This window comes from Streptomyces sp. NPDC088354 (assembly GCF_044753585.1).
Lineage (GTDB): Bacteria > Actinomycetota > Actinomycetes > Streptomycetales > Streptomycetaceae > Actinacidiphila.
The window spans coordinates 1-54,927 of the sequence record NZ_JBIVNJ010000024.1 but is presented as its reverse complement, the minus strand read 5'-3'; the positions used below and the strand labels follow the sequence as shown (position 1 = coordinate 54,927).

At 71.5% G+C, this 54,927-nt stretch carries 56 protein-coding genes, 1 rRNA gene, 1 pseudogene and 1 riboswitch (1 of these 59 only partly in view); of the genes and pseudogenes, 22 read left to right on the top strand and 36 right to left on the bottom strand.

The window, feature by feature from the left end; all coding sequences use genetic code 11:
• Positions 1-886 carry the beginning of a glycoside hydrolase family 3 N-terminal domain-containing protein gene (locus tag ACIP98_RS28475; RefSeq protein ID WP_401978610.1) on the bottom strand. The gene continues 1,334 nt to the left of window position 1, outside the view, so only the first 886 of its 2,220 coding nucleotides appear in the window; it begins with the start codon at positions 884-886; its stop codon lies off the left edge, out of view.
• 170 nt (positions 887-1,056) lie between these two features.
• On the opposite strand from ACIP98_RS28475, the gene ACIP98_RS28470 reads away from it, so the two are divergent.
• The 4 genes from ACIP98_RS28470 to ACIP98_RS28455 all read left to right on the top strand — a co-directional run bounded on the left by ACIP98_RS28470 (position 1,057) and on the right by ACIP98_RS28455 (position 4,318).
• Positions 1,057-2,133 carry a LacI family DNA-binding transcriptional regulator gene (locus tag ACIP98_RS28470; RefSeq protein WP_401978608.1) on the top strand — a complete coding sequence of 359 codons (1,077 nt, stop codon included), beginning with the start codon at positions 1,057-1,059 and terminating at the stop codon, positions 2,131-2,133.
• A gap of 63 nt (positions 2,134-2,196) precedes the next feature.
• Positions 2,197-2,814, top strand: coding sequence for a hypothetical protein (locus tag ACIP98_RS28465; RefSeq protein WP_401978606.1), 618 nt, complete (start codon positions 2,197-2,199; stop codon positions 2,812-2,814).
• Between the two features lie 129 nt (positions 2,815-2,943).
• Positions 2,944-3,672 (top strand): molybdopterin-dependent oxidoreductase, encoded by a 729-nt coding sequence (locus tag ACIP98_RS28460; RefSeq protein ID WP_319663134.1) that lies wholly within the window; start codon positions 2,944-2,946, stop codon positions 3,670-3,672.
• Positions 3,614-4,318 (top strand): cytochrome b/b6 domain-containing protein, encoded by a 705-nt coding sequence (locus ACIP98_RS28455; protein ID WP_401978605.1) that lies wholly within the window; start codon positions 3,614-3,616, stop codon positions 4,316-4,318. The genes ACIP98_RS28460 and ACIP98_RS28455 overlap by 59 nt, the downstream gene beginning before the upstream one ends.
• A gap of 18 nt (positions 4,319-4,336) precedes the next feature.
• On the opposite strand, the gene ACIP98_RS28450 is transcribed toward ACIP98_RS28455, so the two are convergent.
• Both ACIP98_RS28450 and ACIP98_RS28445 read right to left on the bottom strand, forming a co-directional pair.
• The gene (locus tag ACIP98_RS28450; RefSeq protein ID WP_401978604.1) at positions 4,337-5,254 is read right to left on the bottom strand and encodes an SDR family NAD(P)-dependent oxidoreductase; all 918 of its coding nucleotides are present in this window, start codon (positions 5,252-5,254) and stop codon (positions 4,337-4,339) included.
• Positions 5,233-5,481, bottom strand: a complete 249-nt coding sequence (locus tag ACIP98_RS28445; RefSeq protein ID WP_401978602.1) for a hypothetical protein — start codon at positions 5,479-5,481, stop codon at positions 5,233-5,235. The genes ACIP98_RS28450 and ACIP98_RS28445 overlap by 22 nt, the downstream gene beginning before the upstream one ends.
• Before the next feature lie 305 nt (positions 5,482-5,786).
• Between ACIP98_RS28445 and ACIP98_RS28440 the strand changes: the two genes are divergently transcribed.
• From ACIP98_RS28440 to ACIP98_RS28430, 3 genes are all read left to right on the top strand, one after another.
• A complete protein-coding gene (locus ACIP98_RS28440; RefSeq protein WP_319663132.1) occupies positions 5,787-6,245 on the top strand; it encodes a helix-turn-helix domain-containing protein in 459 nt (152 codons plus the stop codon).
• Positions 6,246-6,546: 301 nt separating this feature from the next.
• Positions 6,547-7,155 (top strand): NAD(P)H:quinone oxidoreductase, encoded by a 609-nt coding sequence (gene wrbA, locus ACIP98_RS28435; protein ID WP_319663131.1) that lies wholly within the window; start codon positions 6,547-6,549, stop codon positions 7,153-7,155.
• Between the two features lie 289 nt (positions 7,156-7,444).
• Positions 7,445-8,143, top strand: coding sequence for an SDR family oxidoreductase (locus tag ACIP98_RS28430; protein ID WP_319663130.1), 699 nt, complete (start codon positions 7,445-7,447; stop codon positions 8,141-8,143).
• 254 nt (positions 8,144-8,397) lie between these two features.
• Here the strand turns inward: ACIP98_RS28430 and ACIP98_RS28425 are convergent, their stop codons facing one another.
• The 4 genes from ACIP98_RS28425 to ACIP98_RS28410 form a co-directional block, all read right to left on the bottom strand.
• Positions 8,398-9,111 carry an SDR family oxidoreductase gene (locus ACIP98_RS28425; RefSeq protein WP_319663266.1) on the bottom strand — a complete coding sequence of 238 codons (714 nt, stop codon included), beginning with the start codon at positions 9,109-9,111 and terminating at the stop codon, positions 8,398-8,400.
• Between the two features lie 99 nt (positions 9,112-9,210).
• On the bottom strand, positions 9,211-10,521 hold the full coding sequence (locus ACIP98_RS28420; protein WP_401978600.1) for a YbfB/YjiJ family MFS transporter: 1,311 nt from the start codon (positions 10,519-10,521) through the stop codon (positions 9,211-9,213).
• Between the two features lie 132 nt (positions 10,522-10,653).
• Positions 10,654-10,956: a muconolactone Delta-isomerase family protein gene (locus ACIP98_RS28415; protein ID WP_319663129.1), complete on the bottom strand. Its 303-nt coding sequence runs from the start codon at positions 10,954-10,956 to the stop codon at positions 10,654-10,656.
• A 46-nt stretch (positions 10,957-11,002) separates the two neighbouring features.
• On the bottom strand, positions 11,003-11,383 hold the full coding sequence (locus ACIP98_RS28410) for an SgcJ/EcaC family oxidoreductase (protein ID WP_319663128.1): 381 nt from the start codon (positions 11,381-11,383) through the stop codon (positions 11,003-11,005).
• Positions 11,384-11,593: 210 nt separating this feature from the next.
• Between ACIP98_RS28410 and ACIP98_RS28405 the strand changes: the two genes are divergently transcribed.
• The 3 genes from ACIP98_RS28405 to ACIP98_RS28395 all read left to right on the top strand — a co-directional run bounded on the left by ACIP98_RS28405 (position 11,594) and on the right by ACIP98_RS28395 (position 14,613).
• Entirely contained in the window at positions 11,594-12,211 is a 618-nt protein-coding gene (locus ACIP98_RS28405; protein WP_319663127.1) for a TetR/AcrR family transcriptional regulator, read from the top strand.
• 73 nt (positions 12,212-12,284) lie between these two features.
• Entirely contained in the window at positions 12,285-13,319 is a 1,035-nt protein-coding gene (locus tag ACIP98_RS28400) for a nitronate monooxygenase (RefSeq protein ID WP_319663126.1), read from the top strand.
• A gap of 244 nt (positions 13,320-13,563) precedes the next feature.
• The gene (locus ACIP98_RS28395) at positions 13,564-14,613 is read left to right on the top strand and encodes an alpha/beta fold hydrolase (protein WP_401978597.1); all 1,050 of its coding nucleotides are present in this window, start codon (positions 13,564-13,566) and stop codon (positions 14,611-14,613) included.
• A gap of 68 nt (positions 14,614-14,681) precedes the next feature.
• Here ACIP98_RS28395 and ACIP98_RS28390 read toward each other — a convergent pair whose 3' ends face one another.
• Together ACIP98_RS28390 and ACIP98_RS28385 are read right to left on the bottom strand one after the other, a co-directional pair.
• Entirely contained in the window at positions 14,682-15,296 is a 615-nt protein-coding gene (locus tag ACIP98_RS28390) for a PadR family transcriptional regulator (RefSeq protein ID WP_319663123.1), read from the bottom strand.
• 298 nt (positions 15,297-15,594) lie between these two features.
• Entirely contained in the window at positions 15,595-15,909 is a 315-nt protein-coding gene (locus ACIP98_RS28385) for a helix-turn-helix domain-containing protein (protein ID WP_401978683.1), read from the bottom strand.
• 542 nt (positions 15,910-16,451) lie between these two features.
• On the opposite strand from ACIP98_RS28385, the gene ACIP98_RS28380 reads away from it, so the two are divergent.
• Complete coding sequence (locus tag ACIP98_RS28380; RefSeq protein ID WP_319663122.1) at positions 16,452-17,072, top strand: L-threonylcarbamoyladenylate synthase; 621 nt, start codon at positions 16,452-16,454, stop codon at positions 17,070-17,072.
• 965 nt (positions 17,073-18,037) lie between these two features.
• Positions 18,038-18,934: an aminoglycoside phosphotransferase family protein gene (locus tag ACIP98_RS28375; protein WP_319663121.1), complete on the top strand. Its 897-nt coding sequence runs from the start codon at positions 18,038-18,040 to the stop codon at positions 18,932-18,934.
• A gap of 142 nt (positions 18,935-19,076) precedes the next feature.
• Here ACIP98_RS28375 and ACIP98_RS28370 read toward each other — a convergent pair whose 3' ends face one another.
• Positions 19,077-19,403 carry a hypothetical protein gene (locus tag ACIP98_RS28370; RefSeq protein ID WP_401978594.1) on the bottom strand — a complete coding sequence of 109 codons (327 nt, stop codon included), beginning with the start codon at positions 19,401-19,403 and terminating at the stop codon, positions 19,077-19,079.
• Positions 19,404-19,551: 148 nt separating this feature from the next.
• Between ACIP98_RS28370 and ACIP98_RS28365 the strand changes: the two genes are divergently transcribed.
• Positions 19,552-19,761 carry an SDR family oxidoreductase gene (locus tag ACIP98_RS28365; protein ID WP_401978592.1) on the top strand — a complete coding sequence of 70 codons (210 nt, stop codon included), beginning with the start codon at positions 19,552-19,554 and terminating at the stop codon, positions 19,759-19,761.
• Between the two features lie 23 nt (positions 19,762-19,784).
• Here the strand turns inward: ACIP98_RS28365 and ACIP98_RS28360 are convergent, their stop codons facing one another.
• The 5 genes from ACIP98_RS28360 to ACIP98_RS28340 form a co-directional block, all read right to left on the bottom strand.
• The gene (locus tag ACIP98_RS28360) at positions 19,785-20,981 is read right to left on the bottom strand and encodes an ABC transporter permease (protein WP_401978590.1); all 1,197 of its coding nucleotides are present in this window, start codon (positions 20,979-20,981) and stop codon (positions 19,785-19,787) included.
• A gap of 161 nt (positions 20,982-21,142) precedes the next feature.
• Positions 21,143-21,865: an ABC transporter ATP-binding protein gene (locus ACIP98_RS28355; protein WP_319663117.1), complete on the bottom strand. Its 723-nt coding sequence runs from the start codon at positions 21,863-21,865 to the stop codon at positions 21,143-21,145.
• Entirely contained in the window at positions 21,862-23,244 is a 1,383-nt protein-coding gene (locus ACIP98_RS28350; RefSeq protein WP_401978588.1) for a peptidoglycan-binding protein, read from the bottom strand. Before ACIP98_RS28350 ends, ACIP98_RS28355 begins: the two co-directional genes overlap by 4 nt.
• Positions 23,244-24,188 (bottom strand): hypothetical protein, encoded by a 945-nt coding sequence (locus ACIP98_RS28345; protein WP_319663114.1) that lies wholly within the window; start codon positions 24,186-24,188, stop codon positions 23,244-23,246. The genes ACIP98_RS28350 and ACIP98_RS28345 overlap by 1 nt, the downstream gene beginning before the upstream one ends.
• 151 nt (positions 24,189-24,339) lie before the next feature.
• The gene (locus ACIP98_RS28340; protein WP_401978586.1) at positions 24,340-25,251 is read right to left on the bottom strand and encodes a DUF3152 domain-containing protein; all 912 of its coding nucleotides are present in this window, start codon (positions 25,249-25,251) and stop codon (positions 24,340-24,342) included.
• Between the two features lie 154 nt (positions 25,252-25,405).
• Between ACIP98_RS28340 and ACIP98_RS28335 the strand changes: the two genes are divergently transcribed.
• Genes ACIP98_RS28335 through ACIP98_RS28325 form a run of 3 tightly spaced genes read left to right on the top strand, consistent with a single transcriptional unit; the run spans position 25,406 to position 28,199 of the window.
• Positions 25,406-26,095 (top strand): response regulator transcription factor, encoded by a 690-nt coding sequence (locus tag ACIP98_RS28335; RefSeq protein WP_319663112.1) that lies wholly within the window; start codon positions 25,406-25,408, stop codon positions 26,093-26,095.
• Positions 26,092-27,609, top strand: coding sequence for a HAMP domain-containing sensor histidine kinase (locus tag ACIP98_RS28330; protein WP_319663111.1), 1,518 nt, complete (start codon positions 26,092-26,094; stop codon positions 27,607-27,609). The genes ACIP98_RS28335 and ACIP98_RS28330 overlap by 4 nt, the downstream gene beginning before the upstream one ends.
• Positions 27,606-28,199 (top strand): hypothetical protein, encoded by a 594-nt coding sequence (locus ACIP98_RS28325; RefSeq protein WP_401978585.1) that lies wholly within the window; start codon positions 27,606-27,608, stop codon positions 28,197-28,199. Before ACIP98_RS28330 ends, ACIP98_RS28325 begins: the two co-directional genes overlap by 4 nt.
• A gap of 42 nt (positions 28,200-28,241) precedes the next feature.
• Here ACIP98_RS28325 and ACIP98_RS28320 read toward each other — a convergent pair whose 3' ends face one another.
• From ACIP98_RS28320 to ACIP98_RS28310, 3 genes are all read right to left on the bottom strand, one after another.
• A complete protein-coding gene (locus tag ACIP98_RS28320) occupies positions 28,242-29,387 on the bottom strand; it encodes a DUF6596 domain-containing protein (RefSeq protein ID WP_319663262.1) in 1,146 nt (381 codons plus the stop codon).
• 8 nt (positions 29,388-29,395) lie between these two features.
• The gene (locus ACIP98_RS28315) at positions 29,396-29,803 is read right to left on the bottom strand and encodes a YciI family protein (protein ID WP_319663109.1); all 408 of its coding nucleotides are present in this window, start codon (positions 29,801-29,803) and stop codon (positions 29,396-29,398) included.
• A gap of 109 nt (positions 29,804-29,912) precedes the next feature.
• Positions 29,913-30,521 carry a TetR/AcrR family transcriptional regulator gene (locus tag ACIP98_RS28310; RefSeq protein WP_319663108.1) on the bottom strand — a complete coding sequence of 203 codons (609 nt, stop codon included), beginning with the start codon at positions 30,519-30,521 and terminating at the stop codon, positions 29,913-29,915.
• A 135-nt stretch (positions 30,522-30,656) separates the two neighbouring features.
• Between ACIP98_RS28310 and ACIP98_RS28305 the strand changes: the two genes are divergently transcribed.
• Positions 30,657-31,676, top strand: coding sequence for an aldo/keto reductase (locus ACIP98_RS28305; RefSeq protein WP_319663107.1), 1,020 nt, complete (start codon positions 30,657-30,659; stop codon positions 31,674-31,676).
• A gap of 30 nt (positions 31,677-31,706) precedes the next feature.
• Here ACIP98_RS28305 and ACIP98_RS28300 read toward each other — a convergent pair whose 3' ends face one another.
• Both ACIP98_RS28300 and katG read right to left on the bottom strand, forming a co-directional pair.
• Positions 31,707-32,045 carry a hypothetical protein gene (locus ACIP98_RS28300; protein WP_401978582.1) on the bottom strand — a complete coding sequence of 113 codons (339 nt, stop codon included), beginning with the start codon at positions 32,043-32,045 and terminating at the stop codon, positions 31,707-31,709.
• Positions 32,046-32,240: 195 nt separating this feature from the next.
• On the bottom strand, positions 32,241-34,472 hold the full coding sequence (katG, locus tag ACIP98_RS28295; protein WP_319663105.1) for a catalase/peroxidase HPI: 2,232 nt from the start codon (positions 34,470-34,472) through the stop codon (positions 32,241-32,243).
• Positions 34,473-34,885: 413 nt separating this feature from the next.
• On the opposite strand from katG, the gene ACIP98_RS28290 reads away from it, so the two are divergent.
• Complete coding sequence (locus ACIP98_RS28290; protein WP_319663104.1) at positions 34,886-35,296, top strand: Fur family transcriptional regulator; 411 nt, start codon at positions 34,886-34,888, stop codon at positions 35,294-35,296.
• 74 nt (positions 35,297-35,370) lie between these two features.
• On the opposite strand, the gene ACIP98_RS28285 is transcribed toward ACIP98_RS28290, so the two are convergent.
• Positions 35,371-35,526, bottom strand: coding sequence for a DUF6131 family protein (locus tag ACIP98_RS28285; RefSeq protein ID WP_319663103.1), 156 nt, complete (start codon positions 35,524-35,526; stop codon positions 35,371-35,373).
• A 339-nt stretch (positions 35,527-35,865) separates the two neighbouring features.
• On the opposite strand from ACIP98_RS28285, the gene ACIP98_RS28280 reads away from it, so the two are divergent.
• Positions 35,866-36,696, top strand: a complete 831-nt coding sequence (locus ACIP98_RS28280) for a PhzF family phenazine biosynthesis protein (protein ID WP_319663102.1) — start codon at positions 35,866-35,868, stop codon at positions 36,694-36,696.
• 12 nt (positions 36,697-36,708) lie between these two features.
• Here the strand turns inward: ACIP98_RS28280 and ACIP98_RS28275 are convergent, their stop codons facing one another.
• Together ACIP98_RS28275 and ACIP98_RS28270 are read right to left on the bottom strand one after the other, a co-directional pair.
• Positions 36,709-37,536 carry a CPBP family intramembrane glutamic endopeptidase gene (locus ACIP98_RS28275; protein WP_319663101.1) on the bottom strand — a complete coding sequence of 276 codons (828 nt, stop codon included), beginning with the start codon at positions 37,534-37,536 and terminating at the stop codon, positions 36,709-36,711.
• A gap of 41 nt (positions 37,537-37,577) precedes the next feature.
• Positions 37,578-39,074 (bottom strand): glutamate--cysteine ligase, encoded by a 1,497-nt coding sequence (locus ACIP98_RS28270; protein WP_319663099.1) that lies wholly within the window; start codon positions 39,072-39,074, stop codon positions 37,578-37,580.
• 543 nt (positions 39,075-39,617) lie between these two features.
• Between ACIP98_RS28270 and ACIP98_RS28265 the strand changes: the two genes are divergently transcribed.
• Positions 39,618-40,247, top strand: coding sequence for a hypothetical protein (locus tag ACIP98_RS28265; RefSeq protein WP_319663098.1), 630 nt, complete (start codon positions 39,618-39,620; stop codon positions 40,245-40,247).
• Positions 40,248-40,498: 251 nt separating this feature from the next.
• Entirely contained in the window at positions 40,499-40,705 is a 207-nt protein-coding gene (locus tag ACIP98_RS28260) for a DUF5999 family protein (RefSeq protein ID WP_401978579.1), read from the top strand.
• 122 nt (positions 40,706-40,827) lie between these two features.
• On the opposite strand, the gene gcvP is transcribed toward ACIP98_RS28260, so the two are convergent.
• A complete protein-coding gene (gene gcvP / locus ACIP98_RS28255; RefSeq protein WP_319663096.1) occupies positions 40,828-43,722 on the bottom strand; it encodes an aminomethyl-transferring glycine dehydrogenase in 2,895 nt (964 codons plus the stop codon).
• 150 nt (positions 43,723-43,872) lie between these two features.
• Positions 43,873-43,977, bottom strand: a riboswitch (glycine riboswitch).
• A gap of 101 nt (positions 43,978-44,078) precedes the next feature.
• On the opposite strand from gcvP, the gene ACIP98_RS28250 reads away from it, so the two are divergent.
• On the top strand, positions 44,079-44,462 hold the full coding sequence (locus ACIP98_RS28250) for a PRC-barrel domain-containing protein (RefSeq protein WP_319663094.1): 384 nt from the start codon (positions 44,079-44,081) through the stop codon (positions 44,460-44,462).
• A 77-nt stretch (positions 44,463-44,539) separates the two neighbouring features.
• Here ACIP98_RS28250 and ACIP98_RS28245 read toward each other — a convergent pair whose 3' ends face one another.
• The 12 genes and pseudogenes from ACIP98_RS28245 to rrf all read right to left on the bottom strand — a co-directional run.
• On the bottom strand, positions 44,540-45,901 hold the full coding sequence (locus tag ACIP98_RS28245; protein WP_401978577.1) for a DNA polymerase IV: 1,362 nt from the start codon (positions 45,899-45,901) through the stop codon (positions 44,540-44,542).
• Positions 45,902-45,985: 84 nt separating this feature from the next.
• Complete coding sequence (locus ACIP98_RS28240; RefSeq protein ID WP_319663092.1) at positions 45,986-46,609, bottom strand: MerR family transcriptional regulator; 624 nt, start codon at positions 46,607-46,609, stop codon at positions 45,986-45,988.
• Between the two features lie 192 nt (positions 46,610-46,801).
• Positions 46,802-47,275, bottom strand: a complete 474-nt coding sequence (locus tag ACIP98_RS28235) for a bifunctional nuclease family protein (protein ID WP_319663091.1) — start codon at positions 47,273-47,275, stop codon at positions 46,802-46,804.
• 89 nt (positions 47,276-47,364) lie between these two features.
• Entirely contained in the window at positions 47,365-48,105 is a 741-nt protein-coding gene (locus ACIP98_RS28230; protein WP_319663090.1) for a MerR family transcriptional regulator, read from the bottom strand.
• 18 nt (positions 48,106-48,123) lie between these two features.
• Positions 48,124-48,570, bottom strand: coding sequence for an FHA domain-containing protein (locus ACIP98_RS28225; protein WP_319663261.1), 447 nt, complete (start codon positions 48,568-48,570; stop codon positions 48,124-48,126).
• A 39-nt stretch (positions 48,571-48,609) separates the two neighbouring features.
• Positions 48,610-48,804 (bottom strand): annotated as a pseudogene (locus ACIP98_RS28220) (hypothetical protein); the annotation flags it as partial.
• Between the two features lie 253 nt (positions 48,805-49,057).
• The gene (locus ACIP98_RS28215) at positions 49,058-50,098 is read right to left on the bottom strand and encodes a DUF881 domain-containing protein (RefSeq protein WP_401978575.1); all 1,041 of its coding nucleotides are present in this window, start codon (positions 50,096-50,098) and stop codon (positions 49,058-49,060) included.
• Positions 50,099-50,105: 7 nt separating this feature from the next.
• Positions 50,106-50,438 (bottom strand): small basic family protein, encoded by a 333-nt coding sequence (locus ACIP98_RS28210; RefSeq protein WP_003984969.1) that lies wholly within the window; start codon positions 50,436-50,438, stop codon positions 50,106-50,108.
• A complete protein-coding gene (locus ACIP98_RS28205; RefSeq protein WP_319663086.1) occupies positions 50,435-51,376 on the bottom strand; it encodes a DUF881 domain-containing protein in 942 nt (313 codons plus the stop codon). The genes ACIP98_RS28210 and ACIP98_RS28205 overlap by 4 nt, the downstream gene beginning before the upstream one ends.
• A 94-nt stretch (positions 51,377-51,470) precedes the next feature.
• Positions 51,471-53,966 (bottom strand): mannose-1-phosphate guanyltransferase, encoded by a 2,496-nt coding sequence (locus tag ACIP98_RS28200; RefSeq protein ID WP_319663085.1) that lies wholly within the window; start codon positions 53,964-53,966, stop codon positions 51,471-51,473.
• Positions 53,967-54,114: 148 nt separating this feature from the next.
• Positions 54,115-54,723: a CDP-alcohol phosphatidyltransferase family protein gene (locus tag ACIP98_RS28195; RefSeq protein WP_319663084.1), complete on the bottom strand. Its 609-nt coding sequence runs from the start codon at positions 54,721-54,723 to the stop codon at positions 54,115-54,117.
• Positions 54,724-54,845: 122 nt separating this feature from the next.
• Positions 54,846-54,927, bottom strand: a 5S ribosomal RNA gene (gene rrf, locus ACIP98_RS28190); the annotation flags it as partial.

Sequence of the window (54,927 nt, the reverse complement as noted above, 5' to 3'; positions counted from 1 at the left end):
GGACCTTGGTGAGCAGGTAGGTCGAGGCGGTGGCCGGAACGCCGTTGACGGCACCGGAGTTGACCATGACGGACTTGGCGCCCGACTGCACGGCCTGTTTGTACGAGGGCAGGAGGGTGTCCTGCAGATAGCGGATCGAGACATCGGCGGGCACCCGGTCGTGGCCGTTGGCGGGCTCGGAGTAGCCGCCGAAGTGCTTGACGGTGGCGGCCACCCGCTTGGCGCCCTTGGCGTGCTCGGCGCCGTCGACCGCGGCGGCGGCCAGCGTGCCGGCGAGCAGCGGGTCCTCGCCGTACGTCTCGTAGTAGCGGCCCCACCGCTGGTCGCGGGCGAGGTCGGCGACGGGGGCGAAGTTCCAGTCGATGCCGGTGGCGGCGACGGCGCGGGCCGTGGCGGCGGCGGAGTCGTGCACGGTGCCCGGGTCCCAGGTGGCGCCCAGGCCGATCTGGTGCGGGAAGATCGTGGCGCCGAGCACGTTGTTGTGCCCGTGCACCCCGTCCACGCCGTACACGATCGGAATGTGCAGCCGCGAGTTGGTGATGGCGTACTTCTGTACGGCGTTGACCATCTTCGCCCAGTCCTGCGGGGTGTTCTTGGCGGGGGCCATGCCGCCGCCGGAGATCACCGAGCCGACCGGGTAGTCGGCGAGGACGGTCTTCATGCAGCTCTCGTTGAGCTCGCCGCCGCTCCATTCGCAGTCGCCCTGGATCCGGGCGACCGCGATCTGGTCCATCTGACCGATCTTCTCGTCCAGCGTCATGCGCTTGAGGAGGTCCTTCACGCGCAGGTCCACCGGCGCGCCGGCCCGCGTGTACAGAGGGCCGTCGGCCTGGGCGGGCACGGCCGCGACGGCGGCGGCGCAGGCGGCCGCCGTCGCGAGGACCACGAGGTTTCTCAGGCGTGAGCGAGTGGGGCGTGTGCGCGGTTCGTTCGCAGGCATCGCAGGCATCCCGTTCCCTGTCCGGCCCCGCAGGGGCACTGGCCGTAAACGTTTCCGGCTGCTGTCGCCCCAAGAGCCTGACGCTGACATGACACATCGTCAAGACTGTGAGCGTGATGCGAACCCCCGGAGACCAGACCCCCGTCCCGCCGCCCCAGGGCGCCACCGCCGTCACCCTGCGCGAACTCGCCCGCCGCAGCGGAGTGTCGACCGCGACGGTCTCGCGCGCGCTCAACAACCGCGCCGACGTCAGCGAGGCCACCCGTGAGCGCATCCGCCGGCTCGCCGGTGAACTCGGCTACGCCCCCAACGAACCGGCCCGCACCCTGGTCCGTCGCCGCTCCGACACCATCGGCCTGCTGTGGGACACCTGGCACGAGTCCCAGGGACTTCACCACCCCTTCCTCCAGGGCCTGCTGAGCTCGGTGCGCACCGCCCTGTCCGAGGCCGGCTACCACCTGATGCTGCTGACGACGGCCGGCCCCGGCGCTCCGGACGGGGTGTACGTCCAGGCCGTTCGCCGGCACAGCCTGGAAGGCGTCATCGTCATGGGCCGCCCGGCCGACGACCGTGCCCTGCGCGTGCTCGCCGCCTCCGGGACGCCCTGCGCGGGACTCGACGTCACCTTCGACGGCCCGCGCACGGCCGGCGTCGCCTCCGACAACGCAGGAGGCGCCGAGACGGCGGTGGCCCATCTGCACGCGCTGGGTCACCGCAGGATCGCCACCGTCACCGGGCCGCCCGACCTCCCGCCCGCCGCCGAGCGGTTGGCCGGATTCCGTGCCGCGTGCGACCGACTCGGGCTGCCCGCGCCGGCGGAGTACGTGGTCACCGGTGACTTCTTCCTCGAAAGCGGCCGCCGGGCCGTGCACCGGCTGCTCACCCTGCCCGAGCCCCCGACCGCCCTGTTCGCGGCGGGCGACCTCATGGCCATCGGCGCCCTGCGCGCGGCCGCCGAGGCAGGCCGGTCCGTGCCGAGCGACCTGGCCGTGGTCGGCTTCGACGACATCGACGCCGCGACCCTGGTCAGCCCCGCCCTCACCACTGTCGCGCAGGACCGCCGCGCCCTCGGCGCCGCCGCCGTCGCCGCCCTGCGCGACCTGCTCGGACCGGGTCCGGCCGAACGCCCGGCCCCCTCGGTGGTGCCGACCCGGCTGGTGGTACGCGACAGTTGCGGGGCCAGGGCGGACTGACCGCGCGTCACCTTGCGGCGGGGTTGCGGCATTCACGCGATGTGTCCGGGTACGTATCCGGTCATGAGCATCACCCGCCCCGCCGCCCGCGCCCTGGCCGCGACCCTCGCCGTCATCGCCGTGACCGCCATCGCCGCGTGCGACCCGGCGGACGACGGCACCAGCGACCGGCCGTCCGGCGGCCGCACCACGGCCCCCGCCACGGTCGCCGACCTCCCCGACCTGCACGGCATGGGCCTCCAGGCAGCCCAGGACCGGGCCCAGTCGCTCGGTTTCCACCGGATGGACTCGCACGACTCCCTGGGCCGGGGACGCGAGCAGATCTGGGACCGCGACTGGAAGGTCTGCTTCCAGAGCCCCGCGCCGGGCCGCCGCCCCACCGCGACGACGGTCGACCTCGGAACGGTCAAGCTCGCCGAGACCTGCCCCGCGAGCGACGCGACCGCGCCCCCGACCGCAGGTGCCACCATGCCCGACCTCACGGGCGCGTCCCTGAAGGTGGCCCGTCAGGCCCTTCCGTCCGCGACGAGCATCACCGCGGCGGACGCCACCGACCAGGACCGCTTCATCCTCCTGGAGAGCAACTGGCGGGTGTGCTCGCAGAGCCCCGCCCCCGGCTCGGCGCTGCACGGGCAACCCGTCTCCTTCAAGGCCGTGAAGTTCGGCGAACGCTGCCCCTGACCCTGGTGACCGCACCCCGAGGCGGTCGGCACCGCCCTCCCGTCATCACCTCCTTGACAGGTTACGAATTCTCGTGCGAAGGTCGTCACTCTTCCGGCAGGCGATGGGCGAGGAGAGGCTTCACACGGCATGGCTGAACGACGGAATCGCGCGGCCGACGGCGCACCGGTGGCGCGCCGGACGATGCTCGGCATGCTCGGGCTGGGAGCCGCCGGCCTCGCCACCGCACCATGGCTGCAGCGCGGGTGGGAGAACGTCCTCGGCGCCGCCTCCCAGGTCGACCCCACCGGGATCACCGGAGTGCTGCCCAATCCCGGCGGCTTTCGCTACTACAGCGTGGTGGGGTCCGTGCCCCGCAAGGACGCGACGAACTACCGGCTGCGGGTCAACGGCCTGGTCGACCGGCCGGGGACGTACACGCTGGACGAGCTGCGCGCCCTGCCGCAGACCCGGATCGTCCACGACGTGCAGTGCACGGACGGCTGGCGGGTGGCCGACACCCCGTTCACCGGTGTGCGGCTCTCGGAGCTCCTCGACGCGGCCGGCGTACGGCCGGACGGCACCGCGGTCCACTTCACCTGCTTCGACGGCGTCTACACCGAGAGCCTCACCCTCGAACAGGCCCGGCGCTCCGACGTCATGGTGGCGCTGACCATGCAGGACAAGCCCATCAGCCACGAGCACGGCGGGCCCGTCCGGCTCTACGTGGCTCCGATGTACTTCTACAAATCGGCCAAGTGGCTGTCCGGCATCACCGTGACCGACCGGGTCGTACCCGGCTACTGGGAGGAGTACGGCTATGCCGTCGACGGCTGGCTCGACGGAGCCGACACGCGCGGCGGCGCCGCCGCGGCCTGAACGCCCCGGCCTGATCGCCCGGTTCACCCGCGCGGAACGCCTGGTCCACCGGGCGACCGGCTGGCTGATGCTGCTCTGCGTGACCACCGCGGCCTGCCTGTACCTGGCACCGCTGGCCCAGCTGGTGGGCCGCCGCCACCTGCTCGTCACGGTCCACGAGTGGTCGGGGATCCTGCTGCCGCTGCCCTTCCTGCTCGGCCTCGCCTCACCCGCGTTCCGCGCCGACCTCCGCAGGCTGAACCGCTTCGCGGGGTACGACAGGCAGTGGCTGCGGGCCGTCCGGAAGCGCCTGACCTCCCCGGACGCCCGGCCGGCCGGCAAGTTCAACGCGGGACAGAAGGTCTACGCGGGCTGGATCGCCGGGGCCGTGTTGATCATGATGGCCACCGGTCTGCTGATGTGGTTCACGGGGGTGCTCCCGTCGGTCTCCCGCACCAGCGCGATCTTCGTTCACGACATCCTGGCCTGGGCCGTCGCCGCCGTGCTGTTCGGCCACATCCGCATGGCGTTCCGCGACCCGCAGGCCCGCCTCGGGATGCGTACGGGGTACGTCGAGCGGAAGTGGGCACGACGGCTGCATCCCCGGTGGCTGGACGACGGCCCGGAGGCCGGTCAGGACTCCGGACGGACCGGCCCGCGGCGGTGATCCGGCCCGGGCGACGGGTCAGGAAGCGGTTTTTGTGCCACGGCCCGCGGCGAGGAGGTCGAGGGAGACCTGCCACAGCCGGCGTGCCTGCCGCCGGTCCGGCGCGTGACCGGCCACGCCGCGGCGGACACCCGGCTCATGGGGAACGGCCTCGTTGCAGTCCTCGAAGTACCGTCCGGTGACACCCGCCACGAGCGGGGACGCCGCGAGAAGCACCGATGTGGCGGCGCCCTGCTCGACGTCCTTCACCGACACCCCGTCGCTGCGCCCCGGCTCGAAGGACGCCGGGGCGTTGGTGGGCACGCCGATGTGCCGGACGAGGCGTGTGCCGGCGATCCGGCCCGGGTTGAGGGCGTTCACACGGATGCCGTCGGCGGCCCACCGCTCGGCGGCCTCGACCGCGAACAGGACGTTGGCCGTCTTGGACTGGCTGTAGGCGGCCCAGGGGTCGTACGGGTGGTGCTCGACGTCGATGTCGTCGAAGAGCACGTCGCCGTTGACGTGACCGACCGAACTCACCACGACGACCCGGGAGCCGCCGGCGGCGGCGAGCGCCGCGCGCAGACCGGTGACCAGCGCGAAGTGACCGAGGTGGTGGGTGGCGAACTGGAGCTCCCACCCCTCGGGCGTGCGTGTCTCGGGACAGGCCATGACACCCGCGTTGGCCACCAGGATGTGCAGGGGGCCCTCCCACGCGGCGACGAAGGCCGCGACCGACGCCTGGTCCGACAGATCGAGCGGCGCGGTCAGCACCCGCTCGTTGCCCGTGGCGGCGGTGATGGCTGCGGCGCTCCGCGCCCCGGCGTCGGTGTCGCGCACGGCGAGCGTGACCTCGGCCCCCGCGGCGGCCAGGGCGCGAGCCGTCTCCACCCCGATGCCGGAGGAACCACCGGTGACGACCGCGCGGCGGCCGGTCAGGTCGACGCCGGCGACCACCTCCGCCGCGGTGCTCTCCGCGCCGAACGGGGTGGTGACACGTGCCGCAGGAAGCGGTCGGGGTCGGCCAGGATCGCGTCGACCACCGCCTCCGGCAGGTCGCCCCGCGCAGCGATGTTCCTCCTGACGTTCCGGTCGCCGGACTGGAGGAGTCGCAGCAGAACGCTGCCCGGCGCGGACGGATTCCAGGACAGTGCCGCCGGCACCGCCTCATGGGCGTCGGACATTCCGCCTCCGGTGGACGATCGGGGGACACGCACCCGCGCGGGCCTGGTGCAGGCTACGCGATCTCCAGCGAACTGCCGCCGGTGCCACCGGACTTCCCCGCGTACGGAGATCGGGCGAGGGGGCGGGCCGGCTGCCCGCTCCGGTCGGTGCGGCGTTCCGGGCGCGCCCGGCCTCGCCCCGCGCACCGCTTCCACCCCTGGGTTGCGGGAGGATACTCAGGCGTAGACTGACACGGCAAGCGTGCCGCGACCAACGCGCACGGGCGGAGACGACGCAGGAGGTACCAGTGCCGTCCGGAAGGCAGGTGTCGGGCCCCACGGAGGACGAGCCGACCTGCTCCATCGAGCGGAGCCTGCAGATCCTCGGGGAACGCTGGTCACTGCTGGTGCTGCGCGACATCTTCGCCGGCCGGCACCGGTTCGCCGAGATCCAGACCTCGCTCGGCGTCGCGCCCAACCTGCTCAGCGCCCGGCTCAAGCTCCTCGTCGACTCCGGCGTGCTGTGCACCCGCACGTACCAGGAGCCCGGCAGCAGGCCCCGGCAGAGCTACCACCTCACCGAGGCGGGACAGGACCTGCAACTGGTCCTGGCAGCACTCCAGCAGTGGGGCGACCACCACCGCCCCCGTCCTTCGGGCCCCTCCGCGGACCGGCGGACGCTTTCCACCAGCCGCCCGGTCCGCGTCGGCTTCCTCGACGAGAACGGCCACGAGGTGCCCGGCGCCGATGTGGCCATGCTCAGGGACCAGAGCGCCGGAGCCTGACGCAGGCCCTCCCCATGCCGACCGCTTGCCCTCCGGGACGAGTCAGGGCCGGACGACCCTGAGCGGCCGGCCGTCCGGGCGTGAGGATACGCACACCCAGGACCGCCGTCTCCCCTGGGCCGCCCCGGGGCCGTCCACCGGCTCCGACCTGCGCATTCGCCGCACAACACACCACCCCCACGATGCTTCTCCCCACCCTTTGACACTTGTCGACCGGTCGTCTACTTTCGAATAGGCGACCGGTCGGCTAGCGACTCGGCCGCCGCCCCTCAACCTCGCACAAGAAAATCGGAGCACCCCTGTGGCCACCCCCGTGAAGCTCGCGATCGTCTACTACTCCTCCACCGGCACCATCACCGAGATCGCCAGGGAGCTGTACGACGCCGCCCTCAAGACCGGCGCCGAGGTCCGCCTCGTCAAGGCCGCCGAGCTGGCCCCGCAGTCCGCCATCGACAGCAATCCCGCCTGGGCCGCCAACCACGCGGCCACCTCCGGCGTCCCGCACGCCACCCCGGAGGACGTCGAGTGGGCCGACGCCGTCATCTTCGGCACGCCGACCCGCTTCGGCAACGTGTCCTCGCAGCTCAAGCAGTTCATCGACACCCTCGGCGGCCTGTGGGCCCAGGGCAAGCTGGCCGACAAGGTCTACAGCGGCTTCGTCTCCAGCGCGACCGCCCACGCCGGCCAGGAATCGACGCTGCTGGCGCTCTACAACTCCATCCACCACTTCGGCGGCGTCACGGTCACCCCCGGCTTCACCGACCCGGCCAAGTTCGTCGACGGCAACCCCTACGGCACCTCGCACGTGGACGGCCAGGGCACCAACCCCATCGACGACACCACGCGCACGGCCGCCCGCATCCAGGCCGAGCGCGTCGTGCGGCTCGCCGAGCGGATCAAGGCGGCCTGACACCCCGGCGGGACCGCGCTTACCGCGCACCGCACCCAGAGCATCCCGGCCGGCGCCACCCCGAAGGCGGCGCCGGCCGACCGCTGGCCGGCGTATCCGGCCTGACTTGCGTAACTAAAGTTAGATGCATAGCCTGGCACGACCAGGTGCGTTCGCGCCTGCGATCGGACCCGTCGGGACCTCCCGAGGGGGATTCGATGCCACCGCGGCCGTACCGGGTGGCGCGGCGGCGGCCGCGAACCGCCGGGCCGCGCTCCCCCGGGCGTGTGCTCGTCGCAAAGGAAGCCCCATGAACATCGAAGGTTCGGTCGCCCTGGTGACCGGCGCCAATCGCGGCATCGGCCGCGCGTTCGCCCGCGCGCTGCTCGACCGCGGCGCAGCAAAGGTCTACGCCGGTGTCCGCGATCCGGAGAGCGTCGTCGACCAGGACTTCGTCCCCCTGCGCCTGGACGTCACCGACCCCGAGCAGGTCGCGGCGGCCGCCGCCGTCGCCGGCGACGTGAACATCCTGGTCAACAACGCGGGAATCGGCGGCGCCACGGCCAGCCTGCTCGAAGGCCCCCTCGACGGCCCGCGCCAGGCGATGGAGGTCAACTACTTCGGCACCTGGAGCGTCTCCCGGGCGTTCGCCCCGATCCTGGCACGCAACGGCGGAGGCGCCGTGGTGAACATGCTGTCGCTGGCTTCGTGGGTGGGGCAGGCGGCCTTCCCGGGCTACGCGGCCTCGAAGGCGGCGCAGTGGTCGCTGACGGACGCACTGCGGCAAGGGCTGGCGGCACAGGGAACCCTGGTCGTCGGCGTGCACTCGGGTTTCGTCGACACGGATCTCAGCGCCTGGACGGACGCGCCGAAGATCAGCGCCGCCTCCGTGGCCGAGATGACCATGGACGCCCTGGCCGCGGACCTGTCCGAGGTCCTCGCCGACGAGCAGACCCGGCTCGCCAAGGCCGCCCTGTCGCAGCCGGTGGGCACCGCCCACGTCAGCTGACGCGGCACGGCCGTCCGCGCCCGGCGGGGCATCGAGCCCGCCTCGCTGAACGTCCGTGCCAATAGCCGGAGTTCTCGAGCGCGACCGCGGGACGGGGGCCCGGGCGTCGCGCCGTGCAGCCGGAATCCGCCTGCCACGACGTGACGTCCCGCCGCGGGCCGCAGGGGTACGGCGCGGGCGGTGGGACGCCGGGCGCCGTCCGCGGCGAGGGGCGCGGCGCACTCCCCGTTGCGGACGGCGCGGTCCCGGGCGGCTCAGTGACCGGCGCTCTGACCGCCGTCGACGTGGAGGATGACACCGGTCACGAACGGGGCGTTCTCCAGGTAGACCACCGCGTCGACGATGTCGTCCACCTCGCCCAGCCGGCCCACCGGCTGCAGTCCGGCGAGGGCCTGGTGGTGCTCCTCGGAGTGCATCGGGGTCCTGATCGTGCCGAGGGAGACGGCGTTGCTGCGGACGCCGCGCGTCGCGTACTCGATGGCCAGCGCCTTGGTGGCGGACTGCAGGCCGCCCTTGGTCAGCGCGGCCAGCACGGAGGGCACGTTCGAGTTCGCCTGGTCGGCCAGGGTGCTGGTGATCTGGACGACGTGGCCGCCGCCCTGCTCCAGCATGCGCTCGACGGCGAGCTGGGTGATCCGGAAGAAGCCGTCCACGTTGACGCCGAGCACCGCGTCGTACTCGTCCTCGGTGTACTCGGTGAAGGACTTGGCGACGAAGATCCCCGCGTTGTTGACCAGGGTGTCGATGCGGCCGAACCGCTCCATGGCAGCGGCGATCACGCGGTCGGCGGTGTCGCGGACCGCGATGTCGCCCTGGACGGTGACGATCTCCGGGTCGCTGGACCCGGCGATGTTCCGCGAGGTGGCGACGACGGCGTACCCGAGCTTGCGGTAACCGTCGACGAGGCCCGCGCCGATCCCCTGCGAGGCGCCGGTGATGACCGCGACCTTCTGGCCCTGGTTGCTCATGATGCCCTCTTCCACGGTGGGAGACATGGACGAACCGGTACTGAACGACCGGCCGTCACCAAAGTAGACGACCGGTCGACAACAGTAAAGGGCCGATGGTCACCCGGTGACGCCCGCCTGCCGACGACCGCGGGCGCCGTCAGCGCTGTCAGCGCCGTCCGGGTACGCGTCGTGCGGGAACCCGATGCGCAGCACGAGAGCCGCCGCGGCGGCCGCCAGCACCACGAGGGCTGCCAGGACCAGCGCCCGGTGATAGCCGTGGTGCAGCAGCGGCGCGGCGGCCAGCGGCCCGAGGATCTGACCCACCGAGTACCCGGCGGTGAGCAGCGCCACGGCACGGGGGAACCGCAGATGCGTCCCGGTCGCCAGGGCCAGCGAACTGACACCGAGGAAGGTCGCCCCGAAGAGCACCGCCGAGACGAGCACCGCCGCCACACCGCCGACCAGCGCCGGCAGCGCGATCCCGACGGCCTGGACGACCAGCGCGGCCGGCAGAAGACCCGGACGGGACCAGCGCCGCCCCAGCCCCGCCCAGAACGCGGAGGACGGGACGGCCGCCAGGCCCACCAGGACCCAGGCGCCGCTGCCGAGCCGGCCGGGCGAACCCTGGTCGACGGCCGCCACCAGGAAGGTGCCGGCGATGATGTAGCCGACGCCCTCCAGGGTGTACGACACGAAAAGGGCGGCGAACCAGCGGTGCCCGCGTACTCCCGTCGGCCGCCGTCGCGCCCCGGGGGCGTCCGCGGACGCGGCCGCCCCGGACGCGGACCCGGAAGGCGGCCCCGGCACCGGCTCCGGACGCATGGCCCACGCCGGTACCGACAGCGCCGCCGCCAGAGCGGTGGACACCCACCATGCGGCCCGCCAGTCACCCAGGTCACCCACGCCGCGCAGCGCGACGACGAGCAGCCCGGAGAGCGCGATACCGGCACCGACGCCGCCGAAGGCCCAGCCGGACAGGTGCGCGGGATGCTCGCGCAGGTGGCCGTGGAGGGAGTTGACGGCGATGACGAAGACCAGCGCGCTGGCGACGCCCGCCACCAGTCGCAGCACCAGCCACACCCCGGTGGCGTGTGTCACCGGCATCAGGGCGAGGCTCACGACGAGGACCGTCAGGCATCCACGCAGTACGGCGGAGGAGCGCAGCAGGCGCGGCAGGCCGATGCCCGCGAGGGCACCCACGAGGTATCCGACGTAGTTGGCGGTGGCCACATGCGCGCCCGCGGCGGCGGTCAGGCCCGCCTGGGTCTGCATCAGGGGAAGGATCGGGGTGTAGACGAAGCGGCCGACCCCCATGGCGGCGGCCAGCGCGGCGGCCGCGCCGAGCACATGGGCCCAGGGTGAGCGGAACGCCTCGCCGGGTGCGGCGGCCGGGCGACGGGGGGACTCGCGTCGGATGGACTGGTACATGACAGATGCCCTCGGGTGGGACCGCTCCAGGGCGCACCGCGGACCGCTCCCCGCGCCGGCCATGACGGGACGGACGTGGCCGGCGCGGGGAACGGCGGCGTGGAGCGACGGGTGGGGGGACGGAAGGCGCGATCAGCCCGCGGCGGCGTTCCGGCCGGGGTCGTTGGGGTGCGCCTGGAGCGCGGTGATCACGGGCGTCATCCAGGGCGCGAGCGGCAGCGTGCCGAGGACGTTCTCACGGAGGTCGGCCTCGTCGTCCGCGCACCACAGCCCGATGCTGCGCAGTTCGCCGACCGGGCGCCACAGTCTGACCAGGTGGCCGGTCGCGGCCAGTTCCGCGGCGCGTACGGCCTCGGCCGCCCGCCGCCGGTCCACCTCGGCCGGGTCGGTTCCCTCGGGAACGGTGGTCGTGAGCTCGACCAGGAACTCCTTCATGGTCCTGCCTCTCGTGAGTAGTGGTGATGAGGGTCGCGTGGAGCCGTCAGTGATCGGTGGCGACGCGCGAGACGTGGTACTGACGGATGCGCCACGCACCGCCCTCGCGCTGCAGGACCAGGGACAGGTGCACCGCGGCCTCCCAGCCCGACGGGTCCCGGAACGTGACGTCGGCGAACCCGCCGGCCGTCGCATCGCCGATCTCGTAGGTGTGCACCTGCCCCACGTGGGCCCTGCGGTAGTCGGGCACGGCCGCGTAGTAGTCGCGGACGGCCTCGCGCCCGGAGAGAACCTCGGGCCCGAATCCCTGGAACAGGGCGTCGGACGTGAACAGGTCAGCCATGGCGTCGAGTTGCTGGGTGTCGAAGGCGGTCTTCCAACGGCTCAGCATGTCGTGCATGGGGTGGGTCTCGGTGTCGGCGGTCACAGTGCGGGTCTCCTCGGGGACGACGGAAGGGCGACCGCGCCCTCCCGGGCGGGGGCGGACGCGGCCCGGAACGCGATCGGGCGTCGGCCTGCCGGACCGGACGCCGCGCCTCGCGCGGGCGGCCGCGCCGGAAGCTGTCGGGCCGGTGCGGGCGAGCTGGTAGCCGACCGGTCTAGTAAACCGTAGTCGAGCGGTCGTATACTGGCAAACATGGGACGGACCAGTGATGCCAGAGAGAAGATCCTCACAGCGGCGCAATCGCTCATCGAGCTGCGGGGCTACTCGGCCCTGGGCGTGGCCGAGATCTGCAAGACGGCCGGGGTGCCCAAGGGCAGTTTCTACTACTTCTTCGAGTCCAAAGAGGCGCTCGCCCTCGCCGTGATCGACGAGCACTGGGCGATCCAGCGCGGCGACTGGACCCGCGTCCTGACCGGCGACGCGCCTCCGCTGGAGCGGCTGCGGCAGCTCTTCGAGGAGACGGAAGCGGGGCAGCGGGCCGGGCAGCAGAGCTGCGGTACGGTCTCGGGCTGCATGTTCGGGAACCTCACCCTGGAGATGAGCAACCAGACCGAGGCGATCCGCGGGCGCCTGCAGGAGATCTTCGACGCCCAGGTCACGATGGTCGAGGCGGTCGTCACCGAGGCCCGCGGGCGCGGCGAGGTCGGCGTCGCCGACACCCACGAGGCGGCCCGCTCCGTGGTCGCGCAGCTGGAGGGCCAGGTGCTCTTCGCCAAGCTCTACAACAACACCTCCTCGCTCGCCGTGCTGTGGCCCAACTGCCTCGCGCTCCTCGGCGCCCGCTCTCCGCAGGTGCCCGCCGCGGCCTGACGACGGCGGCCGCGCGAAGATCCGCCGGCCTGCCCACCCCGGCCCGACGCCGTCCCCGCAAGAGGAAGAGAACATGCCCGACTCCCCCCTGACCGCCCTGGGTGCGAGCATCCCGGTCCTCGCCGCACCCATGGCCGGCGGTCCCACCACGCCCGCGCTGGTCGTCGCGGCGGCCCGCGCCGGCAGCCTCGGCTTCCTCCCCGGCGGCTACCGCACCGCGGAGGCGCTGGCCGGGCAGATCGCCGAGGTCCGTTCGACGGGCGTGGGCTTCGGGGTCAACCTCTTCGCGCCGAACCCCGTCCCGGTCGACCGGGAGGCCTTCGACCGCTACGCCCGGGCGGTCGCCCCCGACGCCCGGGCCCACGGCATCGACGTCCTGGCGGCCGGGGTCGTCGAGGACGACGACCAGTGGACACAGAAGATCGAGCTGCTGCTGTCCGACCCCGTCGCGGTGGTCAGCTTCACGTTCGGCGTGCCCGACGCACCGGTGGTCGCCGCGCTGCGCGCAGCCGGAACCCTGGTCGTCCAGACGGTCACCTCGCCGGCGGAGGCCCGCCTGGCCGCCGAGGCCGGCGCGGACGTACTGGCCGTGCAGGCATCGGCCGCGGGGGGGCATTCCGGCACACTCACCCCGCAGCGCGTCCCGGACCCCGTCTCCCTGCCCGACCTGGTCGCCGAGGTGCGGCGCACGGTGTCCCTGCCGATCGTCGCGGCCGGTGGCGCGGCGACCCCGGAGAGCGTGGCCGAGGCACTGCGGGCCGGAGCCGGGGCGGTCATGGTCGGCACCGCCCTGCTACTGGCCGACGAGGCCGGCACCTCTCGCCCCCACCGGGCCGCGCTCACCGACCCGGCACGGGAAGGGACCGTGGTGACACGGGCGTTCACCGGCCGTCCCGCCCGCGCGCTGCGCAACGGGTTCACCGAACGGCACAGCGGCGCCGCCCCTCTGGGCTACCCCGCGCTGCACCACCTGACGAGCCCGATGCGCAAGGCCGCGGCCGCCGCGGGCGACCCCGAGCTGATCAACCTGTGGGCCGGCACCGGCTACCGCGAGGCCACCGCCGAGCCGGCCGGGCGGATCCTGCGCAGGCTCGCCTCGGCACGCTGAGCGGCAGGTCGGGCCCGCCCCGGCCCCCGGGTCGTGGCCCGATTCCCCGACTCGCCGTCAGGACCCTTTCCCACGCGCACCTTCGCGCAGAATTCCGGCCCCCCGGACCAGCCTTCATACGCCCTCATTTCGTCACCGTCTTGACCGGTGACTCTTGCTCGTGCAAGGGTTACTGCGAAGCACGGCGGCGTCGTGAGCGCGGTGTCCTCCGTCGCCGGCACGCAGATATGAAGGAAGGTTCCACATGATCGACAGGCGCACTTTCGGCAAGGTCTTCGGCACCGGAGCGGCGGCGGTCTCACTGACCGGCGTGCCGGGACTCCCCACGGCGGCGGCCTCCGCCGCGACGCCAGGACGGCCGGAAGCCGCGCCCCGTACCGAGCGGGGCACCCGCACGTCCTTCGGACCGCTGCAGCAGATCGACGCCGGCGTCCTGAACATCGGCTACGCCGAGGCCGGCCCGGCCGACGGCCCCGCGGTCGTCCTCCTGCACGGCTGGCCGTACGACATCCACAGCTACGTCGACGTCGCGCCGCTGCTCGCGGCCGAGGGCTACCGGGTGATCGTGCCGCACCTGCGCGGCCACGGCACGACCCGCTTCCTGTCCGGCCGCGCCTTCCGGAACGCCGAACAGGCCGCCATAGCCCAGGACGTCATCGCCCTCATGGACGCGCTGAGGATCGAGAAGGCGATCCTCGCCGGCTACGACTGGGGGTCGCGCACCGCCGACATCATCGCGGCGCTCCGGCCCGATCGCTGCAAGGCCCTGGTCTCCGTCACCGGCTACCTGATCACCAACCGCGAGGCCAACAAGACCCCACTGCCCCCGAAGGCGGAATGGGCGTGGTGGTACCAGTACTACTTCGCCACCGAGCGCGGCCGGCTCGGCCTCGACCAGAACCGGCACGACCTGGCGCGGCAGATCTGGCAGTTCAACTCCCCGACCTGGAACTTCGACGACGCGACGTTCGAACGCACCGCGAGGTCCTTCGAGAACCCGGACTACGTCGCCATCGTGATCCACAACTACCGCTGGCGCCTGGGCCTGGCGAGGGGTGAGAGCCGCTACGAGCTCATCGAGCGGCGGCTCGCCGCCGGCCCCGTCATCACGGTGCCCACGATCACCCTCGACGGGGAGACGGACCCCTTCACCCCGGCCGGCGACGGTGCGGCCTACCGGGGCAAGTTCGCCGGCCCGTACGCCCACCGCACGCTGAAGGGGATCGGCCACAACGTGCCGCAGGAGGCCCCGGAGGCCTTCGCCCAGGCCGTCGTCGACGTCGACGGCTTCTGACGCTACCGGCGCGGCGCGAGGGGGCCCGGCACTCGTGTCCCGGGCCCCCTCGCGCCGCGCCGGACGCGTCAGTCCTCGTCGGCGAGGATCAGATAGAGCTTCTTCCGGGCTTCGTTGACCACGGCCAGCGCCTTGTCGCGCTGCTCGGGCGTACCGGTCGCCCAGACCTGCCGGAAGGCGTCGACCAGGCCGCCGCCCGCCTTGCGGATCTCGTTCATGGCGTCCCAGTCGATGCCGCGTCCGGCTTCCTCCCAGGGGGCGTCCGGTCCTTCCGCCGCCTCGGCGCGGCCGGCCTCGGTGAGCGTGAAGAGCTTCTTGCCGCCCTCCGACTCACTGCTGATCAGACCCTCGTCCTCCAGCAACTGCAGCGTCGGGTACACCGAGCCGGGGCTCGGCTTCCACGCGCCGCCGCTGCGCTCGGCGATCTCCCGGATCATCTCGTAGCCGTGCATCGGCCGGTCCGCGAGCAGCGCGAGGATCGACGCGCGGACATCCCCGCGGCGCGCCCTCCCCCGCGGGCCGCCCCTTCCGCCCCGCCCCCCGTGCCACGGGCCGGGGCCCCATGGTCCCGGCCCGCCGAACGGCGGACCGAACGGGCCGAACGCGGCCCGCCGCCCCTCGCCGTCGTGGTTGCCACGGCCGTGATGGCCGGGCCCGAAGTGTCCATGTCCATGGGAACGCATGGTGACGCTCCTTCCATCGTTGAACGGTCGCGATGCCTCAACGATATATCGGAACGTGTCGCCTGACAAGACCGGTGGAAGGGGACGACTGTCCTGCTGACAGCGAACTCGGGCAGGTGGTCATCGAAGTGGGGACAACGCCCTCTTGTGACACCGAAACGGGGACAAGTCGGTTTCACCCTGGCCAAATGCACGGACACCGGCGCCGACCTTGCCTCCCAGGTCTGGAGCCTGGCAGCCGGGGTACCCCGGATAGTGTCCGACCCCAGCGATCTCCTCGCCCTGCCGGCACTCGGCATCAGCTGGCGGCTGTGGGGCCGCGCCCGTTCGCAAGGGGCAGGCGCACGGGTCGTACGGTCGGCCAGAGTGATCCGAGCGAGCGTCCACCGCCGGTCCGCCCACCCGTGGGCCGGCGGACCGCGCTCCAGCTCCCATACCAGCCTGATGATCTGATCCTCGCTGAGCCGAGACCGCCCCGGGGAGCCCTTCGGCAGCACCCCCCGGCTTGGCCGCGCTCGCGCCAGGCTCGACGCCATCGCTCCACCGGCCGCTCGCTCACCCGCAGCGCGGCGGCGACCTCCGGGTTCTTCTGCCCTGCTTGGAAGCGTTCCACGGCCTGCAGCCGTAACTGCTCCCGTGCGACCCTCCCCGTGTCGGTCAACCCGCCGCCCTGTGCATACTTCACGCCCCAGGGCTTCCGCAGCCGCCTGTCAACCGTGAGGCGAACCCGACATCACTCAATCAAGTTCAGTAGCGTCGCCCGTCGCTGGGATTCCTCATCGGGAGAAAGAGCTGAACCCGGGCTGAGAACGCACTTGTGGATCGACAAGATGGTCAATGCGGCAATCCGCAGCTCGTCCCCCGTGCCGCCGCTCAGCAGGCGGCGACCAGGCACAGCGCGGGTGCGGATGGCGGTGGCGTGCCGTTTGATGCGGGGGCGGCCCGGGGACGCCCGGAGGAGCTGGCTCCGCCGGCGGTCTGGGGGGGGGACCGCCGGCGGAGACGCCACGCCCGGAGCGGGGGGAAGGCACCAGGGGCCTCTCAGTGCAGTTGCCCCGTGAAGCACGAAGTACGCACGGCATTTCCCGAGCGTTCTTCCGGCGGGGCTCCGGCGCCCGCGAGTGCGGCACCCGGATACGGGCATAAGCTCGGCAGATGGCGAAGTACTTCGACGTGCACCCCGAGAACCCCCAGCCGCGCAGCATCGCCCAGGTCGCCGACGCGGTGCGGTCGGGAGCGCTCATCGCATACCCCACCGACTCCTGCTACGCGCTGGGCTGCCGGCTGGGCAGCAGGGACGGCATGGACCGGATCCGTTCGATCCGCCACCTCGACGACCGGCACCACTTCACGCTGATGTGCCGGGACTTCGCGCAGTTGGGCCAGTTCGTGCAGGTGGACAACGACGTGTTCCGGGCCGTGAAGGCGTCCACGCCCGGCAGCTACACCTTCATCCTCCCGGCCACCCGTGAGGTGCCGCGCAAGCTGCTGCACCCGAAGAAGAAGACCGTGGGTGTGCGCATCCCGGACCATGTGGTCACCCAGGCGCTGCTGGCCGAAATGGGCGAGCCGCTGCTGTCCAGCACACTGCTGCTGCCGGACGAGGAGGAGCCGATGACCCAGGGCTGGGAGATCAAGGACCGGCTCGATCACGTGGTGGACGCCGTGGTCGACTCCGGGGACTGCGGCACTGAGCCGACGACGGTGGTCGACTTCTCCGGCGGCGAGGCAGAGATCGTACGGCGTGGCGCGGGAGACACCTCGCGGTTCGAGTGAGGCCGCGAGGCCGGTCACGAATGTGGGGATCTTGCGTGGCAGCTTGCAACGTACATGCAGTGCCGAGGGCGCCGGCCTCCCGCCGCTGATCCCTCAAGAGGCCTCTCAGCATGACCGCCGTACAGGGAACAGCCGTCGCCATCACGACCGAGGACGGCACCGCCTACGCGTACGTCGCCCACCCCGCGGACGGCAAGCCGCGTCCGGGCGTGCTCCTCTCCCGGGACGCCTACGGTCTGCGTCCGCAACTGAGGGCGATGGCCGCAAGGGCAGATCCACCGAGTCGGCAAGATCGTCCGACGATCTGGGGAGCAACACCGTTGCGTTTAGGTTCGTGAGCGGTTCGCGAGTCCGTGCTCGAGGAAGGTGACGGTGGTGCGGATGAAGTAGTTCTGGCCTTCGACGTGGGGACAACGCCCTTTTGCGGCACCGAAACAGGGACAAGGCAGTTTTGTGTCACCCCACTTGGGGCGACGCAACCCACCGGGTAACGGACCCCTTCTGCACAACGACCGACGACGAGGACGACATCCCCGCGGCGCACACCCGTGCGGACATCGAGCAATCCGCCCACCTACCCGATGCGCTCGACGAGGTCAGGCCGAGTGCGGGCCCCGCAGGGGGCAGTGCGGGTGTGGGACCTGGTCACCGGCCGGCCGGCCGGGGCACCGCAGACCGGCCACCTCGGCAGGGCCCCTGCTTGCGCCAGCCTCGATCGCGTCGCCATCGCGCTCGATCGCCCGCTGGGCAGGCTGCTGCCGGCTCCAGCGGCTCCGCTTCAGTCTGTGCGGTGAGCCGGTTCGAGGATGCCGACGACCGGGGGCGACCAGAGCGGTGGGGACACCTGGGCACCCGCAAATACCCGTTGATCCGGCCGCGAACGCATGAATACTGGCTGTCGTCGTCCCAGTTGATCCGGTCCGCTTCCGGCGCCTCGAACGGGACCAGTGGAAAGGCCTGCGCGAATGACCATGCACGAGGACCAAGTGGTCGTGACCACCGAAACCGTCGCGGCACTGGTCCGAGGACAGTTCCCCCAGTGGAGCGGCAAGGCGATCCGACTCCTGTCGTCGACCGGGACGGTCAACGCCGTCTTCCGCATCGGGAACGACCTCTCCGCGCGCTTCCCCCTGCGTCCCACCGATGCCGCCGAGGCACTGGCGGTTCTGGAACAGGAGGCCCGGGCGAGCGCGGAACTGGCGCGGGTGTCCCGGTTCCCCGTCCCGGAGCCCGTAGCCCTGGGAAAGCCCGGAGCGGGTTATTCCATGCCGTGGTCGGTCCAGACATGGCTGCCGGGAACGGTTGCCTCTGATGCCGACCCGGGTGGGTCGGACGCTTTTGCCGAGGACCTCGCGGCCTTCATCGCAGCTCTCCGGGAGGCCGAGACGCTGGGGCGGCGTTTCAGCGGCGGGGGCCGCGGCGGCGTTCTCGCTCATCACGACGACTGGATGGCGAAGTGCTTCGAGGAGAGCGAGGGGCTGCTCGACGTGCCCCGGTTGCGCCGGGTGTGGAGCCGCTTTCGGGAGTTGCCACGCACGGGTGCCGACGTGATGAGCCATGGCGACTTGATTCCCGGCAATGTCCTGGTCGCGGGAGACCGGCTCGGTGGCGTGCTGGACACCGGCGGCTTCGGCCCGGCCGACCCCGCGCTGGATCTGGTCAGTGCCTGGCACCTTTTGCAGCAGGGCCCGCGGGAAGTGCTCCGACAGACGCTGGCCTGCGACGATCTGGAGTGGGAGCGCGGCAAGGCCTGGGCGTTCCAACAGGCGATGGGCGTTGTCTGGTACTACGTCGAGAGCAATCCGACGATGAGCGGAATGGGGCGCCGGACGCTCGACCGCATTCTGGAGTCGATGGAGTGATGCCGCCCCGGGGGATGCCCGCGGGACTCCGGCCGGGCCGCTGTGACGACCTGCCGCCATGCCTTGGCGCACGCGGGAACAGGCGGGTCGTCAGTACCGGCACCGACATGGGCTGCGACACGGACCATGAGATGACGGTCATTCAGCGCGGTCGGCCCGGGCGGCACCGGGTACGGGTCGGGATTCCCGAGACGAAGTTCTCGATCGCCGCGCCTGTGATCTCGACGACGACGGCGTCTTCCGCGTCGCCGGGCAGATGGATCCGGTCCGCTTCGTCGCGCAAGAGCGGGGGACGATCGGTCAGGATGACGGCGGCACGGAGTCGGTCGACCAGTTCGGCCACGATGTCGAAGAACTGGCCCGGCGGGAAACGGCCGACCGCTATGCAGACACCGTTGAAGTCCGCCTGGGCCTCGTAGCCTTCGGCGGTCCGGATCAGCACATCCCCGAAGTCCTCGTCGGCGGCCACGACGTACGGTCCAAGCACCTCCCGCACGACCTCGGCATCCAGAGGTTCCGGCTCCCCGTTCACGAACCGGAGTATGAACATCATGCGGCTCATGGTGTGACCTCCTCTCAGAACCGGCATCATTGCGTATCAGGCTCTGCCGCGCCTGGTGACAGGCCTGGTCAACACCCCGCTGTGGCAGGGATTCACCAGGAGCAACCCGGAGGCCGCGAGCGCCCTCCTCGGCCGGCAGCCGACCGGCCGCGCCGCCGACGAGTCGGAGATCGCCGCGTTCGCCGCCTTCCTGCTCAGCGACGAGAGCCCGTTCATCACCGGCGCGGCTCTCGCCATCGACGGCCGCCTGACCGCCGGCTTCTGAGCCGGCGGCCGGTCCGGCCGGCCTCAGGAGCGCAGGGCGTCGACGGGTTCCATGCGGGACGCCCGCAGTGACGGGTAGAGGCCGGCCAGGAGTCCGACGAGGGCTCCGGCGACCGGGGCCCCGAGGGCGAGGCGTACGTCGAGGACGGGGGTCCAGTCCCTGATGGCGGAGACGGCCACCACGACCACCATGCCCAGGACGGCGCCGATGACGCCGCCGAGGAGGCCGATGGTCGTCGACTCCACCAGGAACTGGCCGGCGATCTGCCGTCGTGAGGCGCCGAGGGCGCGGCGCAGTCCGATCTCGCCGGTCCGCTCCATGACCGTCACCAGCGTCACGTTGGCGATGCCGATGGCCCCGACGACCAGCGAGACCAGTCCGAGGACCAGGAACAGGCCGTTGACGTCGCCCTGCACTCCCTTGCGTGCCTTCGCCGGGTCGGGCGGCGCGGTGACCGAGAGGGCGTCCTCGGATCCCGGGGCCAGCGCGATCGGTGCCTGGTGGGCGACCTGCTGCGCCGCGCCGAGCGCGGTGTTGATCAGGACCCGGGTCACCGATCCCAGGCCGAGTTGGTCCTCGGCCGTCGTGGGCGGCAGGATCACCGAGGCGGCGAGCTGCTGTTCGCGCTCGGCTCCGCCGAGGATGCCGATCACGGTGTAGGCCTGGCCCTTGAGGAAGACCGCCGGGGAGTCGCGCACCGAGCTGATGCCCAGCAGTCGTGCGGCCTGGTCGCCGAGGACCGCCACCCGGTCGTGCCGGGTGATGTCCCCGGCGTCGAAGAAGCGCCCGGCGGCCATGGTGCCGTGCACGGCGGCGGGCAGCGTGGGGGACGCGGCGAGGACGCCCAGGGTCTGGCCGGTGAGGTCACCGGGGGCCACCACGTCGTTCGCGCGCACTTCGACGTTCGCGGTGGCCTGGGAGTCGGCGATCGCGGCGGCCGATACGACTCCGGCCAGCCGGCGGACCGCGTCGACTCCCGACCAGTCCACGAGCGGGACGGGGTCGGCCGAGGGAGGCGGCGGGGGTACGGCGACGGTGACCGAGGTGGCGGTGAGGGCGTCGAAGCGGCCCACGATCTGGTTGCCCGCCGTGGCCGAGACCCCGATGGTGATGACCAGGGTGGTGATGCCCAGAACGGTGCCCAGGGTGGTCAGGGCGGAGCGCATCGGACGGGCGAGCACCCCCGCCAGGGCCTCGGTCCACAGGTCCCGGAAGTCCATCCAGGGACGCTCGATGCCCCGGCGACCGCGCGTGCTCCTTCCGCGACGCCGCGCACCTCCCGGCCGAGGGGTGTGCCGAGAGCCCGCGGAGGGGTCGGCGGTCGGTGTGCCCACACGGTTCACCAGTTCGAGGACGCGTGCTCTGGCCCGGAGTTGGGTCCTCATCGGTTCTCCTCGGTGAGCCGTCCGTCGCGGATCCGCACCCGGCGGTCGGCCCGCTTGCTGACCGCGTCCTCATGGGTGATCACGACGAGCGTCATTCCCTGCTCGCTCAGTCGGTCGAAGAGGCCGAGCACCGACTCGGTGTTCTCACTGTCGAGGTTGCCGGTCGGCTCGTCGCACAGCAGCAGGGCGGGCTCGCTCATCAGCGCCCGGGCGATCGCGACCCGTTGCCGCTCACCACCGGAGAGCCGGTCCGGCCGGAAGCCGATCCGGTGCGCCAGGCCCACCCGTTCCAGCACCTCCTCGGCCCTGGCACGGCGGCCGGCGCGGCCGCGACCGGGCCGCGGCCGGCGGTAGGCCTCGGCGAGCATGACGTTCTCGTCCACGGTGCGGTACGGCAGCAGGTGGAAGGACTGGAAGACGAATCCGATCCGGCTGCCGCGCAGCGACGTGCGCTCCAGGTCGCCGAGCGCCTTGGTCTCCACCCCGTCGAGCCAGTAGGCGCCGGAGGTGGGACGGTCCAGCAGGCCCAGGGTGTTGAGCAGGGTCGACTTGCCGGAACCGGACGGGCCGACGATCGACAGGTGCTCGCCGCGCCGGACGGCCAGGTTCACGTCCCGCAGGGCGTGCACGGGCGGCTCGGAGTCGAAGGTCCGGTCGACGGAGACCAGTTGGATGACGGTGTCGGCGTCGGGCACGACAGGCGCCGGCGATCCGCTCACTGCCCGACCACCACGTAATCGCCCGCCTTGAGGGCGTCGCCGGTCGGCGCGACCTCCACCTGCCCCTGCGCGGACAGACCCGCCTTGACGGGGACGTCCACCACCTCGCCGCCGCGCCGGACCTGCACCCGGGCCTTCCCGTCGGCCGAGGTGTGGAGCGCGGCGACGGGCACCGTGAGCACCTCGCCGTCCGACGCACCCACCTTGATGGTCACCTTCGCGGACTCGTTGGCGTTCTTGGCCAGTTCTCCCGACGGGAGGGAGATCTGCACCGGCACGGGGGCCGACGCGTCGCCGCTCCCGCCGCCCGAGGTGCCGCCCGAGTCCGTGCCGGCCCCCGCGTCGTTCTTCGGCACATCGTCGCCGAGCGCGACCAGTTCCCCCTCCGCCGTCTTGCCGTCGGGGGTCTCCACCTGCGCTTTCATGCCCTTGTGCAGCAGCTTGGCGTCGTTGCCGGGCACGACGGCCTGCACCACGACCCGCGAGCTGGTCACCGTGCCGACCGGTCCTGACGGTGTGTCACCGAGCTTCACGGAGACCTTGTCCAGCCGCGCCGGGAGATCCGGCAGGAAGATCACCTCACCCGCGGGGACCTTGGTCCCGTAGCCGGCCTGAAAGGCCGACAGCGCGGAGTTGGCCGCGTCCAGCTGCTGCTGTGCCGCCTTGCGCTGCAGCTTTCCGGCTTCACCACCGGTGTCCGTACCGTCGCCCGGGTCCGTCGCCGCGAGGACCGCCTGCTGGGCCGCGGTCACGGCCGCCTCCAGCGTTCCCAGCTGCTGCTTGTCCGCGATGCCGGGCTCCTCCGCGCGAAAGCCCTTGCTCCGGTACCAGCGGCTCACCGCCACGGCGTCCTGCTGCCCGAAGGTCCCGGTGACCGTGCCGAAGGAGAAGCCGAGCCGCTTCAGCGCCTGCTGGAGCTGCTTGACGTCGTCCCCCGACGTACCGGGGCCCAGCGTGCGGTACATCGGGACGGATCCGCGCAGCACCAGGACCGGCCGGCCGCTGACCTGCATCAGCACGTCGCCCTCCTTCACCTCCGACCCGGCGACCGGCAGCCTGGTGACCCGCTGGACGACCCCGTCGTCGGCCCCCGGCCCCCCGGAGCCCGAATCCGGCGAGCCGACCGGCCCGGCCAGGGAGAGGCTCTGCGGCGAGGCGAACTCCACCGAGCCCTGCGCCACCACGCTCGCGGTCAGCGACCGCCGTTCGACCGCGACCGTGACAGGCTCGGCCTTCGGCGGCCGGTGCGCGGCAGCCGCATCCGCCGGTGACTGCATCTGCGATCCGGCGAACCATCCGCCCGCGCCCACCAGCCCCACCGCGACGACGATGGTCCCCAACCGCTTGCGCCGGCTGCTCTCGCCCTTGTGCCGCCGCATCACCCGGCACCGCCACCGATGGCGGCCGGGGCCTTGAAGAACTTCGGGAAGAAAGCGGCCCGGAACGCCTTGCCGCACTCCAGGTCCTGCATCGCCAGGGCGATGTCCTTGGTGAGCAGCGGCAGAGCCTCGGCCTTGCCGATGGGCTCGATGGGGGTCCCGTCGGGGTTCAGCGCCGCGGCGCCGGCACCGGCGCCGACGGGGGCCGACACGTTCGCCTGGAGCTTCACCATCTCCCCGATGCTGGTCGGCTGCGTGGTCGTGACGGGGATGCCGTCCTTCCGCAGGCACGAGGCGTACGACTGCGCCAGCGTGATCAGCTTCGGATCACCGTTGAGGGCCTGCCCGTTCGCCTGCATCCGCGTCGCGGTCTCTTCGCTGCGCTGCTGGGGCGTCGTCGATCCGTAGACCTGTTTGTCGGCCGTTCCCTGGCAACCGGTCCAGTCCTTCGCACCGGTCTTCGGGTCCGGAGGGCCACCCAGCGCCTTCTCGTAGGCGGTCCTCTGCTCGGGGGTGAGCGTGGCGACGTAGTCCGCGTGGACGGTGTCGGTCGAGTCCTTCCGGGACGCATTGCTGCCGGGCGCCTGGGGGTCGTCGGGGTAGACGGCGGCCGAGTAGATGCCGAAGCCGTACTTCTGCCGCTGCTTCTTCGTCAGCTGGTAGTCGGCCCCGTCGGTGGCCCAGGAGGCCGCGGGATCCTCGGGCGCCACGGGTGTGTAGGTGAACCCCTGCTTCTTCATGCAGGCCGCGATCGAATTCTCCACGAGGTACTGCTTCTTGAGGTCCGCACTCGCGTCGGCGGGAGCCTCGAGCTGCCCCGACGCGGCCGCCGGGTCCCTCCCGTCGCCCGCCGTCCGGGACGCGGCCTCGCTACCGCAGGCCGCCAGCAGAGGCAGCAGACTCACCGCTACGGCCAGTTTCCGAGCGGCGCGGGATCCGGACATGTCTCTTCCTCCGAAGGTGAGGCGCACCGGGACCGGCGCACCGTGGAGTCACTCGACGGCCTCGACGGCCGGAGCGTTGTCACTGGCGTCCACCCTGGTGCCCGCACGTGATGGCTGTCGGCCCGGACCATGACCAAGCTGTAACGCCGGTTCACGGCACGTGCGGTCCGGAGACGTAATGACCGCTCTTGTCGTACGGCCAGGCGTTGGCGACGCATCCGTGCAGGCCCTTGATCTGCTGCATCATGACGGGGGCGAGTTGGCCGGGACCCGCGCAGGTCATGTGCGTGAGGCCCAGGGAGTGCCCCATCTCGTGGTTGATGATCAGCGCCCGGTAGTCGTGGATCGGGCCGTCGAACGTGGGCGAGCCCTTGACCCAGCGCTTGAGGTTGACCACCACTCCGCCGGGGATCTCGCAGTTGTACTCGCCGTGGGTGTCCTGGTGGATCCCCGCCCAGCACAGGGCGTCCGCCGTCCCCGCTGTCGCGATCTTGATCATGAGGTCGTACGACTCCCCCGCGCCCACCAGGCGGAACGAGTTGTTCCCGCTGTGCGTCCAGCCCCGGGGGGCGGCGAGTATGTCGGCGATCTCCCGCGCCGCCTCGTCCGGCGAGACGTCGAGCCCGGTCTCGACCTGGACCGCGTAGCGGATCAGATGCGCGCCGCGACCGACCTTCGCGCCACCGGCACGCGCGGTGGTGAACGTGCCGCTGCCTGTCGCGGGAACCGCGATCTCGGTGGGGCTCGGCGTCGGGGTGGGCGTCGGCGTCGGCGTGGGGGGCGGCGTGGGCGAGTGCGTGAGGTGCGCCACGCGCCGCGGCTGCGGCGCGCTGCTCGACGCGTCGCTCTGCCCGCCGCCCAGGAAGAACATCCCGGAGCCGAGCAGGCCGAGCGCCACCAGCGCCATGAGCAGATAACGCCCGGCCCGGCGGCGCGGACGGCCCCGGCGGTGGGAGGTCCGGCGACGGCTGCCGCGGTGGGACGGCGCCTGCCTGCCGCCGCGGCGGGAGGCCGCGGCACTGCCGATGGGTGGTGCGGATTCCCGCTCTCGTGCCGAATGCATGGCAGCTCAAAATGGTCATTTCACATGATGGCCATGGGTTCGGAAAGTCACGAAAGGGTAACGAGTGGCCCCCTCTATGACCCTTCTGTAACAGGTCCCAGGAGGGGCCATTCGGCACGGCGGTCACCGAACGCGGTCTGCGTACACTGTCGGCGTGTCGCGAGTCCTTATTGTCGAAGACGACCCAGATGTCCGTAACGCCGTCCAGTTGGCGCTGCGGCACCAGGGGCACGAGGTTTTCGCCGCCGCATCGGGTGAGGCGGGGCTGGAACAGCTCCGCCCCTTCCGTCCGGACGTCGTCGTGCTCGACCTCATGCTGCCCGGGATGTCCGGCCTCGACGTGTGCCGGCGGATCAGGAACCGCGACCAGGTGCCGATCATCATGGTGACCGCCAAGGGGGACGACATCGACGTGGTCGTGGGGCTGGAGGCCGGCGCCGACGACTACGTGGTCAAGCCCGTGCAGGCACGGGTGCTCGACGCACGAATACGGGCGGTGCTCCGCCGGCAGGACACCGGGTTCGCCGACGGCGTCCGGCCCAGGGCGGAGGCGCACGGCGAGCTGGTCATCGACCGCGCCGGGCTCGTGGTGACCCACCGCGGTGCACCCGTCGCGCTGGCCCCCTCCGAACTCCGGCTGCTGCTGACGCTGTCGGCCTCGCCCGGTCAGGTGTTCAGCCGCCAGCAACTGCTGGAGGCGGTCTGGGAGCACAGCTACCACGGCGACATACGGCTCGTGGACGCCTGCGTGAAGCGCCTGCGCAACAAGGTCGGCGAGCTGGGCGGGGATCCCCAGTACATCCAGACCGTCCGCGGCTTCGGCTACCGGTTCGTCTCCCCGTGAGCGCCCGCTTCCGGGCGCTCCTGGCACGCGTGCCCCTTCCGTTGCGCGGACTGCGCGCCCGTCTGGTGGTCGCCTTCGCCCTGGTGGCCGTAGCCAGCGCCCTGAGCACCGGCGCCCTCGCCTTCCGCGAGGCCCGGACGGGGGTGCTCCAGCAGAGCCAGGACTCCGTCATCCAGCAGTTCCGCAAGAGTGTCGACGACGTGGCCGCCTACACTCCCATGGCGCCCGACCAGTCCGCCCTGCAGGTGGCGGTCAACCAGGTGCTCTTCGCCCACCAGCAGGAAGGCTGGCGGGTCATGGCCACGTACGGCGGCACCCGCGCATGGGCGCCGAGCGCGGACTTCGACAGGCTGAGTCCGGAGCTGCTCCGGTCCGTGCGGACCACCCGTGCGGCGGTGTTCCAGCGGGTGAGCGCCGACGGTCAGCCCTTTCTCGTCGTCGGCATGCCGGTCACCTACACCGCCGCCGGGGCCAAGGAGGCCCGGCTCTCGGGGGTGGTGATGTACCTGGTGGTGCCGCAGGACACCGAACAGGGCTATGTCAGGGCGATGGTGAGCGGCATCGAGCGCGCCACCCTGGTGGCACTGTGTCTGGCCGTCGTGCTGGCGCTGCTGGCCGCGAGCGGCGTGCTCCGCCCCGTGCGGGCGTTGCGCCGGGCGACGCGCCGGATGGCCGAGGGGCATCTCGACGTCCGGCTGGCCGTCAACGGTTCCGATGAACTGGCGGACCTCTCGCAGTCCTTCAACGACACAGCGGCCGCGCTGGAGCAGTCGGTCGCGGAGCTGCGCCGCCTGGAGGCCCAGGCGCGTCGTTTCGCCGCGGACGTCTCCCATGAGCTGCGGACCCCTCTGACCGCGATGTCGGCGCTGACCGACGTGCTGGACGAGAACGCGCTGCGCCACGACCGGGAGACCGGCGACGCGCTAAGGCTCATCAGCGAGGGGACCATCCGGCTGAGCGGGCTGGTGGAGGACCTGATGGAGATCTCCCGATTCGACGCGGGTGCGGTCGAACTCAACCTGGACGAGGTCGACTTGGCCGAGTCCGTACGCCGCACCCTCGCCTCCCGGGGATGGCAGGACCAGGTGGAGGCCTACCTGCCCGCGCCAGGCGTGCTCCGGGCGCGCGTGGATCCGCGCAGGCTCGACGTCGTCATGGCCAACCTGGTGGGCAACGCGCTGCGGCACGGGGCGCCTCCGGTGCGGCTGACCATGGACGTGAGGAAGGAGCGAACGGGCGTGGCATGGGCCGTCATCGAGGTGACCGACAGCGGGCCGGGGATCACCGAGGAGGCCATGCCGCACATCTTCGAGCGCTTCTACAAGGCCAGCACCACACGGACCAGAAGTGAGAGCAGCGGGCTGGGCCTGGCCATCACGGCGGAGAACGTGCGCCTGCACGGGGGCCGGATCAGCGCGGCCAACCTTCCCTGGGGCGGGGCGGCCTTCACCGTCGAACTCCCTCTGCACCGCGACTCCGCGGCCGCCGACGACATCGCGGGCGGTGCCCGGTGAAGGCCGCGCGCGCCTGCGCGCTGCTGACCGGGCTCACGGCCGCACTCACACTGGCGGCGTGCGGTGTCCCCCCGTCCGGCGTCATCCAGGCAGGCCCGGCGGCGAGCGGTATCTTCTCCCCCGGTGCGCAGCCCGCGTCGCCGGCCGTCGTTCCCCTCTACTTCCTGCGCAAGGGCGAACTGGCGCCCTATCTGCGCAAGGTCGGCGACTCCAGGGACATCGGCGGCCTCCTGAGCTCGCTGTTCGACGGACCGAGTGGATACGAGTCCGCGACGGCTTCCACCGAACTGCCACGTCTGCGAGAGACCCCCAAGGTGGCGATCGGCGAGGACGACATCGTGTCCGTGCAGCTCCTCGACAGGGACGTCCCGCCCTTCAGTCACCTGGCCATGCGGCAGCTGGCCTGCACCGTGACCCGTGCGATCACGCCGGCTGGGGCGCTCGTCTCGGACGCCGGTGGGAGCGGCGGCGCGATGGCTCCATCGGTCGACGCGCAGCACTCCTCCGTGCTCAAGGGCGTCCGCGTGCTGGGCGGCGGATGGACGAGGACGCAGTCGGGCGACTCGTGTCCCGGCAGTCCGCTGCAGTAGGCGGCGCCGCCCCGCCCGCACGAGGCGACCGGCCTCGCTCCGTCAGCGCCGCCTGAGGGTGTTGAGCCGCGCGGCCTGGCGAGTCAGGTGATCGCGCTCGGCGAGGTTGGGCGCCTTCTGGGCCGCCTCGGCATACAGCCGTGCGGCCGTCGCGAGGTCGCCGTCGCGCGCGTGGAGATGGGCCGCCACCGCGGTGTGGCGCGGCAGAACGTCGTCCAGCGCCGCGAGCGCCGCCAGCCCGGCGCGCGGTCCGTCGGCCTCGCCGACGGCGACCGCGCGGTTGAGCCGGACGACCGGGCTGTCGGTCAGGCGCACGAGCTCGTCGTACCACTCGACGATCTGCACCCAGTCGGTCTCCCCGGCGGTTCGCGCGTCGGCGTGGAGCGCCGCGATGGCGGCCTGGGCCTGGAACTCGCCCAGCCGGTCGCGGGCGAGGGCCGCCTGCAGGATCACGACACCCTCGGCGATCGCCGCGGTGTCCCACCGGCCGCGGTCCTGCTCGGCGAGCGGCACCAGGCTGCCGTCGGACGCGGTCCGGGAGGCGCGCCGGGCGTGGTGGAGCAGCATCAGGGCGAGCAGTCCCGCCACTTCGGGGTGGTCGATCGCGGCGGCGAGCTGCCGGGTCAGCCGGATCGCCTCCGCGGCGAGGTCGACGTCGCCGGAGTAGCCCTCGTTGAAGACCAGGTACAGGACGCGCAGCACGGTGGCGACGTCGCCGGGCTGATCGAGGCGCACGCCGGAGACGGTGCGCTTGGCCCGGCTGATCCGCTGCGCCATGGTCGCCTCGGGCACCAGGTAGGCCCGGGCGATCTGGCGGGTGGTGAGCCCGCCCACGGCGCGCAGCGTGAGCGCCACGGCGGACGACGGCGTCAGCGAGGGGTGGGCGCACAGGAAGTACAGCTGGAGGGTGTCGTCCGCCGCGGGGGCGGGCCCGGGTGCCGGCTCGTCGCCGACGAGGTCCTCACGCCGGCGGCGGGCGGCATCCGAGCGGGTGGCGTCGAGGAACTTGCGCCAGGCCACGGTGACCAGCCAGCCCTTCGCGTCCCGCGGCGGGTCGGCCGGCCAGACGCGGACCGCCTCGACCAGTGCGTCCTGCACGGCGTCCTCGGCCGCCGCGAAGTCGGCTCCGCGGCGGACGAGGACGGCGAGGACGCTCGGCGTGAGGCTCCGGACCGGGGCCTCGTGCATCGACGAGGTCACTCCGTGATGGTGCAGTGCGAGCCGAGGAACGGGCGCAGCTCCAGCCATTCGTGGATCGGCTCGCCCCCCGCTCCCGGGGCGGCGGACAGTTCCCCGGCCAGTTCGACGGCGCGCTCGTGGCTGTCGACGTCGATCACCGTCCAGCCGGCGATCAGGTCCTTGGTCTCGGCGAAGGGGCCGTCGGTGACCGGCGGGCGCCCCTCGCCGTCGTACCGCACCCAGGTCCCCTCGGGGGCGAGGGCCTGGCCGTCGACGTACTCACCGGACTTCACGAGCCGGGCCGCGAAGTCGTTCATGTACTGCACGTGTGCCGAGATCTCCTCCGGCGTCCACTGGTCCATGCGCACGTCGTTGACCGAGGCCGGGGCGCCCCGGTAGTGCTTGAGCAGCAGGTACTTGGCCATCGTGGTTCTCCTCGGTACTGGTGCGACCCATTGTGGCCGCGTTCGCCGCTGGGACGGAACCGGCCGCGGATTCTCGACACGGGACCGGCGGAGAAGCAGCCGCGCGGCCTCACTGCCCCGTTGGCCGCGGTTGCGGCAGCCGCAGTCCGGCGACGAGAAGCCCGACCAGCAGGCGCGGGTGGTAGCGGGGATCGTTCTCCGCGCCGATGCACAGGTTCCCGACACCGCGCATGAGCTGGTAGGCGTCCACGTCGGTGCGGATCTCGCCGGTGGCGGCCGCGGCGTCGACCAGCCGGGTGCACACGGGCACGAGCCGGTCGAGGAAGTACGCGTGCAGGGTCTGGAAGTCGGTGTTGTCGGACTGCAGCACGGCGGCGAGGCCGTGCTTGGTGACCAGGAAGTCGACAAAGAGATCGATCCACTGCGCCAGCGCGGCGTACGGGGCCGTACCGGCCGCGAGCAGGGCCGGACCGGCCTCGGCGCAGGCCTCCACCTGATGCCGGTAGACGGCGACGATGAGATCGGCCCGGGTGGGGAAGTGGCGGTAGATCGTGCCCGTCCCGACTCCGGCCCTGGCCGCGATGTCGCGCACCGGCGCTTCGACGCCCGCCGTGACGAAGATCGCGGCGGCCGCGTCGAGCAGCGTCTCCTTGTTGCGCCGGGCATCCGCCCGCTTGGGCCGGGCCGTGCGCCCCGGGCCCTCGTCGTCGTCGTGCACCGCGGCGTCCTTCCGCTCCCACTCGTGATTGCTAAACGGAACTCGGTTCCGTATCGTTAACGGAACCGGGTTCCGCTTGCTCATGATGTCAGAGCGGGGGGCCCACAACCAAGCCGCTCCAGAGGAGACACGGTCATGCAGTACCGCACCTTGGGCCGCACCGGTGTGCAGGTCGGCTCGCTCGCGCTCGGCGCGATGAACTTCGGCGCGATCGGACGCACCACACAGGACGAGGCCACCGCGATCGTCGACGCCGCCCTTGAGGGCGGCATCAACGTCATCGACACCGCCGACATGTACAGCGACGGCCAGTCGGAGGAGATGGTCGGCAAGGCCATCGCCGGCCGCCGGGACGACATCGTGCTGGCCACGAAGGCGGCCATGCCGATGGGCGACGAGCGCAACCACCGGGGCAGTTCACGCCGCTGGCTGGTCACCGAGCTCGACAACAGCCTGCGCCGCCTCGGCGTCGACCACGTCGATCTCTACCAGATCCACCGGTGGGACCCGACCACCAGCGACGAGGAGACGCTGTCGGCCCTGACCGACCTGCAACGCGCGGGGAAGATCCGCTACTTCGGCTCCTCGACCTTCCCGGCCCACCGTCTCGTGCAGGCGCAGTGGGCCGCCCGGGAGCACCGCTTGAGCCGTTACGTCACGGAGCAGCCCAGCTACTCGATCCTGCAGCGCGGCATCGAGGCCCACGTCCTGCCCGTGACGCAGGAGTACGGCCTCGGCGTGCTGGCGTGGAGCCCGTTGGCCTCGGGCTGGCTGTCGGGGGCGGTCCGTGAGGGCCGGGAGATCACCACCAGCCGTTCGGTGCTCCTCCCCCAGCGTTTCGACCTCACCGTGCCGTCCAACCGTGCCCGGCTCGACGCGGTGGAGCGGCTGGCCGCGGTCGCCGACGCGGCCGGTCTGACGATGATCCAGCTCGCACTCGGGTTCGTGACCGCGCACCCCGCCGTGACCAGCGCGATCATCGGGCCCCGCACGCTGGACCACCTGCACTCCCAGCTCGCCGCCGCGGACACCGTGCTCCCGGCCGACGTGCTCGACGCGATCGACGCGATCGTGCCGCCCGGCGTCGACCTCGCCCCGCACGAGAAGTTCGACACCCCGCCGGCCCTGCTCGACGCGTCGCTGCGGCGCCGCTGACCGCCCGGGCAGGCAAGGCGGCGCGCGGCGTCACCGCCGGCGGGCTCTCCACAGGCCGCCCGACCGCCGACGGAGCCGCCGCTTCGGCGGTACGCGGCGAGAAGTCCCGGCGTCGCGCCGCCCCGGCCGCCCGGACCGCCATGGATCGTCCGGCGACATCGCGGGCACCTTGCGCTCCGCCTGCGCCTGGATCTCGTAGTGCGCGTCGTGCGCCGTCACCTGGAACGCCTCCTCGTAGGAGGCCATGGCCGCCCGGACGGCCGAACCGGCGACGCCCCGGCGGCTGATCACCGTCGCCAGCCACATGAAGAGCCCCATGACCGCGGCCAGGCAGACCACGAGGAGCAGGTACGGCAGGAAAGGCCCCATGAGGCCCAGCGTATCCACGGCGCTCCGGGAGCGGGCGGGCTCCCTACACGCCACCGGCGTGGGGGGGGGGGGGCGGGGGGCGGCCCCCCCCCCCCCCCGGGGGGGGGCCGGCCCGGGGGGGCCCGCCCCGCACGCCGGGACGTGGGACGCCTGACGCCTGACTTCAGAATCGGACGTCGGACGTCGGAGTGGGGGTCAGACGAGGTCGAACCGGTCGAGCTCCATGACCTTGACCCACGCCGCGACGAAGTCGCCCACGAACTTCTCCTTCGCGTCGTCGCTCGCGTAGACCTCCGCCAGCGCGCGCAGCTCGGAGTTCGATCCGAAGACCAGGTCGGCGCGGCTGCCCGTCCACTTGACCTCGCCCGTGGCGGAGTCGCGGCCCTCGAAGGTGTTCGCGTCCTCCGACGTCGCCTTCCACACCGTGCCCATGTCGAGCAGGTTGACGAAGAAGTCGTTGGTCAGCGACCCGGGGGTCGTGGTGAGGACACCGAGGGAGGACTGCTGGTAGTTGGCGCCCAGGACGCGCAGGCCGCCGACCAGGACGGTCAGCTCGGGGGCGCTCAGGGTCAGCAGGTTGGCCCGGTCGATCAGCAGGTACTCGGCGGGCAGCCGGTTGCCCTTGCCGAGGTAGTTGCGGAAGCCGTCGGCCTTCGGCTCCAGAGCGGCGAACGACTCCGTGTCGGTCTGCTCCTGGGCGGCGTCCACACGCCCCGGCGTGAAGGGGACCTCGACGGCGAAGCCCGCCTCCTTGGCGGCCTGCTCGACGCCCACACCGCCGGCGAGGACGATCAGGTCGGCGAACGAGATCCCCTTGCCGTCGGTCCGGCCGGCGTTGAAGGACTGCTGGACGCCCTCCAGAGTGCGCAGGACCGTCGCGAGCTCGTCGGGCTCGTTGACCTCCCAGCCGCTCTGCGGCTGCAGGCGGATGCGTGCGCCGTTGGCACCGCCGCGCTTGTCGCTGCCGCGGAAGGACGAGGCCGACGCCCACGCGGTGGACACCAGCTGGGAGACCGACAGGCCCGAGTCGAGCACCAGGCTCTTGAGGGCGGCGACGTCCGCGGCGTCGACGAGGCCGTGGGTCGCGGCGGGCAGCGGGTCCTGCCACAGCAGGGTCTCACTGGGGACCTCGGGGCCGAGGTAGCGGACGACCGGGCCCATGTCACGGTGCGTCAGCTTGAACCAGGCGCGGGCGAAGGCGTCCGCGAACTCGGCGGGGTTCTCCAGGAAGCGGCGCGAGATCTGCTCGTAGGCCGGGTCGACGCGCAGCGACAGGTCGGTGGTCAGCATCGTCGGGGCGTGGGTCTTCGACGCGTCGTGGGCGTCGGGGACGGTGCCCGCGCCGGCTCCGTCCTTCGGCCGCCACTGGTGGGCGCCCGCGGGGCTCTGGAACAGCTCCCACTCGTAGCCGAAGAGGATCTCGAAGAAGCTGTTGTCCCAGGTGATCGGGGTGTTGGTCCAGATGCCCTCGAGACCGCTGGTGATCGCGTCACCACCCTTGCCGGTGCCGAAGCTGTTCTTCCAGCCGAGGCCCTGCTCCTCGATCGAGGCGGCCTCGGGGTCGGCGCCGACGCTGTCGGCCGGGCCCGCGCCGTGGGTCTTGCCGAAGGTGTGACCGCCCGCGATCAGGGCGACGGTCTCCTCGTCGTTCATCGCCATCCGGCGGAAGGTCTCACGGATGTCGCGGGCCGCGGCGAGCGGGTCCGGAGTGCCGTTGGGGCCCTCGGGGTTGACGTAGATCAGGCCCATCTGCACCGCGCCGAGGGGGTTCTCCAGCTCACGGTCGCCGGTGTAGCGCTCGTCGCCGAGCCACGTGGTCTCGGGGCCCCAGTAGACGTCCTCGTCGGGCTCCCAGACGTCCGCGCGGCCGCCGGCGAAGCCGAAGGTCTCGAAGCCCATCGACTCCAGGGCGACGTTGCCCGCGAGGATCATCAGGTCGGCCCACGAGAGGTTCTGGCCGTACTTCTTCTTGACCGGCCACAGCAGGCGGCGGGCCTTGTCGAGGTTGCCGTTGTCCGGCCAGCTGTTGAGGGGCGCGAAGCGCTGCTGCCCGGCACCGGCTCCACCGCGGCCGTCGCTGATGCGGTAGGTGCCCGCGCTGTGCCACGCCATGCGGATGATGAACGGGCCGTAGTGGCCGAAGTCGGCGGGCCACCAGTCCTGCGAGGTCGTCAGGACCTCGGCGATGTCGCGCTTCACCGCGGGAAGGTCCAGGCTCTGGAACGCCGCGGCGTAGTCGAAGTCGCCGCCGAGGGGGTTGGCCACGGCGGGGTTCTTGGCGAGGATCTTCAGGTTGAGCCGCTCCGGCCACCACTGGCGGTTGCCGCCGCCCTGCGTCGGGTGCGGCGCACGCCCGTGGGCGACGGGGCAGCCACCTCCGCCCTCCGTCTTGGCGTCGACGACGATGGCGTCATGGTTCTCAGACATGGGAATCCTTCCGGACCAGGCGGATCACGGTGCTCAGGCACTGCGGGCGGCAGGACAGCGGGGGCAGGGGGCCTCGCCGGTCGAACGACCGGGGCCGGTCGCGGCGTACGGGACGCGACGCGACGAGCACAAAGACGCCCTCAGCCACGGCTCGGCAGGACAACAGGGCCCGCTCCGGAGCCGGGAGGGCACGCCCGGGCCGGCACCGCGCGGTTCGCCTGCGGTGATCCCGTCACGTCCCTGTCTCCTGCCGTGCTGGAGGCTTCCAGTCCCTTGGCTATTGCCGGAACCGATCCTACGATGGACGCAGTCCAAGTCAAGAAGCGTGCCAACCCCAACGCCGTTCGCACCGGCACCAGGACGCCCCCTGGTAAATTTCGGGTATCCCAACGAACCTGAACAGGTGAACCGACATGAGTGACCTGCTGGAGCGACTGCGAGGACGCGGCTGGCGGATGACCTCCCAGCGGCGTGTCGTTGCCGAGGTCCTCGACGGCGACCACGTGCACCTCACGGCCGACGAGGTGCACGCCCGCGCGGCGCAGCGGCTGCCGGAGATCTCCCGGGCGACCGTGTACAACACCCTGGGCGAACTGGTCTCGCTCGGCGAGGTGATAGAGGTCGCCACGGACGGCCGCGCCAAGCGGTACGACCCGAATGCGCACCGGCCGCACCAGCACCTGGTGTGCTCCCACTGCGGCACCGTCCGCGACGTCCACCCGACCGGCGACCCACTGGCCGACCTGCCCGCGGAGGAACGGTTCGGCTTCACGGTGTCCGACGTCGAGGTCACCTACCGCGGACTCTGCCCGTCCTGCGCCTAGCCGGACCGATGTGAGCCCCGCTCAGGCCGAACGGCGCGCCCATGGCGCGCCGTTCGCGTTTCTCGCCGGGTCGCCTAGTAGTAGTGGCGACGGCCGCCGATGGCGTGGCCCAGGGCTCCCATCACCCAGAGCACGAGCCCGATGACCACGAGGATGATCCCGATGGTCCACAGGATCGAGATTCCCAGCAGGAACCCGACGATCAGCAGGATGACGCCGAGTACGATCATGATGCCCTCCGTTGGTCGATGTCACGACGCCCGGTTCCGCACGGCGCGATCGGCGTTCGCTCCCTGGCGCCACCGGCATTCGCCCGACTCCTGTGCACCTCCACGAGGTGCCTGTCCCGCCGTTCCGGCGTGCTGCGCGACCGTGCGGTCATCGAAATCACCTCATTCACCACATTTTGTTCCTATCGGGCGGCTACCCCCCTTCGTGCGGATCATCCCTTTTTCCGATGCGGATACTTCCCGAGGGCCACTGGTGCGGAGCGCGTCGGCGGTCCCCGGGTCCACGGCCGCCGGATTGGCCCTGGGCTGCGGCTTCACACTCCGCCTAGGCTCACGCTCATGCGGATTCGAATCGTCGACGCCTTCACCGACCTGCCCTTCGCGGGCAATCCCGCCGGCGTGCTGCTGCTGCCCGACGCGGACGCCTTCCCCGCGGACGCGTGGCTCCAGTCCGTCGCCGCGGAGCTGAACCTCTCCGAGACCGCCTTCGCGCACCCCACGCCCGGAGCCCCCGACGCCGACTGGGCGCTGCGCTGGTTCACCCCGGCGGCCGAGGTGAACATGTGCGGGCACGCCACACTGGCGACGGCCCACGCCCTGCACACCAGCGGGGCGGCCTCCGGCACCGTGCGGTTCAGCGCCCGGTGCGGGGTGCTGACGACGACCACGGGGGCGGACGGCACGACCACGATGGACTTCCCGACCGCGCCGCTGACGCCGGTCGAGGTGCCCGCGGGCGTCGCCCCGGCGATCGGCGCCGAGGTCCTGTCGGCCCTCGGGACCGGTGAGGACGTGGGCGACCTGCTGGTCGAGGTGGCCGACGAGAAGACGGTCCGGGCCCTCACCCCGGACCCGGCGAAGGTCGCCGCGCTGCCGTCGGGGCGGGGCCTGATCGTCACGGCGCGGGCCGAGTCGCCCGACACCGAGGGGTACGACTTCGTCTCGCGGTGCTTCTTCCCCGCCCTCGGTATCCCCGAGGACCCGGTCACGGGCAGCGCCCACACCGCCCTCGCCCCGTTCTGGGCGGCCCGGCTGGGCCGCGACGAGCTGACCGGACTGCAGGCCTCCGCCCGCGGCGGACGGGTACGAACGGCGCTCCGGGGCGACCGCGTGCTGCTCACCGGCCGGGCGGTGACGGTGGTCGACGGCGAGCTGCACGCGCGCCCCTGACCCACCGCGCGCTCACGCGGTGGGGAGCCAGCCGACCTTGCCCGCCAGCACCGCGTACCCGACGAACGCCACGATGTCGATGAGCGAGTGGGCCGCCACCAGCGGTCCCACCCGCCCCCATCGGCGGTAGAGCAGCACGAACACGACGCCCATCGCCATGTTGCCGAGCAGTCCGCCGATGCCCTGGTACAGGTGGTACGAGCCGCGCAGCACGCTGCTCGCGACCAGCGCCCCCATCGGCGTCCAGCCCAACTGGCCGAGCCGGCGCAGCAGATAGCCGACGACGATCACTTCTTCGAGCACGGCGTTCTGGATCGCGGAGGCGATGAGGACGGGGATCTTCCACCACACGTCCGGCAGGGACTCCGGCACGACCGTCAGGTTGGCCCCCGAGGCCCGGGCGCCCAGGTAGAACAGCAGCCCCGTGCCACCGATGACGGCCGCGACGGCCGCCCCGCGCAGCACGTCGGAACGCGGTCGCCGCAGGTCGAACCCGATCACCGGCATGCCCGTCCCCTCCCGCGCCAGCAGGTGGGCCACGAGGGCCACCGGGACCAGCGCGGTGGCGACGCCGAACAGCTGCCAGGCCAGGTCCAGCCACGGCCGCCCCGGCGCCTGCGTGCCCACCAAGGTGGCCGCCTGGTCCTTCAGCCCGCCGGGTTTGGTCACGGAGCCGATGAAGCTGATCAGCGCCGAGAGCGCGCTGGCGCCGAGCGACAGCGCGAGCACCAGCAAGGTCTCACTGCGCAGCGTGCGCCGCTCCAGTCCGCGGGCGCCGCCGCTCCCGGCGCCGCCCGCGTCGATCGTTCTGCCGTCCACAGAGCCCTCCACGCGCGCCATCCTGCCTCATCGGCCCGTCGGGCGACGCGTGCGGGGCGGCCTCAGGGTTCCACGGGCCACTCGTGGACGGGCGCCCCGTCCTGCATCAGCTCGCAGTAGCGCACGGTCATCGCGGCCAGCGCGCGCTGCCGGTCCAGTCCTCGGTCCAGTTCCCGGTGGAAGACGGCGGCCTGCCACTCGGCGCCGTTGGTACGCCGGCGGCAGCGGCCCTCGATGATCCCGAGGTAGTGGTCCCGGTCCACCGGGTCGATACCCCAGCCGTCCAGGCCGGCGGCGGCCATCGGCAGCAGTTCCTCCCGGACGAGTTCGACGACGGGCACCTCGATCGTCCCGCTGCCGCGCGACGACCTGGGCCAGCGCAGTACCGCCTCGATGCCGTGGCGGCAGGCCTCGTCGAAGTTGGACGCGGCGGCGGCGAACGGCAGCCGTGTCCAGACCGGGCGCGGCGCCTCCGCGAGGGCCCGCACCAGGCCGTAGTAGAAGGCGGTGTTGGCGACCACGTCGGCGACGGTCGGGCCGGCGGGCATCACCCGGTTCTCCACCCGCAGATGGGGGACGCCGTCGACGACCGCGTAGACCGGGCGGTTCCAGCGGTAGATCGTGCCGTTGTGCAGGGTGAGTTCCTTCAACTGCGGCACCCCGCCCTCGTCCAGGACGTGCAGCGGGTCCTCGTCCTCGCAGATCGGCAGCAGGGAGGGGAAGTAGCGCACGTTCTCGGCGAACAGATCGTAGGCGGAGTCGATCCAGCGCTCGCCGAACCAGGTCAACGGACGTACGCCCTGGGCGCGGTGCTCCTCGGGACGGGTGTCCGTCGCCTGCTGGAAGAGCGTCGGGCGGGTCTCCCGCCACAGCTCCCGGCCGAACAGGAACGGGGAGTTGGCGCCCAGCGCGACCTGCGGGCCGGCCACCACCTGCGCGGCGTTCCAGACCGCGGCGAAGCGGGCCGGGGTGACCTGCAGGTGCATCTGCATCGAGGTGCACGCCGCCTCGGGCGCGATGGAGCCGGACGTGCTCGTCAGACGTTCCACGCCGGCGATGTCGAGCGTGATGTCCTCGCCGCGGGCGGCCAGGATGCGGTCGTTGAGCAGGGTGTAGCGGTCGACGCGGGAGAGATTGGCGCCCACCAGGTCCTGCGCGCCGAGGGTGGGCAGGATTCCCACCATCACGATCTGGGCGCCGACCTCCCGGGCTTTTCTGTCGGCATATCCCAGTGCCATGCGCAACTCTTCGGCCAGGCGGTCCAGCACACGTCCGGAAAGCCGGTGCGGAGCGATGTTCACTTCGATGTTGAACTGTGCGAGCTCGGTCTGGAAATCACGGCTCGCGATGCGCTCGAGCACTTCCTCGTTCATCATGCGCGGCAGGCCGTCGCGGTCCGTCAGATTGAGTTCGATCTCCAGCCCCATGAGATTTCGGGGACGGTCGAACCGCTTCTCCTCCAGCAACCGCTCCAGCCCCAGCAGGCACTGCTTCAGCTTCCTGCGGTAGCGCTGGCGGTCGGAGAGGTCGAACCCGGTGGCTGCGACCTTTTCCCCCATCGAAGGTCCCTCCTCGCGTGGGCCGTGATCACATCATGCCCAGGGTTGAGATCGATAACGCCCCCTGTGACGCACGCGACCCGGTAAGCTGGCGGCAGCACCGTCTTCCGGCACATTCCCATGGCATGGAACATAATTCACTTGCCATCGGCCGGGCCCTCGTGAAAAACGCCGACGAGATTCGGCCGTCCGTGCCGACGGAAAATGCGCAGCTCGTCGGGCGGGAGACGGTTCGAATGCGGATCATTCGGCCGTTCAGGGTGACCTGGATCCGCCTTGCGGTTAATATCGCTGACGGCTAGGTGAAACACTGCCCGAACACACCTCGTATATCCTCTGTTCACAGGCAGAGCCTCCGCGATCCGCCGCGCGCCCGCGACGCTCCGGCCATGGGAAAGGGATCCGCATGCCCCCGCTGATTCCGCACGCCGCCACCCACCGGCGCCCCTTGTGCAGGGCCTGCCCTGGCCTGCTGTTTCACCGCTGACAGCGCTGTTAGCACCCCATCGAGCACCCGTGTCTCCCCATGAGAGGCCGCCCACCATGCCGCTGCAGGTAGCTCCAGCCCCCGCGCCCGCTCTGCGGAGCGTTCTCGCCGCACTCAGCTCGCCCACCGCCGTCCGCGAGGCCCGCACGCCCTCTCTGCGTTCCGCGACCGGGCTGCTCGTCGCCGAGCACCCGCTGCCTTTGCACGTGCTCGACCCCGTGATCGCCGGTTCCGGAGGGCTGCCGAGGGCACGGCTGACCGGCTGGCGCTTCCACATCCACTCGGGCGAGCGGAGCGAGGCGGCGGTCCCGCCGCCGGAGGGCCGGGGCCGGGTGGTCGCCGCCGGGGAGACCGTCCACACGCCGGACGGATGGGCGTTCTCGCACTTCTGCGAGGGCCCGTACCTGGCCTCGACCGAGCGCGCGTTGCTCCAGGCCGATGCCCTGGCCGCGTCCTACCAGCCGCACCTGCTCTCGGTGCCGGGCCTGTACATGCTGACCCTGTGGCTGCACGGTGACACCGGTGCCGACGCCGGAACGGCCCAACCGGCCGCCACGGACCTGCTGATCCCCCTCGCGCCGGCGCCTCCCGGGATCGCCGCCCACCGCGTGCACCGGCTCACCGACCTGGTGCCCGTGCTCACCCTGCGGCTGGCGCCCCCGCCTCTGCTCGGCACCACCGCTTGACGCTTCCTTCCCGGGGTGGTGCTCGTACGCCTCCGTGACCGACCGGTCACGGAGGCGTTGCATTGTCCGGGCAACCGCCCGCCAGAGTGAAAGCGTCACCAACTATCGAGGACAGCTCGCGCGAAATCCCTGCGGAAAACCGTCAGTAGAGCAACACTGGGACCGACCGACTGAACGGGGGAACGGCCATGACTGAGGTTCCTACCCAATCAAGCCGTATGTCACACCACTCGCAGCGAAAGACTTCGTCCATGTGCCCGCACCAGCCGCATTGCCCGTCCGCCGCCCACTCCGACCGCGAGGCCGCGCACATCGTCGCCAGCCACCCCGAGCAGGGGTGGAGCCTGCTGTGCAACGGCGTCCTGCTCTTCGAGGACACCGGCGAACTGCTCCCCGACGGACAGATCATCGCCCCCCACCGCCCGCTCGGCAGCGAGCACGTCGTCACGGCCGCATGACCCGCGGCACCGCCGACGCGGAGCCGCCGCGGAGGACGCGGAAACGACAAGGGGCCGACCCCGCCGACGAACAGCGGGGCCGACCCTTGTGAGTCCCCGGCCCGGTCCCGGGCCGGCGGTGACTAGTTGTCGTACTCGTCCAGCGGCGGGCAGGAGCAGACCAGGTTGCGGTCGCCGAAGGCGCCGTCGATGCGGCGCACCGGCGGCCAGTACTTGTCCGCGGCCGACACGCCCGCCGGGAACACCGCCTCTTCGCGCGTGTAGGAGTGCTTCCACTCCCCGCCCAGCGCCGCCGCCGTGTGCGGGGCGTTGCGCAGCGGGTTGTCGTCCTTGGGCCACGCCCCCGAGCCGACCCGCTCGATCTCCGCGCGGATGGCGATCATCGTGTCGCAGAAGCGGTCCAGCTCCGCGAGGTTCTCGCTCTCCGTCGGCTCGATCATCAGCGTCCCGGCGACCGGGAACGACATCGTCGGCGCGTGGAAGCCGTAGTCGATCAGGCGCTTGGCCACGTCGTCGACGGTGACGCCCGTCTCCTTGGTCAGTTCGCGCAGATCGATGATGCACTCGTGCGCGACCAGGCCGGCGGGGCCGGTGTAGAGCACCGGGTAGTGCGGCTCCAGGCGCTTGGCGATGTAGTTGGCGCCGAGCACCGCGACCTGGGTGGCGCGCTTCAGGCCCTCGCCGCCCATCAGGCGCACGTACGCCCACGAGATCGGCAGGATGCCGGCCGAGCCCCAGGGGGCGGCCGAGATCGGGCCCACACCGGTCTCCGGACCGGCCTCGGGCTGCAGCGGGTGGTTCGGCAGGTACGGCGCGAGGTGTGCGCGGACCGCGACCGGACCGACGCCGGGGCCGCCGCCGCCGTGCGGGATGCAGAAGGTCTTGTGCAGGTTCAGGTGCGAGACGTCGCCGCCGAAGTGACCGGGCTTGGCCAGGCCGACCAGGGCATTGAGGTTGGCGCCGTCGACGTAGACCTGGCCGCCGGCGTCGTGGACGGTCGCGCAGATGTCCCCGATGTGCTCCTCGAAGACACCGTGCGTGGACGGGTAGGTGACCATGAGCACGGCGAGTTCGTCGCGGTGCTGCTCGATCTTGGCCCGCAGGTCCTCGACGTCGACCTCGCCGTCACCGGCGGTCTTGACGACGACGACCTTCATGCCGGCCATCACGGCGCTGGCGGCGTTGGTGCCGTGCGCGGAGGACGGGATGAGGCAGACGGTGCGCTGGGTGTCGCCGTTGGCGCGGTGGTACGCGCGGACGGCCAGCAGGCCGGCCAGCTCGCCCTGGGAACCGGCGTTGGGCTGCAGGCTCACCTTGTCGTAGCCGGTGACCTCGGCGAGACGCTCCTCCAGCTCACGGATGAGCGTGAGGTAGCCCTCGGCCTGCTCGGCGGGGGCGAAGGGGTGCAGCGCGCCGAACTCGGGCCAGGTGACCGGCTCCATCTCGGTGGTCGCGTTCAGCTTCATCGTGCAGGAACCGAGCGGGATCATGCCGCGGTCCAGCGCGTAGTCGCGGTCGGCGAGGCGGCGCAGGTAGCGCAGCATCGCGGTCTCCGAGCGGTGCTGGTGGAAGACCGGGTGGGTCAGGTAGTCCACCTCGCGCACCAGCCCGGCGGGCAGCGCGTCCTCGGTGGAAGCGTCCAGGCGCTCGATGTCGGCGCTGTCGCCGGTGACGCCGAAGGCACCCCACACGGCGGCCAGGTCGGCGCGGCCGGTGGTCTCGTCGCAGGCGATCCCGACCAGGTCGGCGTCGACCTGGCGCAGGTTGACGCCGGCCTCACGTGCGGCGGCCACGACCTCGGCGGCCCGTCCGGGCACGCGGGCGGTGACGGTGTCGAAGAAGGCGCCGGTGGTCACCTCGACGCCGCCGGCGCGCAGACCGGAGGCGAGGACGGCCGCGTAGCGGTGGGTGCGGCGGGCGATCTGCGCCAGGCCGTCCGGGCCGTGGTAGACCGCGTACATGCCCGCCATCACGGCGAGCAGCACCTGGGCGGTGCAGATGTTGCTGGTGGCCTTCTCGCGGCGGATGTGCTGCTCACGGGTCTGCAGCGCCAGGCGGTAGGCCTTGTCGCCGTCGGCGTCGACGGACACGCCGACCAGGCGGCCGGGCAGGCTGCGGGCGTACGCCTCGCGGACGGCCATGTAGCCGGCGTGCGGCCCGCCGAAGCCCATCGGCACGCCGAAGCGCTGGGTGGTGCCGACGGCGATGTCGGCGCCGAGCTCGCCCGGGGAGGTGAGCAGCGTCAGGGCGAGCAGGTCTGCGGCGACGGTGACGATCGCGCCCAGCCCGTGGGCCTGCTCGATGACGGGCTTGAGGTCGCGCACGGCACCGGAGGCGCCGGGGTACTGGAGCAGCACACCGAAGACGCCGCGCTCGGCGATCTCCGCGGGGATGCCGTCGGTGAGGTCCGCGACGACGACCTCGACGCCCGTGGGCTCGGCGCGGGTCTCGATCACGGCGACGGTCTGCGGGAAGGTCTCGGCGTCGATCAGGAAGACGCCCTGCTTGACCTTGCCGACCCGGCGGGCCAGGGCCATCGCCTCGGCGGCCGCGGTGCCCTCGTCGAGCAGCGAGGCACCCGAGGTGGGCAGACCGGTCAGGTCCGCGACGACCGTCTGGAAGTTGAGGAGGGCCTCGAGGCGGCCCTGGGAGATCTCGGGCTGGTACGGGGTGTACGCCGTGTACCAGGCGGGGTTCTCCATGACGTTGCGCAGGATGACCGGCGGGGTGAAGGTGCCGTGGTACCCCAGGCCGATCATGGGCCGCAGCACCTGGTTGCGGTCGGCGAGCGCGCGCAGTTCGGACAGCACCTCGGGCTCGGTGCGCGCGGCCGGCAGGCCCAGGGCCTCGGCGCTCTTGATGGTGTCCGGTACGGCTGCGGCGGTGAGCTCGTCCAGCGAACCGTAGCCGACCTGCGCGAGCATCTTGGCCTGCGCGGCGGCATCGGGCCCGATGTGGCGCTGCTCGAACGGGATGCCGCGCTCCAGCTCGGTGAGAGGGATGCGGTGGGCGGTCATCTGCGGAGGCCTCCTGGTCTGGCGCGACACGGCCTCCCCCTCTGTCATCTGAACCTGAGAGTTTCACCGTCCCGCGAGCAGGACGGCTTTCACCGTCGGTGAGGAACGGGCCGCCACGAACGGGCTGCCCTTCCTGCTTTCCAGAGTGACCTCACCCATGCGGTACGGATGCCTGAGAGATTCCGGGGAGGGTTTGCTCCTTCGGCGCCCGGCGGCCGGTGCCTCGCACCGCCAGGACTCTCCCGCATGGGGTCGCCAGCCACTGCCAGCCTACCAGCGGCTTCGGTTGAAGAGTCATGTGACAGCGGACACCTTTCGTGCCTAAATAGGAGTAATCGCGACCAGTTGGAGGGACCGTGCAGACCGGTATCGATCCGCGGAGCCTGATCGGGCGCAGGGCCTTCGACCGCAACGGAATGAAGATCGGCACAGTCGACGAGGTGTACCTGGACGACGCCACCGGCGAGCCCGAGTGGGCCGCGGTGCGCACCGGACTGTTCAGTCGTGACGCCTTCGTCCCCCTGGAACCGAGCGAGTTCGGCGAGGACGGGCTGCGTGTCCCGTTCGACAAGGCATTGATCAAGGACGCGCCGGACTTCGGGGTGGGCCGGCACCTCTCCCCGGAGCAGGAGCTGCAGCTCTACCACCACTACGGGATGAACGGGCCTGGCGCCGTCCCGGGGACGGACGACGAGCCGCCGCCGGACCGGGACTTCGGCAAGCTGGCCGGCGACGGCTGACCGTCCCGCACCGGTCCCTGCGGCCCCGCGACGGCGCTCACCCGCTCACCGGCTCACCCGCTCACCCGCTCACCCGCTCACCCGCTCCCGCATAACACCAGCGGCAGCGGCTCGGACGGCTCCAGGTCGGGGTCGGTGACCGCGAACGTCCGCACCCGCCCCGGTACCGCCGACAGGGGCTCCTCGAAGCGCACGGTCACCCGGCCGACACCGCTGCCCTGCACCCACCCGGCGCCGTACTCGGTGTGCCGTACGTCCTGACCGGGCGTCCAGCGCCGTTCTGCGGCGTCCGGCGCCGACGCGGCACCGGCGGACCGTCCCGCGTCCTCGTCCGCCTCGGCGGAGTCCCCGGCGTCGGGGGCCGCCTCCTCGCGCTCAGCCGCCTGGGCGAACAGGTCCTCCTGCGTGAAATCCGCCAGGCCCGCCACACCGACGCCGAGCAGCCGCACGCCTCCCGTGATGTCGACCGCCTCCAGCAGCCGCTCCGCCGTCTCCCGCACGACGGTGAGGTCGTCGGTCGGGGCGCGCAGCGTCTCGGACCGGGTGAGCGTCGTGAAGTCGTACCGACGGACCTTCAGCACGACGGTGCGCCCCGAGCGCCCCGCCGCGCGCAGCCGCCGCACACAGCGGTCGGCGAGCCGGTCCACTTCCAGGCGCACCCGGATGCGGTCGGTGAGGTCGACGTCGAAGGTGTCCTCGACGGAGATCGACTTGTGCTCGCGGTCGGGGACCACGGGCCGTTCGTCCACGCCCAGGGCCATGCCGTGCACATGCGCGCCGTGCGCCTTGCCCAGCAGGCGTACGAGTTCGGCCTCGCCCGCCTCCACCACGTCCCCGACGGTGGTGATGCCGCCCCTTCTCAGGTGCTCGGCCGTGGCGGGTCCCACACCGGGCAGGGTGCGTACCTGCAGGGGAGCCAGCAGCCCGCGCTCGGTGCCGGGCTCGATGACCACCATGCCGTCCGGCTTGGCCTGCTCGGAGGCGATCTTGGCGAGCAGCTTGGACCCGGCGAGCCCGACCGAGCCCGTGAGCCCCGTGGCCGCCCTGATGTCGGCCCGCAGCCGCTCCCCCACCCGCCGCGGCTCGTCCGCGAGGCCGCCGGCCTCCAGGTCGACAAAGGCCTCGTCCAGGCTCAACGGCTCCACCAGCGGGGACAGCCGGGCCAGGATGTCCATGACGACATCGCTGACCTGCCGGTACACCGCGAAGCGCGGCACGAGGTACGCGGCGTTGGGGCACAGCCGGCGGGCGTACGCCATCGCCATCGCCGAATGGACGCCGTGCACACGGGCCTCGTACGAGGCGGTCGCCACCACGCCCCGCGGCCCCAGCCCGCCGACGATGACCGGCTTGCCCCGCAGACTCGGCTTCGCGGCCTGCTCGACGGCGGCGAAGAACGCGTCCATGTCCAGATGGAGGATGGTCGGCGCGCTTCTCACGTCATCGATGGTGCCCTACGGCACCGACAGCCGCCGTACGCCCGTACGGCGGACGGGTGGCGCCGGCCCTGCCGGGAGGGCGGGTCAGACCGCGCGATTGCGGCGCCGGGCGAGTTCGTCACCGGGGTTGTGGCCGACCAGGGTCTCGCCGGTGTCGACCCGCTCGCCGTGCAGCTGCGCCAGCCCGCTCTCCACGTCGCGCCACACGACGCCGACCGCGATCCCGAAGATGCCCTGGCCGCCCTGGAGCAGGTCCACGACCTCGTCCGGCGAGGTGCACTCGTAGACGGTGGCGCCGTCGCTCATCAGCGTCATCCGGGCCAGCTCGGCAGGGCTGGTGGAACGCAGGTGCTGCACCGCGGTGCGGATGTTCTGCAGGGCCACCCCCGTGTCCAGCAGCCGCTTGACGATCTTGAGTACGACGACGTCCTTGAAGCTGTACAGCCGCTGGGTGCCGGAGCCGTAGGCCGGGCGGATGCTGGGCTCCACGAGTCCGGTACGGGCCCAGTAGTCGAGTTGGCGGTAGGTGATCCCGGTCGCCGCGCAGGCCGTGGGCCCGCGGTAGCCGACGCTCTCGACCGTCGCTTCCGGCTCCTGACCGGAGATCTCACCCGCGCCCCCGCCGGAGGCCACGGCCGCGTTGCGGGCCAGGGCCGCGCGCATCGGGTACGGGCCGCCAGCGGCCATACCGTCGCCGGTGCTTCTCACGCCGACCTCCCGTCCCTTCGCACCCCTGAGGGCACGCGCACGTGCCATCGGGACTTTCCATCTCGACGGTAGGCAGTCACTCCGGGTGCGTCAACGATCGCCACGCTCGGCACGCCGAGTGATATCAACCCCTGGAGTGGTTTCCCGTATCCGCTCAGGGGGTACGGCTCGTCGAATGGTCTGCGCCGGACCTCACTGGCTGCTGGTTCCGAAGTCCTCTGGCGAGATCTGATCGAGGAATTCGCGGAACTTCTCGACCTCGTCCTCCTGCTCGTCGGGGATGGCGATGCCCGCGTCGTCCAGCACACCGTCGCTCCCGTAGATGGGGGTTCCGGTCCGCAGGGCGAGCGCTATGGCATCGGAGGGACGGGCGCTCACCTCCACGCCGCTGGCGAACACCAGCTCGGCGTAGAAGACGCCCTCGCGCAGGTCGGTGATCCGGACCTCGGTCAGACTCTGGCCGACGGCCTCGAGCACGTCCTTGAAAAGATCATGGGTCAGCGGCCGCGCGGGCGTCATGCCCTGCTGCGCGAAAGCGATGGCGGTGGCCTCCCCCGGCCCGATCCAGATGGGCAGGTAGCGGTCGCCTCCCACTTCCCGCAGGAGCACAATCGGCTGGTTGGAGGGCATTTCGACCCGGACACCCACGACGTCGAGCTCGTTCACACAGCAACCCTAGGACGTGCCCGGCAGGTTTGGGTAGTCGGGACGTGCCCGGCCGGTCACCGGCCGGGCCCCGTCCCGGTCACTCAGCGTCAGAAGAGCCGGATCCTGAGGGCCGACTGGACCAGCGCGGCGTGCAGGCGCACCGACAGGGCCGCCAGCTCCTTGGCGGTCGCCTCCGCGTGCGTCCTGGTCTGCGGATTGCGGTGCAGGCGCAGCGGGGCGACGACCTGCTCCACCAGGCCCGCCTCGCGTTCCGCGGCGGCCTTCACAGCGCGTAGGTGGCGCGGCTCCAGTCCGAACCGTCCCAGATCCGCCACAAGCTTGGCGATGTTCACCGTTTCGGCGTCATAGTCGCCGTCCGAACCGGCCTCCACCAGCCCGTACGCCTCCCACTGCGCCAGCTCGGCGTCGTCGGCGCCCGTGGCGGCCATCAGCTCGTCCCGGCCGATCCGCGGCCTCAGGCCGGCATCCGGTTCGATGGCACCGGCCTCCAGCAGCTCCCGAGGCTCCGCGGGAGCGGGCAGCGGCAGCGGCTCGCCCCGGTCCAGGGCGTCCAGGTGCTCGCGGATCACTTTCAGCGGAAGATAGTGGTCCCGCTGCATCCGCAGCACGTGACCGAGCCGCTCGACGTCCCCGACCGAGAACTTCCGGTAGCCGGACGGCGTGCGGTGCGGTTCCACCAGCCCCTCCGCCTCCAGGAAGCGGATCTTGGAGATGGTGACCTCGGGGAACTCCTCACGCAAGTCGTTGAGCACCGCTCCGATGCTCAGCGGTCTGTCCTCCGCGGTGGCGGTGCCGTTGCCGGCACCGCCCGACGGTGTACGAAGCATGAACCTTCCCTCGCGGGGTCAGGCGCCCCACTGGCTCGCGTAGAAGACCAGCCGGTACTTGCCGATCTGAACCTCGTCACCACTGGCCAGGGTCACCGAGTCGATGCGCTCCCGGTTGACGTACGTGCCGTTGAGGCTGCCGACGTCGGCGACCGTGAAGCTGCCGTCCTGGCCCCGCCGGAACTCGACGTGACGGCGGGAGACGGTGACGTCGTCCAGGAAGATGTCACCCTCCGGGTGGCGCCCGGCCGTCGTCAGCTCACCGTCCAGCAGGAAGCGGCTTCCCGAGTTGGGACCGCGACGCACGACCAGCAACGCCGAGCCCGGGGGCAGCGCGTCGACCGCCGCCTGGGCCTCCGGGGACAGCGCGGGAAGCACGGTCTGCCCGGTGACCTCGGCCTCGTAGGCCTCCAGGCCGGAGATCGAGATCGTGGACGTGGTCTCGGAGGCACGTTCCGACGGCACTCCGGCACGCAGCGGCGCGCCACAGTTGGAGCAGAAGCGGCTCGCTTCCGCGTTCTGGAAACCGCACCGCGTACAGACCGGCAAGGACCCTCCACCCGTGCTAGAGCCTGATGGTTGCTCGAAACCTATGCGCCCCGATGCGGCAGGGTCAACAGAAACCGCACCATGACCGCCCGAAATGTCGCCACCCGGAGCAGCGCCCTGATCCCGGAACAGCGGGCGCTCCTCGCCCATGGACTCATCTTGCGCGTGCCGCGGCGCCCGGTGACGTGCCGTAGGGCTGTCACCGGCCGGACGCGCACTCTTGCCGAACCACTTACCGAACAACTTCACGGGCGATTCCCCTTGAACGACACAGACCCGCCCGTGGGGCAGGACGAACCCTCAGTCACGACCAACACACAGTTTCCCTCACGCACCACCCCAACGGTGCGGCGACCCCCCGCAATCTGATGCCCTCCCCCGCGCACCCCCACTCGTGCCCGGCTCACCGGGATGACGACTGAGCGTAGTCAGGCTGCTCCGGCGGCCGCAAGGCATCCACGACGATCTTCTGCGAACGCGTCACATCGACCGTGGCCTGCTCCTTCTCCAAAGTCTGTACCACGCCTCCCGGGATGTTCAGCGCGGGTTCGAGATCCTGTGGATTACCGATGACCTTGAAGCGGTAGGGCCGGTCGACCTTGTGGCCGTCGATCTCCACGGCACCGTCGGCACCCTGCGTGAAGTACGTGTCGGCGACCACCCGGACGTCGTTGATCTGGATCGCCTCGGCCCCGGCGGCCCGCAGTTCCTGCAACGTGTCGAGCAGCATGTCGGACTCGACCCCGCCCTTGGGGTCGGTGATCGTCAGCGTGATGCCCGGGCCCCGCGCCGCGACCGTGCCTGCCAGCACGCCGAGTTGGGCGGCCTTCTGCTCGGTCTGCTTGCGGGCCTCCTCGGCCTGGTTGGAGCTGTTCTCCAGCTCCCGGCGCTGGTCCTCCAGGCGCTGCTTCTCGTCCTCGAGCCGCTGCGTGCGGTTGTCGAGTTCGTCCAGGATCCGCACCAGGTCCTCCTGGCGGGCGCCGCGCAGCGCGCTGGTGTCGCTGGTCGAACGCACCTGGATCGCCAGACCCAGCCCGAGCACGAACAGCAGCAGCGCGACGATGAGCTGCGCGCGGCTGGCCCGCGGCGGCCACAGGCCGGCCTTCAGCCGCTGGCGGCCGGTCGACACGGCGGTGGACGGCGCGGGCGCGTGCTCGTGGGGTACCGGCGGCGTGGGGTCGGGCTCGGGAGCGGGCTCAGCATCGGGCAGGGGCGCCGACGAGGCCTCGGGGGACCGCCCCGACTCCGGTGCGGGCGGCGCCGTTTCGGGCTCCCCGGGGCCGCCGGCCGGCGCGGCCGCGGGCGGCTGCTGCGGGGACGCGGGGCCCGCCGGGCGCTCCGGGGTGCCGTCGGGCGCTCCTTCGGGCAGGCCGGACTCCGGCCCGGGCACCGGCTCCTGCGGTTCCCGGCCGTTCTCGTCGTTCTGGCCGTGCTCGTCGGTCATCGTGCTGTCACGCCCGGAAGACATGGCGGCGGATGGCCGCCGCGTTGGAGAAGATGCGGATGCCGAGGACGACCACCACACCCGTGGAGAGCTGAGCCCCGACCCCCAGCTTGTCACCGAGGAACACGATCAGGGCCGCCACCACGACGTTGGACAGGAACGAGACGACGAAGACCTTGTCGTCGAAGATCCCGTCGAGCATGGCACGCAGACCGCCGAAGACGGCGTCGAGCGCGGCCACCACGGCGATGGGCAGGTAGGGCTCGACCACCGTCGGCACCACGGGGCGGACCACGAGGCCCACCACCACTCCAACGATCAGGCCCAGTACGGCGATCAATTCGTGCCCTTCCCAGTTCCGTTTGCGTCCGGCGAACCGGCCGAGGGGACCGGCGTCGCATAGCGGATGATCAGACTCGGCGCCGCCGGCAGACTCAGCTTCTCCTCCTGGGAGATGCTCACGCGGATCCCGTAGTTCTCGTGCAGGACGTGAAGATACTGTCCGTCCGCACTGTCCTGGAAAGACGTACTGAGGTGCTGCGGGTTCCCGATCGCCGAAATCGTGTAGGGCGGCACCAGGGGCCTGTTGTCCACCAGTATGGCGTCTCCGGCGGCGCGGATCGCCGACAGGGCGGTGAGCCGCTGCCCGTTGACCGCGATCGCCTCCGCTCCCGACGCCCACAGGCCGTTGACGACCCGCTGCATGTCGCGGTCGCGGACCCGTCCCGTGTCCGAGAAGCCACTGGTGGTCCGCGGATTGCCGCCGCCGCCCGACGACGCCTCCTTGGCGTCGTCGATCTCGACGTTGATGCCCGGCCCGGTCACCGGCGTCGCACCCGCCAGCAGCGCCACCTGCTCGGCACCGCCGCCGCCCTGCGCCTTGAGCGCCTCACGCTGCCGCGCCGCCACGTCGTCGCGCAGCGTGTCCACGTTGCCCTGCAGTTCGTCGGCGGCGGCCGTCTCCGACTGGATGCGGTCGATGAGCTTCTGCCGCTCCTTGGCCAGGGTCGGCGCGGCGACCTGCGTCTGCGCCGCTCCCACGGTGACCACGACGGCGGCGAGCACCAGCCCGAACGCGAGCACCAGTTTGCCGCGCAGGGACCCCGGCAGCCGGGAGGTGCCGGTCTCGCCCCTGCGTGCTGCGGCCTCGGCGTATCCGTCGTCGAGGCTGTGCTCCATGACGTTGGTCAGCAGCGACATGGAGGCATCGGGGCGCCGGTTCACCGCCCTGTCACTGGGGCTGCTCCGATCGGAGTGCTGCTGCGGCATGCCGCACATCGTCGCACGTCGCCGCCTCCCACCTCGAACGGGCCCCTCCCGGCGCGCCGTTGCGCGCGCCGGGAGGAGCCCGTGAGCCGTACGCGGAGCGTGATCAGCGGCCGGCGCTGTCCACGATCGCGGACCATTCGTCGAGCAGGGCCTGCGCGGACGCGTCGTCCGGGCCCTCCGCCCACACATGGGTGACCGCCTCGGACGGGTCGGGCAGCACCATCACCCAGCGTCCGTCGGACTCGACCACGCGCACCCCGTCCGTGGTGTCGACGGAGCGGTCCCCCGCCTCCTCCACGACGCGGCGCATGACCAGGCCCTTGACCGCCCATGGCGTCGCCAGGTCCCGCTTGAGGACATGGGCGCGCGGGATGCGGGCGTCGATCTGGCTCAGGGTGAGCTGGGTACGGGCCACCAGCCCGATCAGCCGCACGAACGCGGCGGAGGCGTCGAAGACACTGCTGAACTCGGGGATGATGAAGCCGCCCTTGCCGTCCCCACCGAAGATCGTCGACTCCTGGCGGCCGACCCGGGTCAGGTCGTCGGGCGACGTCGTCGTCCACTCCACCTGTGTGCCGTGGTAGGCGGCCACCTGCTCGGCGATGCGCGTCGTGGTCACCGGCAGTGCCACCCGACCGCTGCGGCGCTCCGCGGCGACCAGGTCGAGCATGACCAGCAGCGCGCGGTCGTCCTCGATGATCTTGCCGCGCTCGTCCACCAGCGAGAGCCGCTCGCCGACCGGGTCGAACCGCACGCCGAACGCCGCGCGCGAGGAGGCCACGATCTCCCCGAGCCGCACCAGTCCCGCCCGGCGGGCGTCGGAGGTCTCGGTGGGCCGTGCCTCGTTCAGGCCCGGATTGATGGTGAGGGAGTCCACGCCGAGCCGGCCGAGCAGGCTCGGCAGAACCAGGCCCGCGCTGCCGTTGGCGGCGTCCACGACCACCTTCAGGCCCGCCTCGGCGATGCCGGAGGTGTCCACGGCCCGCAGCAGCGCACCGGTGTAGGAGTCGAAGACGCTCGACGGGAAGTTGAGGTCCCCGATCTCGCCCGGGAAGGCGCGGCGGTACTCCTGGCGCGCGAAGACCCGGTCCAGCTTCCGCTGGCCCGCGGCCGACAGGTCCGCGCCCCGCTCGTCGAAGAACATGATGTCGACCGAGTCCGGGATCCCCGGGCTGGTACGGATCATGATGCCGCCTGCGCTGCCCCGCGCGGTCTGCTGACGCGCCACGGGCATCGGCACGTTCTCCAGGTCCCGCACGTCGATGGCGCTGGCCTGCAGCGCCGAGATCACCGCCCGCTTCAGCGCACGCGCGCCGCGGGAGTGGTCGCGGGCCGTCGTGACGGTCGAGCCCTTCTTGAGCGTCGTCGCGTACGCGCCCGCCAGCCGTACCGCCAGCTCCGGGGTGATCTCGACGTTCAGGATGCCGGAGACGCCGCGCGCGCCGAAGAGATTGGCCTGCCCGCGGGACTCCCAGATGACCGAGGTGTTGACGAAGGCGCCGGCCTCGATCGTCTTGAACGGGTAGACACGGACGTTGCCCGCGATGATCGACTCCTCGCCGATCAGGCACTCGTCGCCGATGACCGCGCCGTCGTCGATCCGCGCCGCCCGCATGACGTCGGTGTTCTTGCCGATGACGCAGCCGCGCAGATTCGTCTGGGGGCCGATGTACACGTTGTCGTGCACGACGGCCTTGTGCAAAAAGGCACCGGACTTGACGACCACGTTGGAGCCGACCACGGAGTGCTCGCGGATCTCGGTGCCCGCCTCGACCTTCGCGTAGTCGCCGATGAACAGCGGCCCGCGCAGCACCGCGTCCGGGTGGACCTCGGCGCCCTCGGCGACCCAGACTCCGGGCGAGATCTCGAAGCCCTCCATGTCGACGTCGACCTTGCCCTCGAGCACATCGGCCTGGGCCTTGATGTAGCTCTCGTGCGTGCCGACGTCCTCCCAGTACCCCTCGGCGATGTAGCCGTAGATCGGCTTGCCTTCCTTCATCAACTGGGGGAAGACGTCGCCGGACCAGTCGACGGAGACATCGGCCTCGACGTAGTCGAAGACTTCGGGCTCCATGACGTAGATACCGGTGTTCACCGTGTCCGAGAAGACCTGGCCCCAGGTCGGCTTCTCGAGGAAGCGCTCGACCTTCCCTTCCTCGTCGACGATGGTGATGCCGAATTCCAGGGGATTGGGCACCCGGGTCAGGCAGACCGTGACCAGTGCGCCCTTTTCCTTGTGGAAATTGATGAGCTCGGTCAGGTCGAAGTCGGTGAGCGCGTCACCTGAGATGACCAGGAACGAATCGTCCTTGAGCGCGTCCTCGGCGTTCTTGACGCTACCGGCGGTACCGAGCGGCTTCTCCTCGTTCGCGTAGGTGAGCTCCATGCCGAGCTCCTCACCGTCGCCGAAGTAGTTCTTGACGAGTGAGGCGAGGAACTGCACGGTCACCACGGTCTCGGTCAGACCATGCCGCTTGAGCAGCTTGAGCACATGCTGCATGATCGGCTGATTCACGACCGGCAGCAGCGGCTTGGGCATGCTCGAGGTCATCGGGCGAAGGCGTGTGCCCTCGCCGCCGGCCATCACGACGGCCTTCATGTCGGAAGCGTCCTCCTTGAAGAGACGACTGGCTTGCCGACGTCACCCGCTCTCTCGACCTCGGAGGACCGGACCCCCGAGGTCCTGCGGACCCCTGGTCACACGTCGGGTACCCGGCGGGAGGCCAGTCCTGCCGGGGATCGCGGGCTCAATCGGCCGTGGCGTCCGCTCTCACGAGTCGGCGGACCTGGACCACGTACAAGATTCCTGCCCACCAGTAGAGGGTTGTACCCCATCCGGCGAACGCCCATCCGAAAATAGCAGCGAGTGTGTTCAGCCACCCGTCACCGTCGCTGAGCAGCAACAGCGGGAAGGCGTACATGAGGTTGAACGTCGCCGCCTTGCCCATGAAGTTGACCTGCGGCGGGCCCCAGCCGCGCCGCCTCATGACCAGGATCATCACCCCGAGGACGACGTCCCGGGCCACCAGGATGGCCGTCAGCCACCAGGGGAGGATGCCGCGCCACGTCAGGCCGACGAGCGTCGACACGATGTACAGCCGGTCCGCCGCCGGGTCCAGCACCCTGCCGAGGTTGCTGATCTGGTTCCAGCGGCGCGCGAGCTTGCCGTCGAGGTAGTCGCTGATGCCGCTCAGGGCCAGGACGAGGAGGGCCCAGCCGTCGGCCTTCGGGCCGCCGAACTCCGGCCACAGGATCAGCCACAGGAAAACCGGCACGCCGAGCAGTCGTGCCATGCTCAGGATGTTGGGGATCGTCAGGACCCGATCCGTCTGCACCCGTGTCTCCTGGACCTCCACCGGGGGCCCCTCCTACTTGCTTGTACGTACGCGCCGAATGATTCCACCCGACCCTACCCCAGGGCATAAAAAAGCCTGTCCCCGGGGATCGTGATCGATCTCCGGGGACAGGCTGAAGAATTGTTCGGCGGCGTCCTACTCTCCCACAGGGTCCCCCCTGCAGTACCATCGGCGCTGAAAGGCTTAGCTTCCGGGTTCGAAATG

What these genes read in the sequence shown, in the direction of transcription:
- ACIP98_RS28215 (WP_401978575.1), bottom strand. Translation starts at nt 50,098, where the DNA reads ATGACCGACGAGCACGGCCAGAACGACGAGAACGGCCGGGAACCGCAG.
- ACIP98_RS28445 (WP_401978602.1), bottom strand. Translation starts at nt 5,481, where the DNA reads ATGTCCGACGCCCATGAGGCGGTGCCGGCGGCACTGTCCTGGAATCCG.
- ACIP98_RS28275 (WP_319663101.1), bottom strand. Translation starts at nt 37,536, where the DNA reads ATGGCGCGCGTGGAGGGCTCTGTGGACGGCAGAACGATCGACGCGGGC.
- katG (WP_319663105.1), bottom strand. Translation starts at nt 34,472, where the DNA reads ATGTCTGAGAACCATGACGCCATCGTCGTCGACGCCAAGACGGAGGGC.
- ACIP98_RS28430 (WP_319663130.1), top strand. Translation starts at nt 7,445, where the DNA reads ATGAACATCGAAGGTTCGGTCGCCCTGGTGACCGGCGCCAATCGCGGC.
- ACIP98_RS28455 (WP_401978605.1), top strand. Translation starts at nt 3,614, where the DNA reads ATGCCGTCGACGGCTGGCTCGACGGAGCCGACACGCGCGGCGGCGCCG.
- ACIP98_RS28470 (WP_401978608.1), top strand. Translation starts at nt 1,057, where the DNA reads ATGCGAACCCCCGGAGACCAGACCCCCGTCCCGCCGCCCCAGGGCGCC.
- ACIP98_RS28315 (WP_319663109.1), bottom strand. Translation starts at nt 29,803, where the DNA reads ATGGCCAAGTACCTGCTGCTCAAGCACTACCGGGGCGCCCCGGCCTCG.
- ACIP98_RS28265 (WP_319663098.1), top strand. Translation starts at nt 39,618, where the DNA reads ATGCCGCTGCAGGTAGCTCCAGCCCCCGCGCCCGCTCTGCGGAGCGTT.
- ACIP98_RS28340 (WP_401978586.1), bottom strand. Translation starts at nt 25,251, where the DNA reads ATGCATTCGGCACGAGAGCGGGAATCCGCACCACCCATCGGCAGTGCC.
- ACIP98_RS28305 (WP_319663107.1), top strand. Translation starts at nt 30,657, where the DNA reads ATGCAGTACCGCACCTTGGGCCGCACCGGTGTGCAGGTCGGCTCGCTC.
- ACIP98_RS28375 (WP_319663121.1), top strand. Translation starts at nt 18,038, where the DNA reads ATGACCATGCACGAGGACCAAGTGGTCGTGACCACCGAAACCGTCGCG.
- ACIP98_RS28350 (WP_401978588.1), bottom strand. Translation starts at nt 23,244, where the DNA reads ATGCGGCGGCACAAGGGCGAGAGCAGCCGGCGCAAGCGGTTGGGGACC.
- ACIP98_RS28200 (WP_319663085.1), bottom strand. Translation starts at nt 53,966, where the DNA reads ATGAAGGCCGTCGTGATGGCCGGCGGCGAGGGCACACGCCTTCGCCCG.
- ACIP98_RS28205 (WP_319663086.1), bottom strand. Translation starts at nt 51,376, where the DNA reads ATGTGCGGCATGCCGCAGCAGCACTCCGATCGGAGCAGCCCCAGTGAC.
- ACIP98_RS28405 (WP_319663127.1), top strand. Translation starts at nt 11,594, where the DNA reads ATGGGACGGACCAGTGATGCCAGAGAGAAGATCCTCACAGCGGCGCAA.
- ACIP98_RS28285 (WP_319663103.1), bottom strand. Translation starts at nt 35,526, where the DNA reads ATGATCGTACTCGGCGTCATCCTGCTGATCGTCGGGTTCCTGCTGGGA.
- ACIP98_RS28380 (WP_319663122.1), top strand. Translation starts at nt 16,452, where the DNA reads ATGGCGAAGTACTTCGACGTGCACCCCGAGAACCCCCAGCCGCGCAGC.
- ACIP98_RS28390 (WP_319663123.1), bottom strand. Translation starts at nt 15,296, where the DNA reads ATGCGTTCCCATGGACATGGACACTTCGGGCCCGGCCATCACGGCCGT.
- ACIP98_RS28290 (WP_319663104.1), top strand. Translation starts at nt 34,886, where the DNA reads ATGAGTGACCTGCTGGAGCGACTGCGAGGACGCGGCTGGCGGATGACC.
- ACIP98_RS28415 (WP_319663129.1), bottom strand. Translation starts at nt 10,956, where the DNA reads ATGAAGGAGTTCCTGGTCGAGCTCACGACCACCGTTCCCGAGGGAACC.
- gcvP (WP_319663096.1), bottom strand. Translation starts at nt 43,722, where the DNA reads ATGACCGCCCACCGCATCCCTCTCACCGAGCTGGAGCGCGGCATCCCG.
- ACIP98_RS28465 (WP_401978606.1), top strand. Translation starts at nt 2,197, where the DNA reads ATGAGCATCACCCGCCCCGCCGCCCGCGCCCTGGCCGCGACCCTCGCC.
- ACIP98_RS28395 (WP_401978597.1), top strand. Translation starts at nt 13,564, where the DNA reads ATGATCGACAGGCGCACTTTCGGCAAGGTCTTCGGCACCGGAGCGGCG.
- ACIP98_RS28260 (WP_401978579.1), top strand. Translation starts at nt 40,499, where the DNA reads ATGTGCCCGCACCAGCCGCATTGCCCGTCCGCCGCCCACTCCGACCGC.
- ACIP98_RS28345 (WP_319663114.1), bottom strand. Translation starts at nt 24,188, where the DNA reads ATGTCCGGATCCCGCGCCGCTCGGAAACTGGCCGTAGCGGTGAGTCTG.
- ACIP98_RS28270 (WP_319663099.1), bottom strand. Translation starts at nt 39,074, where the DNA reads ATGGGGGAAAAGGTCGCAGCCACCGGGTTCGACCTCTCCGACCGCCAG.
- ACIP98_RS28300 (WP_401978582.1), bottom strand. Translation starts at nt 32,045, where the DNA reads ATGGGGCCTTTCCTGCCGTACCTGCTCCTCGTGGTCTGCCTGGCCGCG.
- ACIP98_RS28360 (WP_401978590.1), bottom strand. Translation starts at nt 20,981, where the DNA reads ATGGACTTCCGGGACCTGTGGACCGAGGCCCTGGCGGGGGTGCTCGCC.
- ACIP98_RS28460 (WP_319663134.1), top strand. Translation starts at nt 2,944, where the DNA reads ATGGCTGAACGACGGAATCGCGCGGCCGACGGCGCACCGGTGGCGCGC.
- ACIP98_RS28400 (WP_319663126.1), top strand. Translation starts at nt 12,285, where the DNA reads ATGCCCGACTCCCCCCTGACCGCCCTGGGTGCGAGCATCCCGGTCCTC.
- ACIP98_RS28425 (WP_319663266.1), bottom strand. Translation starts at nt 9,111, where the DNA reads ATGAGCAACCAGGGCCAGAAGGTCGCGGTCATCACCGGCGCCTCGCAG.
- ACIP98_RS28230 (WP_319663090.1), bottom strand. Translation starts at nt 48,105, where the DNA reads ATGCTTCGTACACCGTCGGGCGGTGCCGGCAACGGCACCGCCACCGCG.
- ACIP98_RS28320 (WP_319663262.1), bottom strand. Translation starts at nt 29,387, where the DNA reads ATGCACGAGGCCCCGGTCCGGAGCCTCACGCCGAGCGTCCTCGCCGTC.
- ACIP98_RS28280 (WP_319663102.1), top strand. Translation starts at nt 35,866, where the DNA reads ATGCGGATTCGAATCGTCGACGCCTTCACCGACCTGCCCTTCGCGGGC.
- ACIP98_RS28420 (WP_401978600.1), bottom strand. Translation starts at nt 10,521, where the DNA reads ATGTACCAGTCCATCCGACGCGAGTCCCCCCGTCGCCCGGCCGCCGCA.